This is a genomic window from Candidatus Gorgyraea atricola (genome assembly GCA_030765235.1).
Taxonomy (GTDB): Bacteria; Omnitrophota; Gorgyraeia; order Gorgyraeales; family Gorgyraeaceae; genus Gorgyraea; species Gorgyraea atricola.
On the sequence record JAVCCW010000002.1, the window covers coordinates 1 to 50759 of the forward strand.

At 43.6% G+C, this 50759-nt stretch carries 35 protein-coding genes and 1 rRNA gene; all 36 read left to right on the top strand.

Annotated elements, in window-relative coordinates; all coding sequences use genetic code 11:
* Nucleotides 1–182: 182 nt before the first annotated feature.
* Entirely contained in the window at nt 183–1079 is an 897-nt protein-coding gene (locus P9L93_00595; GenBank protein ID MDP8229583.1) for a lysophospholipid acyltransferase family protein, read from the top strand.
* The gene (gene lptC, locus P9L93_00600; protein MDP8229584.1) at nt 1042–1653 is read left to right on the top strand and encodes an LPS export ABC transporter periplasmic protein LptC; all 612 of its coding nucleotides are present in this window, start codon (nt 1042–1044) and stop codon (nt 1651–1653) included. Before P9L93_00595 ends, lptC begins: the two co-directional genes overlap by 38 nt.
* Nucleotides 1637–2380, top strand: coding sequence for an LPS export ABC transporter ATP-binding protein (gene lptB / locus P9L93_00605; GenBank protein MDP8229585.1), 744 nt, complete (start codon nt 1637–1639; stop codon nt 2378–2380). Before lptC ends, lptB begins: the two co-directional genes overlap by 17 nt.
* Before the next feature lies 1 nt (nt 2381).
* The gene (locus tag P9L93_00610) at nt 2382–3434 is read left to right on the top strand and encodes a trigger factor (protein ID MDP8229586.1); all 1053 of its coding nucleotides are present in this window, start codon (nt 2382–2384) and stop codon (nt 3432–3434) included.
* An 83-nt stretch (nt 3435–3517) separates the two neighbouring features.
* On the top strand, nt 3518–4120 hold the full coding sequence (clpP, locus tag P9L93_00615) for an ATP-dependent Clp endopeptidase proteolytic subunit ClpP (protein ID MDP8229587.1): 603 nt from the start codon (nt 3518–3520) through the stop codon (nt 4118–4120).
* 136 nt (nt 4121–4256) lie between these two features.
* Nucleotides 4257–5420, top strand: a complete 1164-nt coding sequence (locus tag P9L93_00620) for an alanine--glyoxylate aminotransferase family protein (GenBank protein ID MDP8229588.1) — start codon at nt 4257–4259, stop codon at nt 5418–5420.
* Nucleotides 5421–5490: 70 nt separating this feature from the next.
* Nucleotides 5491–7074, top strand: a complete 1584-nt coding sequence (gene serA, locus P9L93_00625; GenBank protein MDP8229589.1) for a phosphoglycerate dehydrogenase — start codon at nt 5491–5493, stop codon at nt 7072–7074.
* 9 nt (nt 7075–7083) lie between these two features.
* Complete coding sequence (locus P9L93_00630) at nt 7084–8322, top strand: homocitrate synthase (protein MDP8229590.1); 1239 nt, start codon at nt 7084–7086, stop codon at nt 8320–8322.
* Nucleotides 8323–8340: 18 nt separating this feature from the next.
* Complete coding sequence (locus tag P9L93_00635; protein MDP8229591.1) at nt 8341–9573, top strand: adenylosuccinate synthase; 1233 nt, start codon at nt 8341–8343, stop codon at nt 9571–9573.
* A gap of 56 nt (nt 9574–9629) precedes the next feature.
* Nucleotides 9630–11720: a sodium-translocating pyrophosphatase gene (locus tag P9L93_00640; GenBank protein MDP8229592.1), complete on the top strand. Its 2091-nt coding sequence runs from the start codon at nt 9630–9632 to the stop codon at nt 11718–11720.
* Nucleotides 11721–11845: 125 nt separating this feature from the next.
* Entirely contained in the window at nt 11846–12577 is a 732-nt protein-coding gene (locus P9L93_00645; protein MDP8229593.1) for an OmpA family protein, read from the top strand.
* Between the two features lie 14 nt (nt 12578–12591).
* Nucleotides 12592–12948: a hypothetical protein gene (locus P9L93_00650; GenBank protein MDP8229594.1), complete on the top strand. Its 357-nt coding sequence runs from the start codon at nt 12592–12594 to the stop codon at nt 12946–12948.
* 86 nt (nt 12949–13034) lie between these two features.
* Nucleotides 13035–13736 carry an isoprenyl transferase gene (locus P9L93_00655; protein ID MDP8229595.1) on the top strand — a complete coding sequence of 234 codons (702 nt, stop codon included), beginning with the start codon at nt 13035–13037 and terminating at the stop codon, nt 13734–13736.
* Nucleotides 13736–14542 (top strand): phosphatidate cytidylyltransferase, encoded by an 807-nt coding sequence (locus P9L93_00660; protein MDP8229596.1) that lies wholly within the window; start codon nt 13736–13738, stop codon nt 14540–14542. Before P9L93_00655 ends, P9L93_00660 begins: the two co-directional genes overlap by 1 nt.
* 74 nt (nt 14543–14616) lie before the next feature.
* A complete protein-coding gene (locus tag P9L93_00665; GenBank protein ID MDP8229597.1) occupies nt 14617–15720 on the top strand; it encodes a 1-deoxy-D-xylulose-5-phosphate reductoisomerase in 1104 nt (367 codons plus the stop codon).
* Between the two features lie 23 nt (nt 15721–15743).
* The gene (gene rseP / locus P9L93_00670; protein MDP8229598.1) at nt 15744–16781 is read left to right on the top strand and encodes an RIP metalloprotease RseP; all 1038 of its coding nucleotides are present in this window, start codon (nt 15744–15746) and stop codon (nt 16779–16781) included.
* A 77-nt stretch (nt 16782–16858) separates the two neighbouring features.
* A complete protein-coding gene (gene ispG / locus P9L93_00675; GenBank protein MDP8229599.1) occupies nt 16859–17869 on the top strand; it encodes a flavodoxin-dependent (E)-4-hydroxy-3-methylbut-2-enyl-diphosphate synthase in 1011 nt (336 codons plus the stop codon).
* Complete coding sequence (locus P9L93_00680; GenBank protein MDP8229600.1) at nt 17866–19578, top strand: proline--tRNA ligase; 1713 nt, start codon at nt 17866–17868, stop codon at nt 19576–19578. The genes ispG and P9L93_00680 overlap by 4 nt, the downstream gene beginning before the upstream one ends.
* 133 nt (nt 19579–19711) lie before the next feature.
* Nucleotides 19712–32770 carry a hypothetical protein gene (locus P9L93_00685; GenBank protein ID MDP8229601.1) on the top strand — a complete coding sequence of 4353 codons (13059 nt, stop codon included), beginning with the start codon at nt 19712–19714 and terminating at the stop codon, nt 32768–32770.
* Nucleotides 32771–32863: 93 nt separating this feature from the next.
* Complete coding sequence (locus P9L93_00690; protein ID MDP8229602.1) at nt 32864–34582, top strand: hypothetical protein; 1719 nt, start codon at nt 32864–32866, stop codon at nt 34580–34582.
* Between the two features lie 275 nt (nt 34583–34857).
* Nucleotides 34858–35307: a ribosome maturation factor RimP gene (gene rimP / locus P9L93_00695; protein MDP8229603.1), complete on the top strand. Its 450-nt coding sequence runs from the start codon at nt 34858–34860 to the stop codon at nt 35305–35307.
* Nucleotides 35304–36524, top strand: a complete 1221-nt coding sequence (nusA, locus tag P9L93_00700; protein ID MDP8229604.1) for a transcription termination factor NusA — start codon at nt 35304–35306, stop codon at nt 36522–36524. The genes rimP and nusA overlap by 4 nt, the downstream gene beginning before the upstream one ends.
* Complete coding sequence (infB, locus tag P9L93_00705; GenBank protein MDP8229605.1) at nt 36521–38596, top strand: translation initiation factor IF-2; 2076 nt, start codon at nt 36521–36523, stop codon at nt 38594–38596. The genes nusA and infB overlap by 4 nt, the downstream gene beginning before the upstream one ends.
* Before the next feature lie 98 nt (nt 38597–38694).
* Nucleotides 38695–39675: a tryptophan--tRNA ligase gene (trpS, locus tag P9L93_00710; protein ID MDP8229606.1), complete on the top strand. Its 981-nt coding sequence runs from the start codon at nt 38695–38697 to the stop codon at nt 39673–39675.
* A 99-nt stretch (nt 39676–39774) separates the two neighbouring features.
* The gene (locus P9L93_00715) at nt 39775–40500 is read left to right on the top strand and encodes a segregation/condensation protein A (GenBank protein ID MDP8229607.1); all 726 of its coding nucleotides are present in this window, start codon (nt 39775–39777) and stop codon (nt 40498–40500) included.
* A gap of 53 nt (nt 40501–40553) precedes the next feature.
* Nucleotides 40554–41162, top strand: a complete 609-nt coding sequence (gene scpB, locus P9L93_00720) for an SMC-Scp complex subunit ScpB (GenBank protein ID MDP8229608.1) — start codon at nt 40554–40556, stop codon at nt 41160–41162.
* On the top strand, nt 41131–42195 hold the full coding sequence (gene pheA / locus P9L93_00725; GenBank protein MDP8229609.1) for a prephenate dehydratase: 1065 nt from the start codon (nt 41131–41133) through the stop codon (nt 42193–42195). Before scpB ends, pheA begins: the two co-directional genes overlap by 32 nt.
* Before the next feature lies 1 nt (nt 42196).
* Nucleotides 42197–43273, top strand: a complete 1077-nt coding sequence (gene hisC / locus P9L93_00730) for a histidinol-phosphate transaminase (protein MDP8229610.1) — start codon at nt 42197–42199, stop codon at nt 43271–43273.
* Nucleotides 43270–44283 (top strand): 3-deoxy-7-phosphoheptulonate synthase, encoded by a 1014-nt coding sequence (gene aroF, locus P9L93_00735; protein MDP8229611.1) that lies wholly within the window; start codon nt 43270–43272, stop codon nt 44281–44283. The genes hisC and aroF overlap by 4 nt, the downstream gene beginning before the upstream one ends.
* Nucleotides 44283–45116 (top strand): prephenate dehydrogenase, encoded by an 834-nt coding sequence (locus P9L93_00740; GenBank protein ID MDP8229612.1) that lies wholly within the window; start codon nt 44283–44285, stop codon nt 45114–45116. Before aroF ends, P9L93_00740 begins: the two co-directional genes overlap by 1 nt.
* Nucleotides 45117–45244: 128 nt before the next feature.
* Entirely contained in the window at nt 45245–45871 is a 627-nt protein-coding gene (locus P9L93_00745; GenBank protein ID MDP8229613.1) for a lysophospholipid acyltransferase family protein, read from the top strand.
* Between the two features lie 7 nt (nt 45872–45878).
* Entirely contained in the window at nt 45879–46709 is an 831-nt protein-coding gene (gene ispH / locus P9L93_00750) for a 4-hydroxy-3-methylbut-2-enyl diphosphate reductase (protein MDP8229614.1), read from the top strand.
* Between the two features lie 21 nt (nt 46710–46730).
* The gene (locus tag P9L93_00755) at nt 46731–48320 is read left to right on the top strand and encodes a 30S ribosomal protein S1 (GenBank protein MDP8229615.1); all 1590 of its coding nucleotides are present in this window, start codon (nt 46731–46733) and stop codon (nt 48318–48320) included.
* Between the two features lie 97 nt (nt 48321–48417).
* Nucleotides 48418–49572 (top strand): tyrosine--tRNA ligase, encoded by a 1155-nt coding sequence (tyrS, locus tag P9L93_00760; GenBank protein ID MDP8229616.1) that lies wholly within the window; start codon nt 48418–48420, stop codon nt 49570–49572.
* 106 nt (nt 49573–49678) lie between these two features.
* Nucleotides 49679–50455 carry a hypothetical protein gene (locus P9L93_00765; protein ID MDP8229617.1) on the top strand — a complete coding sequence of 259 codons (777 nt, stop codon included), beginning with the start codon at nt 49679–49681 and terminating at the stop codon, nt 50453–50455.
* A gap of 202 nt (nt 50456–50657) precedes the next feature.
* Nucleotides 50658–50759 (top strand): 16S ribosomal RNA (locus P9L93_00770); the annotation flags it as partial.

A 50759-nucleotide genomic window follows, 5' to 3' on the forward strand; every position in this document is an offset into this window, starting at 1 on the left:
ACATTATCCACAGAATAAACAAAAAGAAAAAGTCGCCCAAAAAGAAAAAGAACTACTACTAACTGTAACATGAAAACAGGACATTTTAACTTTGGTAAGAACCGGACATTTTAACTTTGGCTTGACAATTCCCTTAAATTATATTGACTTATAAGAGCTATATATGATAATATATCTCGGCTATGGCAAAGAGGAAGCCGAGACAGGTTGTTGTATATGCGCTCTTTAGAGTAGTTAGTTTTTTTATATATCTCCTACCTCTAAGATCAGGGCTAAAACTTGGGCAGTGTATAGGAAAAATAGCTTTTCTCTTTCTTAAGAAACAAAGGCGTATTGCGTTAGATAATCTTGAGTTTTCCCTCAGTGATTCCAGGATAGATAAATCCCTTATAGCGCGCCAGGTCTTTGAAAATCTAGGCAAGAATTTTGTAGAAGTAATATCACTTTCAAAATTCAATAAGGCCAATATAGACGCCTATATAAAGTGTAATGGTTTTGAATCTATCGAGAGACTTTTAAAGCAGGGCAAGGGCGGCATAGTATTATCAGCGCATTTTGGGAACTGGGAACTCATGGCGCACTATTTTGCGTTAAAGGGTTATAAGGTCAATGTTGTTGCGCGCCGCGTCAGGAATGAATTTTTCGAAAGATTTTTAGGTAAGGTCAGAAGGCAGCACGGCGTGAATGTTTTATATAGAGACGCGTCAGCAAAAGAAGTATTCGCTGTTTTAAAAAGAAATGAATTTATCGGCATGATGCCTGATCAGGACATGACAAATGTCTCAGGCGTGTTCGTGGATTTTTTTGACCGCAAGGCATATACGCCAAATGGCCCGGCAGTGCTTAATTTTTTAACAGGCACTCCAATAGTACCGTGTTTCATGGCGAGAAAAGGGTTTGGCCATGAGATTTTAGTTGGCCAGCCTATAGAATTACAAAAAACTGGTGATAAACAGAAAGATATTTTAGAAAATACACAGAGATACACAAGGGTGATAGAAGATCATGTTAGAAAATTTCCTTCACAATGGGTGTGGTTCCATGAGCGCTGGAAAACTAAAGAAAATAGTCATAGGTAGTGCGCTAGTTCTTGTTGCTGGCTTTTCTTTTGCGCAGGATGCTGACCAGGAAGTGGATGGGTTTTCGCTTGTGCAGTATGAGGATGGCGGAACGAAGCAGTGGAAGCTGAGCGGTAAATCAGCTGAGGTCAAGGACAATGAGATCAAGATAGATGAGGTCTCAGCCTTAAGCTATGGAAAAGAGGCAGCGCTTAAGTTAAAGGCAAAACAGGGAACATTTGATAGAGAAAAGAATCTAGTGACTCTGCAGGATGATGTCGTGGCCAAGAGTACAGATGGCACTACAATAACCTGTGACGGCCCACTGGAGATCAATTACAATAAGAACCGAGCTGCGTTTTTAAACAATGTAAAGGTAAAGGATTCTAAGGGTGATATTTTTGCGGATCGCATAGATGTGTATTTCAATGATGATACGCGCCGCGTGAGATGCGTAGTGGCAAGAGGTAACGTGCGGATAGTAAGCGGCGAGAACATTACTTATAGCGAGAAGGCAATATACTTAGTCAATCAGGGCCGCGTGATATTACCCAAGCGGTCAAAGCTGGTGATAAAAAGTGAAATCCCAAGATAGTAGCGAACATATACTGGAAATAAAAAACCTCACCAAGTCCTACGACGGCAAGCGTGTAGTGAACGGCGTGAATATAAAGATAAAAAGAGGTGAGGTCGTGGGGCTATTGGGCCCTAACGGCGCGGGAAAGACTACTACATTTTACATGGTGGTGGGCATGCTAAAGCCGGATCTAGGCGCGATAATATTTGATGGGAAAAATATCACGAAGCTGGCAATGTTTAAGCGCGCCAGAAGCGGCATTGGATATCTTTCGCAGGAGCCATCCATATTTAGAAAACTTAGCGTTGAAGAGAATATAATGGCAATACTGGAGACGCTGGATCTTCCGAGGACAGTTCGAAAAAAAAGACTCAAAGATCTTCTTGAGGAATTACATATTACTAACCTTGCAAAGAAAAAGGCGTATATGCTTTCAGGCGGTGAGAGACGCAGGCTCGAGATAACAAGGGCCTTGGTTACAAATCCATTGTTTATATTGCTGGATGAGCCGTTTAGCGGCATAGATCCGATCGCAGTGGCTGACGCGCAGGAGATCATCTCCGAACTAAGGGCAAAAGGGCTTGGCATTTTGCTGACAGATCACAATGTGCGAGAAACACTTGAAATAACAGACCGTTCGTATATAATGGCAGATGGACGTATTCTCATATCAGGGAATGCGGAAAAGTTAATCAACGACCCTAAAGCACGAGAAATATATTTGGGCGAAAAATTCAGGATGTGACATGAAATCTAATATTAAAAAACTCAAGAATTGCAAAAAGATAGTCGAGGTGAAACTCTCGGTTGAGAAGGTAAAAGACGAGCTCGAAAAAGTCTATAAGGGTATAGGTAAGGTCGCCAGTGTTCCTGGGTATAGAGTAGGAAAGGCGCCGCGGGATTTATTGGAACAGCATTATGCCAAGACCGCAAAAGAAGAGGCCCTGAAGAATCTTATCCCAGAGACCTATAGAAAGATTTTAGAAGAGCATAAGCTGGATCCCATAGGTTATCCTGAGGTAAGTGACGTAAAGATGGATTTAAAAGAAGGACTTTCTTATACAGCAAGTATTGAGACAAGGCCTGATTTTTCCTTGAGAAGCTATAAGGGCCTGAGATTGAAAAAGAAAAGCGTAGAGGTAAAAGAAGAAGACGTGCAGAAAAATCTAGAATCCTTGAGAGAGGCAAATGCTCAACAAGTGCCTAAGAAGGATGGCGAGGAAAAAGAAAAGGTAGTTCCGAAGCTGGATGATGAGTTTGCAAAGGATATGGGCTGCGAGAATCTGGAAAAATTAAAAGATGCCGTGCGGCAGTCTCTGAAGCAGAGGCTGGAACAGGATAGCGCGGCTGATCTAGAGGTGCAGATCATAAATCAGCTTGTTGAGGCTGTGAATTTCGAGGTGCCTGAGTCGCTGGTAAATGGCGAGAAGGAGAGACTCGTAAAAGATGCAAATTCCAGGATCGCGTACATGCAGGCTATTCAAAATAAACAAAATCCTGATAAGAAATTTACTTTGTCTGACAAGGATAAAAAGGAATTAGAGGAGAATGCAGGCAAACAGGCGCTGCGACAGGTAAAGGCATTTTTTATATTGGATAAGATCGCGCAGGCAGAGAAGATACAGCTGAAGCAGGAAGACATAGATAAGCGGATCGAGGAAATGGCTGTTCAGTACAAGAAATCAAAGGAAGAGGTTCGGAGTCATTTAGAAAAGAATCACATGCTGGACGAGATGGCAGTGAATATGCGTAACGCGAAGGTTATGGAGTCCTTGCTCAAGGAAGCGAAGGTATCTTAGAAAGAGACAAGAGACAAGGGGGTTTAGATGCTCCTTGTCCCATGTTCCTTGTCACTTGTCACTAAAAGTAAAAGGAGGTAGATATGTCAACATTAGTACCTATGGTAGTCGAGCAGTCGAGTCGAGGCGAGAGGGCGTATGATATCTATTCAAGGCTTTTAAAGGACAGGGTTATTTTTATAGGCGATGCGATAAATGATGTGATCGCGAATCTAGTGATAGCACAGTTACTTTTTCTCCAGCAGGAGGATGCTGACAGGGATATCAGCGTCTACATCAATAGCCCGGGCGGCGTCGTAACTGCAGGACTAGCTATCTATGACACGATGCAGTTCGTAAAGCCAGACATCTCCACGTATTGCATGGGCCAGGCAACCAGCATGGGCGCAGTGCTTCTCGCAGCAGGCACAAAAGATAAGCGCATAGCCTTGCCTAATTCTCGTGTGATGATACATCAGCCATGGGGCGGCGTGCAAGGCCAGGCATCAGACATAAACATACAGGCAAAGCAGATCCTTAATATGCGCGACAGGATCAACGATATACTCGCAAAGCACACAGGCCAGAAATTGGACAAGATCAAGAAAGATACAGATAGGGATTATTTCATGACTGCTGAAGAGGCACAGGAATACGGCATAGTCGACGAAGTAATCACCAGCGACAAGAAGCGCAAGAAAAAATAAATGGAGGTTACGTAAAGTTACGTAATGTTTCGTAAAGTTTCGTAAAGTTGCAAAAAGCCAATGTAACTTTACGCAACCTAGCGAAACTTAACGCAACCTCACGAAACCTTTAATTATGCATAAGGAGCAATAAACCATGAAGAACTACCTACTCACACCAGGGCCGACACCAGTGCCAGATGAGGTGCTTAGCGCAATGGCAAAACCTATAATACATCATCGCACTCCTCAGTTTCAGGCTATATTAAAGGAGACAGAGGAAGGCCTGCAGTATGTGTATGAGACAAAAGGCAAGGTGCTTATGTTTGCCTCGAGCGGCACAGGCGCAATGGAAGGCGCAGTAGCGAGTCTGCTTTCGCCAGGAGACAAGGCAATAGTTGTCAGAGGCGGAAAGTTCGGAGAGAGATGGGGCGAGCTGTGCGCTGCGTATGGCATAGAGTTTATTCCAATAGATGTTGAGTGGGGAAAAGCAGTTGATCCTCAGAAAATAAAAAAGATACTGGATAACGAATCACGGGCCAACGGGCCAACGGGCCACGGGTCACGAATAAAGGCTGTCTATGTTACGTTTTGCGAAACATCCACTGGTGTGGCAACTGACATAAAGGTAATTGCTGAGATTACCAAAAACAGTCAGGCTGTTTTAGTCGTGGATGCAATAAGCGCGCTTGGCGCAGTGGAGCTGAAGACTGACGAGTGGGGTATTGATGTTGTGATATCTGGCTCGCAAAAGGGTTTAATGATTCCGCCAGGACTGGCGTTTGTGAGTCTGAGCGAGAAGGCATTGGCCTTAGTTGAAAAATCAACACTTCCGAAATATTATTTTAATTTCAAGGCATACAAGAAGTCTATAGACAAAAACGATACACCATATACGCCTGCAGTGAACCTTATTATTGGTTTAAACGAGGCATTGAAGCTTATTAAAAAGGACGGACTTGCGAATGTAGTGGCTCGTCACAAAAAGCATGCTCAGGCTGTGCGAACTGCAATGGGAGCGCTGGGCCTCGAGCTTTTTGCGCCGGACGCGTATTCAGATGCAGTTACTTCGGTCAAGGCCCCAGAGGGCGTTGACAGCGCGAAACTCGTAAAGACAATGCGCGACAAATACGGCGTAGGTATTGCAGGAGGCCAGGCGCAGCTAAAAGGCAAGATCTTCCGCATTGCCACAATGGGCTATATCACTGCAGCTGATCTAAAGGTGTGCATCCAGACGTTGGAGACAGTACTTGCGGAAATGGGATATAAGTTTGAAAAAGGTGTTGGAGTAAAGGCACTTGAGAAAGGCCTGGCGAAGTAAAAGTTATCCACGCCTGTAGGCCAGGTTTAAACCTGGCCTACTTGAACAAGCAATCTAAGAGGAGAAATATATGTACAAGATTCTAATTAGCGATTCACTGGCGCAGGAAGGGATTGATATACTTAAGAAGGTGAAGGAGTTTAAGGTAGATGTGAAACTGAAACTCCCGCCAGACGAACTTAAAAAAATAATAAAGGACTATGACGCGCTTTTGGTGCGCAGCGGCACAAAGGCTACAAAAGATGTGATCGAAGCTGCCACTAAATTAAAGGTAATAGGGCGCGCAGGCGTTGGCCTCGACAATGTGGACCTCGCGGCTGCTTCAAAGCGCGGCATTATAGTCATGAATACGCCTGGCGGCAACACCATCTCTACTGCAGAGCACGCAATGTCTCTGATCCTTGCGCTTTCTCGCAATATACCTCAGGCAGACGCGTCTACAAAAAAGGGCCAATGGGAGCGGAAAAAGTTCATGGGTGTTGAGCTCTACGGAAAGGTCCTGGGGATTATTGGACTCGGCAGGATCGGCGCTGAGGTTGCCAAACGCGCGGCCTCATTCGGCATGAAGGTAATTGCGTATGACCCGTTCCTGTCATTGGATAAGGCCAAAGAGGCAGGCGTTGAATCAGTTGAAGTAAAAGATGTATTTAAAAGATCTGACTATATTACTGTGCATACGCCTTTGACAGACGAGACAAAACATATTATTGGCAAAAAGGCAATTGCCCAGATGAAGCAAGACGTGCGTATTATAAATTGCGCGAGGGGCGGCATAGTCGATGAGGTCGCGCTACTCGAAGGCATAAACAGCGGAAAGGTCGCTGGCGCAGCGCTTGACGTCTATGAAAAAGAACCGCCAAAAGAGAGCCCGCTTATTGGATGCGACAAGATGATCCTGACTCCGCACCTCGGAGCCTCCACTGAAGAGGCTCAGGTCAATGTGGCAATAGATATTGCCAATAGCGCCAGGGACGCGCTCCTTGGACGCGGAATAAAAAATGCGGTGAATGTGCCGTGCGTGGATCTCGAGCTTTACAAGATACTTCAGCCATATGTCGAACTTAGCGAAAAACTGGGATTATTCGTGGCACAGATAGCAGAAGGAAGGATTTCCCAGATCGATATAAAATATTCAGGTGATGTCGCGGGGCATAGCGTGTCTCCTCTAACAGTGGCGATCGTAAAAGGCGTGCTTACGCCCATACTGCAGGAGACAGTCAATTATGTAAATTCGCTTATTGTGGCGCGGGAACGCGGCATAAAAATAAAAGAATCAAAATCCATGGAGCTCGAGGAATACACGAGCCTTATCACGGTAGAGGTGACTACTGATAAAGGCAAGACATCTGTTTTAGGAACGATGTTTACAAAAAAGGATGCAAGGATCGTAAAGATCGACGAATTTCATGTAGATGCTATTCCTCAAGGGTACATGGTAGTTGCGCACAATGTAGATGTGCCAGGCATCATAGGTCAGATTGGTACTATCTTTGGAAAAAATAATATAAATATTGCGACAATGACGTTTGGCCGCGCAAAGCCAGGCGGCAGGACCCTGTCAGTATTGAATGTGGATAGCCCTGTATCTCAGAGCGTGCTCGAGGAGATAATAAAGGTAAAGAACATATTAGATGCAAAGCTGGTAAAACTATAGAGGTGTTTTATGAAAAAAAATAAGATCTACATTATTGATGTAACAAACAGGGACGGTGTGCAGACCTCTAGGCTGGGCCTGGCAAAGCTAGAGAAGACCATGATAAACATGCTGCTGAATGACATGGGTGTATTTGGCAGTGAGTTTGGTTTTCCTGTAACGCGCCACGAGACCAATTATCTAAATGCAAATCTCGAGCTTGCGCGCAAAGGCGTTTTAAAGCCTATTCTCCTGAATGGCTGGGTCAGGGCCATAAAGCAAGATGTACAGAAGGCGCTCGAGCTGACAGATATTGAAAATCTAAATCTTTCTATATCCACGTCTGAGCAGATGACGCGCGGGAAATTCCAGGGAAAAAAGACCAGGGATGATGTATTGAAGATGATGACAGGTGCTCTGGACTATGCGCGAAAGAAAAAGAAATTGAAAATAATTGGCGTAAACGCGGAAGATGCGTCCAGGACTGACCTGCCGTTTCTTATAAAATTCGCAAAGCTGGCCAGAGACCATGGCGCAGACAGGATCAGGTATTGCGATACGCTCGGCTACGACGACCCATTCACTATTTACAAAAGGGTAAGGGTGCTTGCAAGCGAGGTAAGACTTCCCATAGAGCTGCACTGTCACAATGATCTTGGTATGGTAACGGCATGCTCGATCGCAGGCGCAAAGGCAGCAGTCGATGCCGGGTGCGACGCGTATATAAATACGACTGTCAATGGCATGGGTGAGAGGGCTGGCAATGCGGACCTGGTGTCTGTGATACTCGCCCTTAAATACTCAAGCGGGTTCAAGGGAAAATATCCTCTTGACGAAAAGATCAAGCTGGGCCATGCGTGGAAGATCGCGAAGTACGCATCGTTTGCTTTTAATGTGCCTATACCTATAAATCAGCCAGGAGTTGGCGCAAATGCGTTTGCGCATGAATCAGGTATTCACGCGGACGGCGCCTTAAAAGACAGACGCAATTACGAACTCTATGATTTTGAGGAGCTCGGCAGGGGCGAGGCAGAAGTTGTTGAGACAGGCAGACAGATTACCGCGGGCGAATATAGCGGCATCAAGGGTTTTAGAAATGTCTACGAGAAGCTTGAAGTAAAGTTTAAGAATGACAAAGAGGCCACAAATATCCTTGAGCTCGTGCGATACGCTAATGTGCACACGCAGCAGCCTCTCACAAGCTACGAGCTTAAGTTCATAGCCAAGTATCCAGACATAGCAAAGCAGATATTTAAAGTAGATCCATAAACCCAAAGAGGAATTCTTATGCCGTGTACGATCGTAGTGGGCGCTCAGTGGGGAGATGAAGGTAAAGGTAAGATAATCGATATCCTTGCCGCTGATGCCGATGTTATAGTGCGTTATCAGGGCGGCAATAACGCGGGCCACACTGTAGTCGTGGGCGAGGACGAATTTATATTGCACCTTATTCCATCAGGGATCTTACATAAAGGAAAGACCTGTATTATTGGAAATGGTGTTGTTCTTGATCCAGAAGCGCTTTTAAAAGAGATCGAGATGCTCAGGCTAAAGGGCATTACAGTAGATGGTAATCTTCTCATAAGCGAGACTGCTCATGTAATATTTCCCTATCATAAGGTGATCGATAAGCGCCGTGGCGCAAGTATAGGCACCACAGGAAGGGGCATAGGCCCGTGTTACGTTGACAAGATGGCGCGTTGCGGCATACGCATGGCAGATCTGGTAAACAAGGATTCTTTAAAGAAGAAATTAAAGGCAAATCTGGAAGGCTCTTCAGAATTTAATTTTGAGAAAATCTATAATCAATATCTGGATTATGGCAAAGAGATAAAGAAGTTCTTGACGAACGTGCCGGTTGTTTTACACGAGGCAATCGCCAAGAAAAAGCGGATTTTGTTTGAAGGCGCGCAGGGTACACTTCTTGACATTGACCACGGCACATACCCGTATGTCACTTCTTCCAATTCCACTGCTGGCGGCGCATTGACAGGTACGGGTGTTGGCCCTACCAGGATAGACAAGGTCATAGGCGTTGTAAAGGCATATACGACCAGAGTCGGCGAGGGCCCGTTTCCAACGCAGTTCAAGGAAGACCTCCTGGAAAAGATCAGGAGCAAGGGTAAGGAGTTTGGCGCTACTACTGGCAGGCCGCGTAGGTGCGGCTGGTTTGACGCAGTGATTGTGCGTCACGCTGTGATCGTCAATGGCCTCAGTGAGATAACAGTGACAAAACTCGATGTGCTTGACGAGATGGAAAAGATAAAGATCTGCACAGCCTATAAATATAAAGGAAAGATATATAAAGATTTTCCTGCAGACATAGACGTATTGACAAATTGTGAACTTATTTACGAAGAACATGATGGCTGGATGCAGGACATTACTTCTGTAAAAAAATACAAGGACTTACCAAAGAACGCAAAGGCCTATCTGGAACGCCTGTCAGAACTTCTGCAGGTTAAAATAGGTATAGTTTCAGTAGGCTCAAAGCGTAGTCAGGCATTCAGAATCGATTAGTCTGTTCAAAAAAGCCGAGGCTGGACCTCGGCTTTTTTGAAAATAGGAGGGGATAAATGTTATTTCTTGTACCTATCGGGTCTTTAATCGCGATAATTTTTGCAATTTTTCTTATATGTAAGATAATGCGGCAGGATGAGGGCACGCCCGAGATGAAGCAGATCGCTGGCTGGGTAAGAGAGGGCGCTTACGCGTATATAAAGAGACAATATTTAGTAGTTGGTCTATTTTTCGCAGTCGTATTCTGCGTCTTATTTTTTCTGTATCTCAGGGGATACCTTATAATATTCGTGCCATTCGCGTTTTTGACAGGTGGGTTTTTCTCAGGGCTTTGCGGGTTTATCGGCATGGCTGTGGCCACACGCGCGTCAAGCCGCACGACTAACGCAGCGCGTACCAGCTTAAACGGCGCGCTTAGCATCGCGTTCTCGAGCGGCGCAGTCATGGGTCTCATGGTCGTGGGACTCGGACTCCTGGACCTGAGTATATGGTATTATTTTCTTGACTGGTACTATCGCGGGCTCGAAGAAGCAGTCAGGATCCAGCATATTACCAGCACGATGCTGAACTTCGGCATGGGCGCAAGCTTCATGGCGCTATTCGCGCGAGTTGGCGGCGGCATCTTTACTAAGGCCGCAGACGTGGGCGCGGACCTTGTGGGCAAGATCGAGGCTGGCATACCTGAAGACGACCCGCGCAACCCCGCTGTGATCGCGGACAATGTCGGCGACAATGTCGGTGATGTCGCAGGCATGGGCGCGGATCTTTACGAGTCTTACGTTGGCTCCATAGTCGCGACTATGGCATTGGGCGCTGCTGCGTTCGTGAGTTACGGACAGAGCCTTAAAGGTATCACTGTGCCTCTTGTCATGGCAGCTGTGGGAGTTATCGCGAGTGTCATAGGCACGCTTTTTGTGCGCTCAGGTGAGAAGGCAGATCAGAACGAGCTTCTCATGGCCTTGCGGAAAGGAGTGTTTACGAGTGCCGCTTTAGTCGCAGTCAGTTCATATTTTGTTATAAAATTTATACTCGGCATAGAATTTATAGGTGTGTACTGGGCAGTTCTTTCAGGCCTCCTGGCCGGCATCATAATGGGCCTCTCAACAGAATTTTTCACTTCAGATAAATATTCACCTACTCGCACAGTGGCCAAATCCTCAGCTACAGGCCCAGCCACAGTAATCATAAGCGGACTCTCAGTCGGCATGATCTCTACAGTAATCCCTGTGGTAGTGGTGGCGATCGCAATACTGGCAAGTTTTTATCTTTCAGGCGGCGCAAAGGATTTTAATCTCGGGCTCTATGGCGTGGGCATATCTGCTGTGGGCATGCTCTCTACGCTGGGCATTACGCTTGCTACAGATGCATACGGACCTGTAGCAGACAATGCAGGCGGCAATGCAGAGATGTCTCACCAGCCTCCAGAGGTGCGGCAGCGTACAGATGCCTTAGACACCTTGGGCAATACAACTGCAGCCACAGGCAAGGGTTTTGCGATCGGTTCTGCAGCGCTTTCAGCCTTGGCATTGATAGCTGCATATAGAGCGCACCTTCATATACTCGGTAAGTCTGTAAACACAGATCTTATGAACCCGCGGCTTTTAGCAGGACTTTTTATAGGAGGCATGCTTCCATTTGCATTTTGCTCGCTTACAATGAGCGCGGTTGGCAGGGCTGCATCAGGTGTTGTAATGGAGGTAAGGAGGCAATTTAGAGAGATAAAGGGACTTATGGAAGGAAAAGAAAAACCAGATTATGCAAAGTGCGTTAGTATTGTCACTGCCAGCGCCCAGAAGGAAATGATACTTCCTTCACTTTTGGCAATACTTGCGCCTATCGTGGTCGGACTTCTAATGGGGATCGAGGCAGGTATAGGCCTTTTAGTGGGAGCGCTGATCACAGGCTTTGTACTCGCGATCATGATGGCAAATTCAGGCGGCGCATGGGACAATGCGAAAAAATATATTGAAAGAGGCCATGAAGGCGGAAAGGGCTCTATTGGTCACAAAGCCGCAGTGGTTGGCGACACAGTGGGTGATCCATTCAAAGACACCTCAGGACCGTCTTTAAACATCCTGATAAAATTGATGTCCATGGTCTCGATCGTATTTGCATCATTTATAATATCGAATACACTGTTCAAATAAGTTTAGGTTCTTCTTCTGTCTCTGTAGGCCAGGTTTAAACCTGGCCTACAGAGACAGTTAAGCGAAAAGGCTTGACTTTACATAGGTACAGTATTATTATTAAAGAAAAATATAGGGGGTATAATATGTTCAATAGAAAAGGGTTATGTTGTTTGGTTTTGTGTCTGATTTCGCTTTCTCTTGTGTTTTCCGGATGCTCAGTGACTATCCAGAAGGGCCGTCGCAGCGATATGGAAAAGATAGAGTCGCTTGAGTACGAGATCGAGGCATTGAATGCCAGACTCGCGCAGCTCCAGCAGGCAAAGGATGGCGAGATCTCAGAGCTTGGCAATGCCAAGAAACTCCTGGAAAAACAATTGAAAAGAGAGATAGGCGATAAAGAGGTGCGCCTGGAAATGGCTGAGAAGGGCCTTGCCATTATATTTTTATCAGAGGTGCTTTTTGATTCTGGAAAGACAGACATAAAAGAAGCAGCTAATCCTTCACTGAACAAGGTCGCCAAGGTGCTCAAGGAAAATCTGCCAGGCCGGGAAATAGGCATAAGCGGACACACAGATAATGAGCCAATAAAATATTCTGGATGGAAATCAAACTGGGAGCTTTCCACTGCAAGGGCAACAAGTGTCCTGCATTATCTGGTAGACGAAAGAGGTGTTGCACCTGAAAAAGTCTCTGCTACGGGTCATGGCAAATATAAACCAACCGAGTCAAATGATACACCTGAGGGCCAGAGGCAGAACAGACGCGTTGAGATAACAATACTTCCAAAGAACATGGAGAAGATCCAGGCAGACATGGATAAGATCGCAGAGAGAAAAAGAAAGATCCAAAGACGTCTTAGAAAGTATAAGAAATAAAACTGGGGGTGGGCATGGATAAGAATAAACTTTATTTGATCGCAGCGCCAGCAGTGGTGAGCCTTATTTGCATTGTCCTTGCGGTAAATGCAACGAGTTTGGGATCACAGCTAAATACTGAGAGGGCTAAGGCAGCAGGGCTTAATACGCAGGTGATCAGTTTAGGGACGCAGTTGGCTAGTCAAGCTGGTCAGGCAGGGATGATCAATGATCTGCAGGGTTCTTTAGACGCTGCCAGGAGAGACGCGGATGCTGCGAGGGGAGAGCTGGACGCTGCAAGGAGAGAAGTAGAGGGTTTAAGGGCAGCTAATTCTAACCTTGAGGTAAGGCTTAGCGCGCAAGCAGTAGCACCTGTTCTTGCAGCAGAATAGCGGCATAGAATAATCTTTATGAATCGTGAAGGGGGACAGCGACCATTTTTCTTAGAGAAAAATGGTCGCTGTCCCCCTCCCTTTAAATGACGACACAAATACCACAGCATATCGCTATAATAATGGATGGGAATGGCCGTTGGGCCAAGAAAAGAGGCCTTCCTAAGATATTTGGCCACACCCAAGGCGTGGAATCTGTAAAAAACATAACCAAGGCCTGCGTAAAGTTCAAAGTCAAATACCTCACGCTCTACGCGTTTTCTATGGAAAACTGGCAGCGGCCAAAGAATGAAGTCATGAAACTCTTTGGTCTATTGGAAAATTTTTTAAAGAGAGAGATGGCCCTCTTTCATGATAACAATGCGAGGCTACGCATAATAGGAGACCGCTCCAGGATCGAGCCAGCGATAAGGAAAATAATAGAGACTGCTGAGAAAGATACAGCTGGTTACACAGGACTTGTTTTAAATATTGCGCTGAGTTATAGTTCAAGGCAGGAGATAGTCAGCGCTGTAAAGGCCATATCAGAAGATGTAAAAAGGGGCGAACTGGATCCATCCAAGATAGATGAAGCCCTTTTTTCCACATACCTTTATACCAGGGACTGTCCTGACCCGGATCTTTTGATACGCACGAGTGGCGAGATGCGGGTGTCAAATTTTATGTTGTGGCAGATATCTTACAGTGAGATTTATGTTACTGAAAAACTCTGGCCAGATTTTGGCGAGAAAGATCTGAAGAAGGCAATAGAAGAATATAGTAAAAGAGAAAGAAGGTTCGGTAAATAATGCTCAAAAAACGCACGATCACTTCAATGGTTCCAATTTCCATAGCCATCATCACCATATTTTTCTTGCCCTTACTGGCCTTTAGCATAGTTGCGTCAATATTCATTGGACTTGGCCTTTACGAATTTTTCAGACTAGATCCCAGAAATATCTTTCCTAAAAGTTTTATGTACCTTGGCATGTTCTCGGGAATCGCACTTCCTTATATCACGCATTTTTTTAGACCTGCAGGGGGACTGTGGGAGGCGTTGTTTTTTATCGTAGTGCTCATCTCACTTTTTATCATACAGTTTACAAGAAAAGAAAACCAGAATGCAGTGACATTGATCGCGCTGACGCTATTCGGCATATTTTATGTAGGATGGTTTTTTACATTCCTTGTAAAGATACGATTCTTAGAAGACGGCTATAAGCTGGTAGCGTATTTATTGCTCGTAACAAAGGCAGGAGATATCGGCGCGTACCTGGTAGGTTCAAAGTTCGGGAAACATGCCCTTATCCCTAGGATAAGTCCAAAAAAGTCAGTAGAGGGCGCAGTGGGCGGATTTTTATTCAGCATACTGTTTGCCGTAATTAGCAGGGATTATCTGGTTAGCTGGATGTCGTTAGGAGCTATATTGACAAGCGGTATATTAATAGGTATATTTGCCCAGCTCGGAGACTTGGCCGAGAGTCTCATGAAGCGGGATTACCAGGTAAAAGACTCAAGTCCTTTTTTTCCAGGTTTAGGAGGCATGCTCGATGTAATCGACAGCATCCTTTTTACCGCGCCCATATTTTATATTTATTTAAACATCATTATGTAACTCTTGCACACCGCGTATCTCCGTAGGCCAGGTTTAAACCTGGCCTACGGAGATACGCGGCGGAAGAGGTTTGAATGCAAAAAATAGCAGTCTTAGGTTCAACAGGTTCAATAGGCACAAGTACGCTGGATGTGATTTCCAGGTTTCCGGATAGGTTTCGCGTGGCCTGCCTTTCAACGAATTCCAATGCGAGCTTACTGGCTAAGCAGGCAAAGAGATTTAAGCCAAAGGCCACATGCGTAGTTAATGAAAAAGGCATTAAAGGGCTATGTAAGATGCTGGAAGATGTAAAAGTGGATACAGTTGTCGTTGCCATAGTCGGCTCGTCAGCGCTTTTGCCAATATTAACCGCGCTGGATAAAGTAAAAAGGATAGCGCTTGCCAATAAAGAGGCACTTGTCATGGCAGGCAGCATCATCATGAAGAAGGCGAAAAAGAAAAATGTAGAGATAATGCCTGTAGACAGCGAGCACAGCGCGATCTTTCAATGTATCGCCTCTAATGATACGCGCCAGATAAAAAATATATGCCTTACAGGTTCAGGCGGGCCGCTGCTTAATACTTCAAAGAAAAAATTTAAAGGCATTACGCCTCGCCAGGCAGTAAACCACCCAAAATGGAAGATGGGGAAAAAGATCTCTGTGGATTCAGCGACTATGATGAATAAAGGGCTTGAGGTGATTGAGGCGCATCATCTTTTTAGCCTGGATGTCAATAGAATCAAGGTATTGATCCACCCTGAGACAGTCGTGCATTCAATGGTAGAATTTATCGACGGGTCTATACTGGCGCAAATGGGGAGGTGCGATATGCGGATCCCGATCCAATACGCACTTACATATCCTTCCAGGGCTAGTTCGTCTGTAAAAGAGATCTCATTTTCTAAACTTGGCGCGCTACATTTTCAGCAGCCTGATTTCAAGAGATTTCCGTGTCTTGAGATCGCGTATGAGGCTGGTGAGCGCGGCAACACATACCCGTGTGTTTTAAATGCAGCGAATGAAGTAGCGGTAGGAGAGTTTCTTAAAGGTAGGATAAGGTTTACTGATATACCGAGGCTGATAGAAAAAGTTTTAAATGCGCACAAGGCCGTAAAGAATCCAGGATTAAAAGATATATTAGAAGTGGATACATGGGCGCGCGCTAAAGCAAAGGAGGTCCAGCGATTAGTTTTATAATTCTTCTTGGTATTTTGGTTGTCGTGCATGAATTCGGGCATTTTATTGTCGCTAAAAAGACTGGCGTGCGCGTGGAAAAATTTTCCATTGGATTTGGACCAGAGATATTCGGATTTACAAAAGGCGGAACCAGGTACGCGGTCTCTTTAATACCTCTGGGCGGCTATGTAAAGCTCGCAGGAGAGACAGAGGCTGAGGCCAGAAAAGGCGAGAAATGGGAGTATATGTCCCGCTCAGTCGGAGAGCGCGCGAGGATAATCTTTGCAGGGCCACTTTTGAATTACGTGCTGGCATTTTTTATTTTTTCATTTGTCTTTATTGCTGGTTCACCTACGTTGACTGCTACCATAGGAGGCGTGGTGCCGGATTATCCTGCTGAAGCAGCAGGCATAAAAGAAGGGGATAAGATCCTAGAGATAAATGGCGAGAGCATTAGTTACTGGGATGATGTAACGCGCATTATCCATACAAATAGAGAATCTCGGATCGAACTTGTTATTGAAAGAGACAATAGATTAATAGATCTGACAGTTGAGCCAAAGTCTGAAGACCTTAAGACCATATTTGGTTCAAAGAAAAGAGTGGGTTTGATAGGTATTCGCCCGGCAGATGAAATAGTATATGTGAAGTATGGATTTATAGAATCATTTTACATGGGTGCTAAGAAATTATCTACACTTACCTATATTACATATCGGGCATTGTGGGCTATTGTTACAGGAGCAGTTGCTTTTAAGGACTCAGTAACAGGACCAGTAGGGATTTTTTACATGACAGGACAGGCAGCGAAATTAGGAGTCGTTTATTTTTTACAGCTGATGGGAGTAATAAGCGCGTCTTTAGCCATATTTAATCTTTTGCCAGTGCCGGTCCTGGACGGCGGGCATCTTTTATTCCTTGCAATAGAAAAGGTGCGCAGAAAACCACTTTCATGTAAGCTGCAGGAAAATATAGCGCAGGTAGGCCTCGTATTATTATTGTGCCTAATGGCATTTGTCTTCTACAGCGACTTCATGCGCTTTGGCATATTCGAAAAGGTCTTAGGATTTTTTGGTAAATAAAATGACTAGTCCCTGTAGGCCAGGTTTAAACCTGGCCTACAGGGAGGGAAGAGGAGCCTTGACAGGTCTAAATTTATATGACTAAACAGATTAAGGTTGGAAAAGTTAAGATTGGCAAGGGCGCGCCGATTGTGATCCAGTCAATGGCTAAGGCTGACACAAAGGATGTTCGTGCGACTGTTAAGCAGATCAGGCAGCTGGAGAAGGCCGGCTGTGAGATAGTGCGTGTTGCTGTGAAAGATTTTGAGGCAGCAGCAGCTATAAAGCAGATCAAAAAGCGCATAAAGGTCCCGCTGGTCGCAGATATACATTTTGATCATCGCCTGGCACTTTTGGCGATTCAGAATGGCGCAGACAAGATACGATTGAACCCCGGGAACATACATAAAGAGGAACAGATCATAGAGGTGGCAAAGGCGGCAAAGAGGGCGCGAGTAGCGATCAGGGTAGGCGTGAATTCAGGATCAGTTAAGGGCGGAATGGTAAAGTCAGCTTTGGATTACATAAAAATCTTGGAGAAAGCCAAGTTTTACGATATAATAGTGTCATTAAAGGCGTCAGATGTAGTAATGACTATTAAGGCATACAGGGAGTTTTCGCGAAAGTCAAAATATCCGCTTCACCTGGGTATTACAGCAGCTGGTCCTGTTTCAACAGGCCTTGTGAAGTCTTCTATAGGTATAGGCGCGCTGCTCTTAGAGGGCATAGGAGATACGATCAGGGTTTCGCTTACTGCAGACCCTTGCGAAGAAGTAATAGCAGCAAAGAATATCTTGCAGGCGCTTGGTTTGAGGCGCTTTGGGCCAGAGATAATTTCGTGCCCGACCTGCGGCAGGTGCCAGGTGGACTTGCAGAGCATAGTTAAGGAAGTCGAAGATTACATTACACATTACACATTACACATTACACAAACGCGTTGGCCCAAGATAGCAATAATGGGTTGTGAAGTGAATGGGCCGGGTGAAGCAAAGGATGCGGATATTGGCATTGCCTGCGGCAAGAAATCAGGTGTAATCTTTAAAAAAGGCAAAGTTATAAAAAGGGTAAAGGAAAAAAATATAGTAAAGGAGCTGTTAAAAAAGATATGAGGTGGAGTAAGTATTTTATACCAACTTTAAAAGAAGTTCCTAGTGAGGCTGAGGCTGTGAGTCATAGGCTTATGATTCGTGCTGGTTTGATTCGTAAGCTTGCTTCAGGCGCGTACACGTATCTTCCGCTTGGCCTTAGGGTGCTGAAAAAGGTTGAGGCTATTATTCGTGAGGAAATGGATGCGAAGGGCGCGCTAGAACTATTTCTACCGTCGTTGCAGCCAGTTGAGCTTTGGCACCAGTCAGGTAGATACAAGGATCTTGGAGAGGACCTGATTAAATTTAAGGACAGGCACAATCGCACAATGGTGTTTGGCCCAACACATGAAGAGGTTATTACAGATCTTGTACGGTCTAATATAAAGTCCTACCGCCAGCTTCCTATAACACTCTACCAGATCCAGACTAAATTTAGAGATGAGGTACGGCCTCGATTCGGCGTGATACGAAGCCGAGAGTTTATTATGAAAGATGCGTATAGCTTTGATAGGGACAATGCCGGGCTTGACGCGAGCTACAAAAAGATGTATGAGGCTTACGAGACGATTTTCAAGCGCTGCGGCTTGCGTGCGCTAGCAGTTGACGCAGACACTGGCGTAATGGGCGGGGATGTATCGCATGAGTTTATGGTGCTTGCGGAGAGCGGAGAGGATTTACTTGCGTATTGCTTAGCTTGCGGGTATGCGGCAAGCATAGATGTAGCAGCAGTTGGTCGAGGCGAAACCTCCGCCATGCTTAAGCATGGCGGAGGTTTCGCCTCCGTCACTTTAAAAGAGGTGGATACTCTTGGAGTTTCAACTATTGAGAAAGTCAGCGCCTTATTAAAGGTTAAGCCTGAGGAGATGGTGAAGACGCTTGTGTATGTGGCGGATGAAGAGCCTGTTGCGATTTTGATTCGCGGTGACCACGAAGCAAATGAGGCAAAGATCAAGAAATTTCTTAAATGCGCAAAGCTAGAAATGGCAGGAGAGGATGTTATTAAAAAAGCCACTGGCGGACCAATAGGCTTTTCAGGGCCAGTTGGCATTAAAATAAGGATCATAGCTGATCACTCTATTAAAGGTATAGCTAATTTTGTTGCAGGCGCAAATAAGAAGGATAAACACCTTATAAATGTAAACCTTGACCGTGATTTCAAGGTAAAAGAATGGGCAGATTTGCGCATGATTACAGAGAAAGACAAGTGCCCCAAGTGCAATAAACCCATAAAACTAGAGCATGCCATTGAAATGGGCCATGTGTTTAAGCTTGGCCTGAAATACTCCAAGGCAATGAAGGCAGAATTTCTGGATGAGGATGGAAAGCTAAAGCCAGCAGTAATGGGCTGCTATGGTATAGGTGTAAATCGCATAATCGCAGCTGCAATAGAGTTAAATAACGACAAAAAAGGCATAATCTGGCCAAAGCCCATTGCACCATTCCAGGTAATCGTAATACCTTTAAATTATGACAAGGAAAATGTCCGCAAAGTCGCAGACCAAGTGTATAGCGACTTACAAAAGAAGGGCATAGAGGTGCTCTTAGACGACAGAAACGAGTCCGCAGGCATCAAATTCAACGACGCTGAACTAATCGGCATACCTTATCAAGTGGTAATAGGAGAAAGGGCCCTTAAGAAAGGAGTAGTAGAAGTAAAAAACAGAAAAACCGCTAAGATTCAAGAGATCAAGCCAAAGGATATCAAGGATATTATCCCCACCTTAACCTGACAAATTTGTCACAATATGCGCTTGACAAGAAAACGTTTTTATGCTAAACTTATACTAGTTGAATAGTTTATAAATATATTATAAAATGCTATATATAACCTATGTATAACACAGATATATAAGGAGAGTTTTAATGTACCGCACTAAAATCAACAAGGTCATTTCAATCGTAACAATCCTAATATTTTTCCTGACAAATTTCGCATCTGCAGCGCCAAGGTCCCATCTCAGGGCTCCGATGTCTTTTAATAAAGAGATGATAGCAGAGCAGAAAGATATAACTGAAGACACCCAATCTAAAACTGAGACCATGCCTGTGAAGATGCTGAAGCCAGTCGAGGTAATAGATGAAAAAACTGGGAAGAAAAGCATAAAGTATGTTGTAAGGCGTGGGCAGGGTAAGGTTGTAGAGGCTGGGAAAACGATATTTAGTAGGCTATTGAAGGATTATAAGATAGAGGTTTCAGATGGTGCAAGTGACAGTGTCAAAAAGGTAGCTGCCATACATACTGAGGCAGGTAGAACGATATTGTCGAAATACGAGAAACAGGGTTTTGTAAAAGAGGTATTGACTGAAGTCAAGAAGGCGCGTGTTTCAAAGAATGTTGAATTTGTAGAAGATAATGACACACTTATGGACATAGCGCCTGCGTCTACAGATATATCAGATACTCAAAAAAAGGTTACTAGATTTGACTTGGATCTAGCAAATAGAGACGTAATTGATATAGAATATGGAGAAGATACGAATCTCACCTCAAAAGATCCTGAGATACTCCTTGGCACATTAGTACTTTCTGCCTTGGGTCAATTTCACGAATGGTGCCATCTCTCAGGCATGGATCAACAGCTTGCCATAATGAAGACATTTGATCTGCATGACGTCATGAGCCAAAAGGAAAAAAATGCCCTGTATAAAGTCCTGGATGCAGGAAGGATAGATGGGAATAATTCCTTTGCCATGGCATTAAAGGCACAGGGCAATTTTGGCCTTGCGCAAGAGATTGAAGAGGAATGGAATGTTGAGTCGCTTTTGGGTATACCAAGCACAGTGCTTCATGATGTAGGTGTAGCTTTGTCTCAGCAAAAGGCAAGAGAGTTTTGGAATACTATAGAGAACTCGGAAGGATATGAGACCCTTAAAGAGGCGCTAAAGTCTGTATTTAAAGATGACGGACGACGACGATATGATAACGATAAAAAAGAAGAACTCCTTGTCAATATAGAAAGGGCGCTTAAGTGGAAGGATCAGTGGGCATTGTGGCTAATGGGCCAGGAGCTAATAGATGTGGCCTATGACCAGCAAAAGGTGGCAGAGTTACTTAGGGACACAGAAGACGGGGATATAGATGAGAAGAGAAGACAGATCGATGCGGCAATAACATCTAGTTTTGACGATGACGCAGAGATCGGGAACATAAAAAGGGTAAGCGACAAGATGCGCGAGGAAGACATCATGCTTGTGTGTGGAAGGGTCAGTCGCTCATTCGGCAATCAGATGCTTCTTTTAAGTAATTCAAAAAAAATAAAGGACCTTTCTCCATTAAGAGATATCACCCTTAAATTAGAAAAGGCAGCCAAAGGCGTTGAAGAGCTTTCTCCAGCTGTAAACAGGTTTAGAAACCTTGCATTCGGAGTCGGAAAGAAAAAGAAGGTGTTTCTCTCGCAGCTTAAAGGTGCTGCCTGGCACATGGGCCGCGATTTAGATGATTGGGTCAGGGAAAGATCAGAAGAGATAAATAATGAAAAAGAAAAAGAAGACCAAAAACACTTTGGCGGAAGGCCTGACTCGTATTTTGAGAATTTGACAAAGAAGCTCTATGCAAAGTCTATAGAGATAAAAAAACTCCTCAATGAATACGAAGATACTATTAAATACGCAGACTCAAAGAATTCAGCCTATCTGATTCTCCAACAAAGATTCTTACCAGGAGAGACCCAGAGAATAGCGCAGTTAAACTATGGCCAGGACGCGTTTCCAGGAAAGATAGAAGTATTAAAGGACTTTTTTAGAAAAGGCAGCGCTCTCAGGTATGCTACAAAAGGAGACGCGACCTTTACCCGGCCTGATGGAAAAAAGGTTACTTACAGCTGGCTCACAAAAGCAAATCACTGGATAGAGTCCATACCTTTATTTATCAAGGAAAGGGTGATCAAAGAAACAGTTATAGGACCGGATGGAAAAGAGATAGAGATAGAGAAGACACAGACAGAGGTTGATCAGGCTGGCATGGAGGCATTTTTTAGATGGGTAGCTGAGGAAGCGGCAAAGAACTGTGATGAGGTAATGGATTCTGAGCACGTGACTCTGGGCCGTGAGTTACTCGTAGATGAACTTGTAAAATCAGATAATAAGGTTGGTGAAAAATTAGAGGTTTTAAGGAAACAATTTGAAAAAGAAAAAAAGAAAGGACTCAAAAGCAAAAGGCCCAGTATTGCGCGTGATCTTTGGAATAGGCTTATAATTGGAGGCAAGGTAAAAACCAGACTAACCAGAAAACAAGTTGAAAAAATATCAGAGGAATATGGCAAGGAAGAGGCATATCGCCAGATAATCATTGAAAACGCATTAGGTGAAAGAGTTGCAGAATTAGGCGCCTTGATAGGAAAGGCATATGAGGATAACATAGAAGACATTTCATTATACAAAGAACAGAAATCTACACCAAGGATCAACGCAGTAAGGGACAAGGTTATTAAGGCAGGCCTTGTTACTGCAGATAGCGAATTAACATCTGATCTAACAGAAAAAGCCGTGGCATTAGAGGAAGAGGCATACAAGAAAAGACGGCCTGTGACTACTGTGCATATCCTTACCACTGAATCAGCAGGCATGACAGGCGGTTTTGTCCAGACATGGTTAGAGAGTGAAATGTCCATGTATAATCTGATCAAAGGCGAAGGATGGGAAAAGGAAGTAGAAGATAAGGTAGATGAATATAAACAGCGTCTTAATGCCCTAAATATGAGCGTGATAAATGACTTTGGTATGTGGTCTGAAGTAGAGGAGGCAAAGGTATTGAATAATCTGAAGAAAGATGACGATGCTGCTGCTATGGGCATAGTTGTTTCAATGAATAGGCCTTTGGCAGAAGAAGTAGCAAAACTTGCAACGCTCATAGAGTTTTATGAGAGAAGGGACAAGAAAGTAGACCTAGACAATAAAGAGGATCCAAAAGAGGTAGATGCTTATATAAAGAAAAACAAAAAAAACCTTGAGGAAACGGCAAGAGGACGTGTCATAGACTACAATGGAAGTGCTATAGAAGATCGTGTAGAAATACTGATGGAAGAAGGCCTAAGCAGGAAAAAAGCAGAACTAAAGGCCATAAAAGAGAATAAGGATTTTAAAGAGGATTTTGATAATTTCATACGTATCGAGGCAAGGGCCGGGCTTTTATTAGAGTTACATGAAGAAAACAAGGACCTTGCGCTTAAAGAAAAGGCACAGGAGTATCTTCGCAATCATACTTCATTAGCCAAGTCTATAGCAAGAAGAGAGGTCATAGCAAAGCACAGGGCATGGGGTTTAACAAGTGATGTAAGATATAACTACACTGCAAGCGGAGCAAAAAAGAGGTATAACTTGATCTATGTGCCCAGCAGAGTTGACCTGGGCGCTGAAGAGATGGAGTCGATCGTAAGGTGGTTTCAGTGGTTAAGCGCAAAGGACGAAGAAGCGGAGATCGCAGGTATAGAGTTTTATAACCAGATAAATGAGGCAGGCGTGGTAGCAAAGCCATGGCTTGAGTGGCAGGAGATACAAAAGACTGCTGAGAATGCCAGCATGGAAGTTGGCAAGGCATTTGCTGCAATGGTTTCCAAGACAGTAAGAGCTGTTGGCGTAGGAGATGCGCAATTTATGCTGTACCAGATGAGGCTTAGGAGGGATAAAGATAGAGGTGCCCCGCCTCCTTCAGCAGGATACGCAGGATATTGCGTTACAAAGGATGGGTTATTTCTTGCGTATGTAGGTGGGCTTCTAAACGAGAGAATACTAACACAGATGGGCATCCCAAAGGAGCTGCATCCTTTGGTTAAAGATATAGCAAAGAAGCTCCTGCGGGAAAGGTCTCAGTTTGCAAGTGAATTTGAATGGGAGACCTGGGCAGCCAAGGAGATATTAAGTGAAGAAAAAATAGATGAATTCATGCGCCCTTATATTGAGGTAAGAAAAAAGAAAGTAGGCCTACGAGAAGAAGATATACTTGTAATGAACTTGACAAAGATAGCTAAGGTATTAGGAGAGTTAGGGAAGCCATGGGAGGAAGTAGCTACTGCTGACCAGATATTTGAGAATATTGGCGCGCGCATGGCGCAGAAGGTAATGATAGAAGATGTTGAAAAGATACAGAGGTACATGGTTACGGATAAAACTTCTTTAATAAGAAGGACTCTAGCTAAACATGGCATGAGAGATGGCGCAATAGTTGTGCTTACGTCAGAATATAAAAAGGTCCAGGATCTAAGGACTTCAGCAGGCTTAAGAAGAAAGGATCAGCTGGCGCACATAGGAGATGCCCTTGTACATCAGCTTCTCCCTGAAGGACAGTTTTTGTATTATCTGGATGAACTTGGTTTTACATCTTTACCAAAACTCGAGACTGAAAAAAAGAAAATTCAAAAGCTATCGGGTGATGAGAAAAAGAGAAAGATGCGCGTATTAGAGCGGAGGAAGATGGTAAGTAAGGCCATGTATGATGATTTTAAACTTGTTGATGGAAAAGATGATGAGGTAATCAAGAAATTCGAAGAAGATTTTAAACCAGCTGGCCATATGGCAGATATAAGAGATGTTTCATCCACAAGGGCATCTACTGAAGATGCGTTGCATTATCATGACGATACACGGTTAGAACAGATAGCAGACCAAACTGCAATTAGATTAGCAGAATATGGCCTTACAGAGGATCAGATAAATACAAATGCATACGTATATGGAGGGGAACTTGAAAAATGGGCAGGTATAAAAGATCTGCCAGAAAAGGATAGAAAAAAACTACTCAATAGCGAGATCCATTACAAGATAAAAGGCGAGCCCTATTCAGTCTCTATTAAGGGCGCGATACATGCATTGGTTTTAAAAGAAAGAGGCCTTTATCATAGTTACATGCAGGCGATCCAGGGCTCTGATGTAGTGGACTTTGACATAGATTTTCCAGAACTTCTTGAGATAGGATATGACTATCCAAAGCTTATTAAACTGATGCTTACGGGAAGGCCAAACAGTAAGCTCTATGTATCAGATAGCGGCGTAGGAAGAATAAACAACTCATATACAGATGAGGATATCATGATGTTTTTTGCAGCATGCGATAATATAGCAGGGCCAGGAAAAGGTATATATACATCTATTGATAAGGGCTGGAAGGTTATTGAACATCTGCGTGAAGAAAATATGATGCCTAAGAGGCAGCGCTCAGCAAGGATATTAGAGGCCTTGGGGAAAGTCGCAGACAGTGATGGAGATATAGGAAACATTGAAGAAGCGCAAGAGATTTATTATAGTATCATGGATCAGATAATTAACAGGAATGAGGCAGATCAACAAATGCAGGACGAAATAACATACAAGGACTATGGCCGCTGGAGAGAAAGAGATCAGTTTATAACAGAAGGCCTTTCAAGAGTAAATCAGGGCCTTGGTTTAGATCAGCTTGATTTTGGCACATGGCTTACAATGGGCGGAAGATATCTGGTAGTTGGTAAGTCAGAAGAAGAGATACAGAAGATAAGAGAGAAGTTTAGCAAGGCCATTAATATTATAAGCACACGCTCTTCGGGAACAGCATCGAACGAGAATGTCAAGGTTGTAAATAAACAGCATGAAAATGAGATTGCTAGAGCGCTTGCATTGCCTGAATTTATTCCAGAGGCTCAGAAGTATAAAGAGAAAGAAATGAAGGAAGGCTCTTCAAAGGCATCGGAGGACGCAGCAAGTGAGGCTTTAAAGAAGAGGGCTGCATACCGTCTTAAGGCAATAAGGTTTAGGGCGTTTGGACGCAGAGAAGAAGGATTTGAAGAAGTTTTGAAAGCAGATGAGCATAAAGGAAAGAGCTTTGATCATTATATCGATGAGGCAAGAGGTAGTTTAGGCGCTTTACAGTCATCGATGCAGGAATTGTTTGATGCGAAAGGCCGTCCTGAAGAGCAGGTAGAGATCAGGGACCGTCTGAATAGTCATACAGGTAAATTCCTTGCACATGCAAAATTAGGCCTGGAAAGTATTGTAAATGAGATAATGCCTGAAGGTACAGATAAAGAGAAAGAAGAAAAAGAGAAGTTTTTGAAAAACATAAAAGACCTCTACACAGGCAGGGAGATAAATATTGATATATGGAGGAAGATTGGAGGCACTTATACAGATTCTAAGGGTGACTTTGGTAGACTCGCAGAGGCTGCAAAAGGAGATAAGAAAAAACTTGAAAAAATAGCTGAAGCAGGAATAGAGCTATTTTATGCAACCTTTGCTATTGGCCAGACAATAGAATTCGTGCAGCTGGAAAGGCAAAATGTAGAGCAGGATAAGCTGTGGCATGACTTGGCTGATTTCTTTGGCGAGACCATATATGATCACATGGCACCATACCTACCTTATGTACTTACAAAAGGCGAAGGTTATAAGGATTACACAAGAGACCAGCTGTATGCATTGGCTGTTAAAAAACATAAGTGGCTGGATGATTATTTTCTTAGTATTTATTCCAATATTACTGATGTAGCAGACTGGAGCCAGGAAGAAAAGGATGCATATTTTGGTAATTTTAAAGATGGTAAGGAAATAGTTCCTGTAGGAAATAATGCGCCTACAGAGGCTGGAAGAAAGTGGCGTTCCTATGGCACAAAGAGGCAGCTTGCTTTTAATATGAGTGACGGTTTTCATATACCTTTGGTATTTCCTGAGTTTGATCCAGACATAATAAATGCTGATGAAAGTATTGTTGTAAATATGGGTTTTCCGCCTTCAAGAACACATACCGCAACCTTAATTAGAAAGAGCGCTGCTCTTAACAGGCAAAGATTAGCGCGTGGTAAGCGAGGCGCAATTATAGTAGCAAATAGATATGATGAGCCTCAAGATGTGGGTGGCAAAAAGCCTGTTATCATGAATAAGTCCGGGTTTATCTGTATCTCAAAAGAGCAGGCTGTAGAGGCCCTGGTTAAGAATAAGGGTTACAAAAGAAAAGATGCACGAAAACTCGTTGATAAAATAGAAAGAGAAGATTTTATAAAAAGCATGATGAAGAATACCAGGTGTAAGCGAAGAGATGCAGAGAAAGAGGCAATACGACTACAGAAGAAAGGTGTACGCATATCACAGGGTATAATGATAGCAGGGCGTTTTACAAAGCCTATTAAGGCTGATAATGTCATACCATATCACCAATTAGAATTATTTGAAGAAGGAGAGCTTCAGAAATTAGGCCTGCCTGCTACGGTTCAGACATTGGCAAGCTTTGACGCATCTTATGATAAGGCGCTGTATAAGGATATATTTGAAGGTTCAGGCGTAAGCACTCCTGCTGAGATTCGTTGGCTCGAGAAATATGAAAAAGGTAAGAGTGAAGAGGAGATTATAAAGCTTATTATAGACGGTGTCCCAGGGACTGACTATAAAGGTTTAAAGGAATTTTCAAAGGAGTTTCCAGATATTGTTATAAAAGGTAGTTGGGAGTCTGGCGCTAGAAACCTTGATACCTTTACTATTTTAAAGGGCGGTGATTTAGAGAAGGCAGCTAAGTTTGTCTATGATGTGGTGCATGCAAGGAGTGTACTGCAAAATGTAGTAATACAAGAGGCACTTTTGTGGTCGCCAGAAGTATGGGCTTCAGAAGGTCTTTTACAGATGTTTGTAGATAGGCAAATTATGGAGGGCAATGTATCTGTAAAGCGAGAGTCGTATCCTAAAGACAGGATATATGCGACGTTTAGAGGTATATTTAGCTCACCTGGCCCAGGTCAAGAGTATGAAATGACTCATCCTATACTTCTAATGAATTTACAGGTCGCTACTAATGTAGGAAAAGGCGGCACATTAGAGTGTTTATTGGAAGAGTTTATACAGCCTGAGTATCAGAAAATGATCTTGGATGATCTTAAGAAAAAAGGCATATTGGTAAACAAGGCTATGACTAAATACATGGAAGAGAAATATCCTGAGATAGCTGAGCAGAAAGAGGGCGAGAGCGATGAGGTGTTTGCGCTTAGAAAGAACACGCATTTAAAAGACTTAAGGGGCGTTCCTTACAGCTGGATACCATATCTTATGAATGATTTTGCACTAAAGATAGAATGGGAAACACCAGGTGAGCTCGTAGATGTCGAACCTATTTATAATGAAGCAGGAGTTAGAATAGGTGGTAGGCCCATATTGAGAGATGAAAATGGGAAAAGGTTTGAGGGCAAGATAAAAATAATAGCAACAGAAATGCGTTTATTCGAGCCTAATACAGGCATAGGTCTTGTCCCGAATTTTTCACAAAGGCAAGAGGCCAAGGAATGGAGAGCTGCTCTTAGAGAAGGACGGGATTTTAATATTGATAATGTTGGGATAGATGATATTAGGCTCTTAGAAAATATAGGCGTGGAGCCAGGAGAAGAGACTCGCATAGCTAATCTTGGACCAAGTGCATTTCCGCCATCTTCACCTGGCCCTCGTAAAACTTCTCCTGATAAAAAGCTTGATGTAGAAACAAAAGAGTCAACTATGCTCGAGAGGGCAGCAGAAAAGGCTAGGGCTGCGCTTGGCATGGCCAAGGATCAAAAATTCACCATAGAGCAGATGAGTGTCCTAGCTAAGTATTGGGCTATAGAGCAGGGTCAGGCAATAGTTGATTTAAACCCTGAGAAGTTTAATATTGAAGATGCGATTAGGAATACAAGCTTTATTCGACTTAGTAAGATTGTAAAAGCAGGGCTTGTAAAAGGCCTTGATTTGAAAAATCTCAACACAAACCAGAATTATTATTTCACAAGGATCAAGGATCTTGCAATAGAGCAGGCAATAGGTGGCGAACGCGTTGCGCCAGAGCTCCAAATAGTGCCTGGCAAGGTAAAGGTAAAGGAAGCAAAGAAGATTTTAGGGGATCTGGAGAGTTTCGCAATAGTGCATGAGGGTGGAAGGAATTTCACAAACGAGCTCTATGCTCTAATCCATGATTCACTTGCACAGGGAGTTGTAAGTCAGGGCAAGCAACTGAGAAATGTAATAGGCGTTGATAAGCATTATCTCACAGAAGATGGAAAGGCTCGTAGGATTATCATCTATAGTCACATAACAGGCGAGTTAAAAGAGATAGAGCTTGAGGAGCCAATCAAGATCGACCGCGCCTTAACGCTTTATGCAAGTAAAGAAGCGCATAGGGAAATCTCTGAGGTGCTTGAGAAGAATGATATAGATGAGGTCAATCCTTATAAGTTTGCTGAAAAAGCAGACAGCAAGAGCGATTGTTATCGTATATGGAAACGCCAGGCAGTAATAAGTACTCCTAGCACTATCATTATTTCACAGGACACTGAGAAAAATAGCGTTACAGAGAAACTTAATGATGGTCTGACTAGCATTTTGAGTGAGGCAAAAAAAAGGGGACTTAAAGAGATACCAATTGTTGTTCAGCCTGACACAGGTACTGAGACACAGGGCGCTAAGGCATTTCTAATAGATGTTTCAAGCCCTGATTTAACACAAGCTATAGCGCATATAAGAGAGATCCAAAATACAGATAGTGTGATCGTGCGCGAATATAAAGGTAATATTCGCTATTCTGAAGACGGAGGCGAAACAACATACGTGTGTGTATTTAGATACAATGTATCATCTATTGCACGTGGCCATGATTATGAAGTAAAAAGCGGATATTTACAGTTAGCACCTACTCCTGATGCGCTTATTACATCTATTGCTAAGGGCGGAAGAATCATAGGATTTTCTGAAGAGGCATTCAATAAATTATACATTGATCTTGGAGATGGAAAACCCATTAGGTTGATGGGCATGGATAACGGCCATTTGGTTCTACGTACAGGTGAGACCATGGCAAAACAATCAGCAATGTTTTTAGGGCTTAGATTTGCAGGCATTGATGTGACTTACGATGAAGCATACAGAAGAGAGTCTATAGATAAGTCAAATATGACAGGTGCTGAGCCTTTTATCCTAGACGCAAATCCAAAGCCCGCAGGTCTTACACATACTAAGGCAACTGATCCTCTATACGACGGCCCATTGTTTAATTTTTGGGAAAAATCATCATCGTCTTTCGAGGATTTAAAGAACCTTCAAAAATCTGTCAAAAAGCCCGACGATGCTACGCCGGGGTCGAGTTATACGCTGTTGGATAAAGTGCTTGTGCCGCTGCGTGATATGGGGCTTATTCCGGAACAAGGGATTGGGATAGATGAATTGCTAGAGCAGGCAAATAATAGAAGAGAAAAGAAAGTGGCCAAGAGCACACTTTACAGTGAGATAGCTGGCCTGAGGATTGCCGGAATAATTAAGCATAAGAATGGTAAAATTAGCCTGGCAGAGGCTTTTAAGTTTATCACTTACGATGATATTGAGCTCATGAATGCAGCTGCGAAAAAAGTTAATCCCAAGCTTATCCCTAAAGGTCTGGGTCAGGGCGCATTGGTTAGACGTTTAAGCGCAGAGGATAGGCTAAGACTACGTTCAGCAGTAAGAAAATCAATCCACGAAGAAGTAAAGAGGTACAATATTTTTATAGATAATGCGATGGATTTTGCAGCAGGAGGTCGAGCACTGAATAGTGTTGCAGATTTAGTCAAAGATATCGCGTTAGAAAAAACACTTTCAGATGAATTTTTGACCCATTATTGCATAGATCATTTAATAGAGAGGCTGAAAGGTTTAACTTCGTCTGATCGCGATGCAGCTGAAGAGATTATTGCAAAGGTTTTACCTGAAGTAGCCAAAGAGATTATAGGTCAAGATTTAAGTACTCCCATAAAGAGCCTTTTTGATTTAATCTCGGATAAGGAAATAAAGAAAAACGCGCTTGTTGATTTTATATATAATCTTGAGGATTATACAAACAGTATGCCTATTGACGAGTATGTATTTGACAATACCTCCAGGGCAATGGCATTTATTGCTAAGGCGCTTGATGAATTAAGGGACATGGGTGCTTCTGTTACTATTGGTACAGATAATGCAGATTTTTGTTATGCTGCATTAAAACGGTTCAAGGACTCTACAAAGAAAACGCATCAAGATCAAAGGTCATTGAATTTAATAGCAGATGTCCACGAGTTAAAGAATCAGGTGCTAGATAGCGATGGTTTGGAAAAACTTGCAGCGAGATATGAGAAGATCGTGCCAAGGCTTGCCAGGTTAAAGAGGTATTATGAGTTTAATAAGAAATATGGCGCAATATCAGCTAAACCAGTACATAAGGCCCTTTATGGAAGGCGGATCCGGGTTAAATTTCCAGTAGGGCTTTCTCTTTCTCGCTGCAATCAGGATAATCCTGGAAAACACACTAAGTCTATTAAAAGCATAAGCTATTGGTTAGCTGCCTTTAACATTATGAAAAATAATAAGGCAGAATCAGCTGGCACAGTGGATGTAACAAGGATAGAAGAGAAGGTGCTTAAATTGCATGCAAAGTCTTATGATGGTGCACCTGTAGAGATACCTTTAAAAGGAAAGCTCTCTTATGATGAGTTTTTTGATATGAAAGATAAGCCTTTTAGGATGATTAAAGCTAGTCTTAAGGCATCTGGCATTATAAAGGAAGGTTCTACAAATGTGATAGCTGATATATTAGAGTTTACAAATGGCGGAGGTTTGGAAATATCAGTAGATACTATTATTCCTGGCGGCACTGGCCTGGGCACAAGCGGTGCAGTTGCAACAGCATTATGTACTGCACTTCAGCAATTACAGGTGGGTGAGACGCCTATTACAATAGACAAGGGTTCAAAGATAGGCGAGCTTAGCGAGGTCCTGGAATGCTATTACCTGGATCTATTCAGTGGGCCACAGGATTGGAGACGTCCTATTGGCGGAGAGAGTGCGTTTAAGATATATACTCATAGGGCAGGAGATGGCCGTAGCCTTTATGATGAGCCAGATGTAAAGTATCTAGACGTTGATGTAGATAAATTTAATAAACACTTTATAGGATTTTTCCCTGGTTCTGGTTTTATAAGGGATTCAGGAGATAGATTAGGAGCTGTGTTAAGCCAGTACTTAGTTCGAGATAGATTTGGCTATCAGGCAATGCTTGATGTAAATAAGGTCCAGGATAATTTTGAAGATACGCAGAGGACTGGTAATTTTAAAAATGTTGATCTTATGCTAAAGGCATATCAAACTTCAAGAAATATCATGGATCCTACAACACAGGAGCATCTGAAGAGGCTCCTTGAAAAGTTTGAGAAAGACATTAATAAGCTCGGCGCTCGCTTTGCATTCACAGGCTCACCAGGCGGTTTCATGAAGGTGTGGTGCAGGAATCCAAAAGATAAGCCACTAGTTGTGGAATATTTAAACAATTTGCCTAATAACAATGACCCTGCCTTTATGCATGATGGCAAGAACATCTTCAAAAAGGCCCAGGTCTTTGACCTGGAATTCGTGAATACAGGGTATGAGGTGGAGATCGAGGAAGCAAAGAAGAGTCCATTCGATGGTCCAGGCGCTGCACCTGCAGAGTTTAACGACAAAAAACTTCCAGCTTATACGCCAACTAATTTCAGTGCACTGCAAAAGGAAGCTATGAACCTGATGCAGGAAGGCAGAATCGGCGATGCGTATGAGATGACCGATGATTTTATAGACGCAGGCCTTGGTGACGAGATTGCAAAGGCAGAGGTGCTTCGTACGCAGATAATGGAAGGGGTCATTGTTGTAGCAGCAGCCAGCATAACGAATGTATCTAACTTTAAGAAATTTGTCCATGAAGCAGTAAATGTGCAGAAAAAAGCAGTGGTGGTAATAGCTATGGATGAAGCTAAATACAACTATGTCAAAGGTATCGAAGGTATTAATATAAAGGTGCAAGCTGGGGCATGGACAAATAAATATGCTCTCAAGGAAAACCAAAAGATCAAATTGAACAACAGGCAAAGAGTATTGATGGAAATCTATAATATGAGAGGCGTTGATCTGAGCGTACTTGATAGCAGATTAAACAGAAAGACAACCAGGGCTATTGTATCAGGCGTCTAACCTTTGAAAATCAGGAATTTGTGGTATAATACTACCTTAGCAACCCCGGAGGTTGCCGTACGGCAACCTCCGGGGTTGCTAAAGGAGAAATTTATGAATAAAACTATCTCTATCTTAATTCTTTCGATATTTCTTTTTACCAACACCACCTATGCAGCTGAGCGGTCGAGGCAGCTGTTCAGGAAAAAGAAGGTAGACTATAAGAAGCTCTCTACTCAAAAAGAAGAAAGCCTCCAAAAGCGCAAGGATGTTCTAAAAGGAGATGATAAGGCCCAGGATCGCAAGAAACAGGCCAGGCGAATTCTCCAGCATCATCTAAAGGATTTATCCCAGATAAATATCCCATCTGAACTTGGCAGGGTAACAGAGGTGTATGACGCAGAGAGGGACAAGGGACAAGGGACAAGGGACAAGGCGAAGGGCGTACTTGTTGTACATATCCAGGACCTGCACACAAACGCAGAGGCTCAATATAATGAGGCAAAGATACTCGAGATACTCATAAAAGACTATGGCATGAATCTAGTGTTGTCAGAGGGCGCAGAAGGAGAGGTGGATACCTCCAGCGTCTCAAGCTTTCCAGATGCTGAAGTCAGGGAAAAGACAGCAAGGATTTTTGTAGATTCAGGTGAGTTAACAGCAGAAGAATACCTGTCAATAACAAAATATCCGGACCTACCTATCTGGGGAATCGAAGACAAAGACATCTATTTTAAGAACATCATAGAGTTTAATAAGATCATGAGATTTTCACCAAAGTCCCAGGTCTTTATCTCTCAGGCCAAAAAGGCCTTGGAGAATCTTCGGTCAAAACTTTACACGCCTGAACTTAGAGAGATAGACCAGAAAGAGGTCCAATACGAGAATGAAGAGATAGAGACAAAGGAATATCTGGATTATATCTCCTCTTACATCACACGTTTCAATATCCCTACAGATAAATATAAAAATATCTCTCTTTTAATAGAGGCTACTGAACAGGAAAAGACCATAAACCAGGCAAAGATCGGCCAGGATTCCCAGAACTTGCTCATGAATTTGCAGGCAGCCCTTTCAGGCAGTTCCAACCGCAGGACCATGGATTTATTAATGGCAAAGGCCGAGCTCTTTAGAAGCCAGAAGATATCAGCCTTTTCATTCTATAGCTATCTAAGAAACCTTGCCATAAAGCACTTAGAAGATAAAATGGTGAAATACCCAGATTTGGAAGAGTTCGTGGATTACCTCACTAAGGTAAATTCCCTGGATACGACAAAGCTCTTTGTTGAAATGGAAGACCTGGCATATGAGGTAAAGCAAAACCTCGCGCAGACACAGGAACAAAAGACCCTGGTCCAGGGCTTGAGAAACATAAAATTTCTGGAAAACTTATTTAACCTCAAGATCTCAAATGAGGAATTAGACTATTATCTTAATAATAGAGATTCCCATAAAGTCTCTTTTTTCAAAGACTTTCTAATACCTACTCTTAAAAAATATGGCATGCAGGCAACTATAGATTATAAATCTGAATTAGTAGACATGAGGCTAGAAGAGATAGAAGAGTTCTACCAGACAGTTAAGAAGCGCGATTTTTCAATGGTTGAGAATTCTACCAGAGAGATAGAGCGTCGTAATGCCAAGGTCGCTGCGTTAATAGGCGGTGGCTTTCACACAAAAGGCATAACGCGCCTGCTAAAAGACCAGGGCTACTCTTATGTCGTAGTCTCCCCATACTCTGGCACAGAAATAGACGAGGAAAACTACCATTATCTCTTATCAGGAAAGCGTAAACCTTTGTCGGAACTAATAGATGAGTTTGATCAGGAGTAATGCAAACTTTTCTCTTGACAGGAAGGAGTGTGTTATAGTATAGTAGGACTTGCGAAAGGGAGGTGTTTGAGATTAGAAGTGGGTGTTTCAGGCCCGCTTTTTTTTATGAGCACTTGAGTTACGAAAATCTTTGATTTTCGTAACTCAATGTGCGAATAAACCCCCACACCAATTTCTAAGCATACCAAAAGATGTCTGCTTAAATTGGTGTGGGGGTAAGTTCGGCCGAATAAGTTACGGCAATCTTCGATTGTCGTAACTTATGGCCCTCACTTATGCTAGACAAAATCAAACAAGCGATAGAACCTATATTAAAGGAAGAGGGCTGCGAGCTGGTGGAGATGGTTTACAGGCGCGAGGCTGGGAGAATGGTGCTGCGTTTATTGATAGATAGAAAAGGTGGAATTACGCTGGGAGACTGTACACAGTTAAACCAGAGACTTAGTATGGTCCTGGATGAGGCAAATGTAATTACAGAGCGCTATGTATTAGAGGTGGATTCGCCTGGCATGGACAGGCCATTTAAGATAAAGAGGGATTATGAAAGGGCAAAGGGGAGACTGGTGAGGGTGATGCTGAGTGAGGCAGTGGCAGAGAAAAGAGAACATATAGGGACTTTAGAGGAGATCTTAGAGGATTCTATAAAGGTAGATACAAAGAAAAAAGGTATCATCGAGATACCGTTTGATAAAATTACGAGAGCGAGGCAAGAGGTGGACATATGAACAACGAGTTATTGAATGTATTGGATAGTATTGAGCGCGACAAGGGGATCAAGAAGGAGATCCTTGTGAGGGCCATAGAGAGTGCGCTGGTGAGTGCTGCGCGGAAGAAATTAGGCAAGCACATCATGGATATAAAGGTAGAGTTTAACGGCGAGACAGGTGACTTTAAGGTGTTTGGTCCGGACGGCAATGAGGTCGGCGGTGACTTTGGCAGGATCTCTGCGCAAACCGCGAAGCAGGTGATCATACAGAAGATCCGCGAGGCAGAGCGGGATGTGGTGTTTACAGAGTATCAGGGCAAAGTGAATGACATTGCCTCAGGTAGCGTGCACAGGTTTGACAAGGGCATGATCGTGGTAGATTTGGGGCGCGCAGAAGGTGTGTTGCCTCGCAGAGAAGTGCCTCATGGCGAAGAGTACAGGCAGGGTGACAGGATAAAGGCGCTTATCATGGAGGTAAAGAGGACTGCAAAGGGGCCTGAGATATTGCTTTCAAGGACAAACGCGGGACTCGTGAAAAGGCTTTTTGAGCTGGAGGTGCCTGAGATATATGAGGGGATCGTGGAGATAAAGTTTGTATCTCGAGAAGCAGGTGATCGCACAAAGATAGCTGTATATTCAAAGGATGAGAAGGTGGATCCTGTTGGCGCGTGTGTTGGCATGAGGGGCCAGCGGGTAAAGAGTATCGTGAGGGAACTGGGTGATGAGAAGATAGATATCATACGATGGAGCATAGATGCAGGCCAGTTTATTTGCTCTGCTCTTAGTCCTGCAGAGATATCGAGCGTAAGGCTTAATGATAAAGAGAAAAGGGCTGAGGTGCTTGTGGCAGATGACCAGCTCTCGCTTGCGATCGGGAAAAAAGGCCAGAACGTGAGGCTCGCTGCAAAACTTACTGGATGGAATATTGATATACGCAGTAAGGCTGAGATAGATAAGGTGAATAAGATCGGCATTGACGAGATAGATGGTGTGGGGCCAAAGACAAAGAAGGCGCTTGCAAAGGCAGGGTTTAAGACAGCTGGGAGCATTGCAAAGACAGATCTAAAGTCACTTACTGAGGTAGATGGTGTAGGTAAGAAGACTGCTGAGAAGATCCTTGCATCTGCAAAAAAGATTTTAGAGCAAAAGGTGCATGAAGTGAGGGATAAAAAAGGGAAAGAGAGAAAGGCAGAGAAGGCAAAGGAAGAGAAAAAGGAAGCTGAGGCTAAAGCATGAGCATAAAGGTTCATAAACTTGCAAAAGAGTTAGGGCTTACCAGCAAGGAGCTTATGGCTAAGCTTCGCGCATTGAAAATAGATGCGAAGACTCATATGAGCACTATTGATGATGATGCTGTTGCGCGCGTGAAGAAAGCGCTTGGTGGGAAAAAGGCGGAGAAGAAGGTCAAGAAAGCACCAGTTAAAAAAACGCCAGTCAGAAAACCCAAAAAAAAGGCACCTAAGGCAGCCAAGCCAAAGCCTGTAAAGGTTGAAAAAGTCATTGTCGAGCCTACTCCAGAGCCAGAAGCACCAGAAGTACCAGAGGTGCCAGAATTAAAGATATTAAAGATAGATTTTCCTATTACAGTAAAGGATTTTGCGCTCAAGCTTCAGGTAAAGGTCAATGACTTAATAAAAAATCTCATGGCCAAAAAGATCCTCGCGACTATAAATCAGACGCTCGATGAAGAGACCGCGAATTCGATCGCTGATGAGTTTGGTTATAAGATAGAACGGCTTCCCAGCGAGGAAGAAGTGCTTTTAGAAGAACACGAGAAGGACGACCCTGCCAAGCTTAAGCCCCGCGCGCCTATTGTTACATTCATGGGACATGTCGATCACGGGAAGACTTCACTCCTGGACATGATTCGAAAGACAAAGGTCGTGGATAAAGAGGCAGGCGGGATCACACAGCACATAGGCGCGTATGAAGTGGTGCTGCCAAAAGGCAAGGTGACATTTCTGGATACGCCAGGCCATGCCGCGTTTACTGCTATGCGCGCGAGGGGCGCGAATGTCACGGATGTAGTAGTCCTGGTAGTGGCTGCTGACGATGGTATTATGCCGCAGACTATAGAGGCGATCGACCATGCAAAGGCTGCAGGTGTGCCAATAGTAGTGGCTATAAATAAGATTGATAAACAGAATATAAATTTAGATAAGGTGAATAAACAGCTTGCTGCGCGGGAACTTGCTCCTGAGGGCTGGGGCGGTAAGACCATTACAGTAGGCGTGTCTGCAAAGACAGGTCAGGGCATTGATGAGCTTTTAAATATGCTTCTTTTGGAAGCAGAGATGCTTGAATTAAAGGCAAATCCTGACAGGCCAGCTACTGGCGCGATCGTAGAAGCAGAGCTTTCGAAAGGCAAAGGCCCTATTGCAACAGTGCTTGTCTCAAGAGGCACTTTAAGAACGGGCGATGTTATGATAGTGGGGCTTAATTATGGCAAGATAAAGGCAATGATAGATGATAAGGGCCACAGGGTCGGAGAAGCTGGGCCTGCGAAACCAGTAGAGGTGCTCGGACTCTCAGGCGTGCCTTTGGCAGGAGAAAAGTTTTATGTCATAGCTGATGAGAAAAAGGCAAGGGATGTTGTTGGCGTAAAGCGGCTGGAGGCGGAAAAGAAAAAGCTTGAGGCTGGGTCTCAGAAAATAAGCCTGGAAGATTTTTACAATAAGGTCCAGGAAGGCAAGATAAAAGAGCTTAAGATTATTTTAAAAGCAGATGTACAGGGTTCGCTCGAAGCGATAAAAGATTCACTCGAGAGGCTCTCGACAAATGAGGTAAAACTTTCTGTAATACATGCCCAGGTCGGCAATATCAATGATTCAGATGTCATGCTGGCCTCTGCATCGAACGCGGTTATACTGGGATTTCATGTTGCAATAATACCTAGCGCAAAAGCGCTTTCCAGGCAGGAAGGCGTTGACATGAGACTCTATAATATAATCTACGAGGCAGTAAATGATATTAAGGCTGCGATGGAGGGTTTGCTTGAGCCAGTTATAGAGGAAACATTTTTAGGTAGGGCTGAGGTAAGGCAGGTCTTTAGAGTCTCGAAAGTCGGGGTCGTGGCAGGATGTTTTATTTCAAAGGGCGCTATACCGCGCAATGCCGTGGCAAGACTCTTGAGAAATAAAGAGGTTGTATTTAAAGGTAAAATAAGCTCTCTCAAACACGTGAAGGACGATATAAAAGAGGCGAAAGAGGGATTCGAGTGCGGGATCAGTCTTAGTTTCAAGGATATACAGAAAGGCGACATCATAGAGGCGATCGAGACCAGGAAGGTTGCCCGACGGTTGAAATAAAGGCAAAGGCCGAGAATAGGCAGACTTTAGTCTGCCTGCTTATGAAGGCCTTTGCGACAAACATGTAGGGCACACTTTAGTGTGCCGAACCTTAAAATATGACTAAACGCATATTAAGCGGAATGCGGCCGACTGGGTCGTTACATCTAGGGCATTTATTTGGCGCGCTTGACAACTGGGTGAAGCTGCAGAAGGAATACGAGTGCTTTTTCATGGTCGCAGACTGGCATGCGCTTATGAGCGAGTATGAGGATCCAGAGAAGTTGCCTCAGTATACGCTGGAGTGCGTGGCAGACTGGATCGCGTCAGGCATAGATCCGAAAAAGAGCACTATATTTATCCAGTCGCATGTAAGAGAGCACCTGGATCTATACATGGTATTTTCGAATTTTGTGCCGCTTGGATGGCTTGAGCGCTGCCCGACTTATAAAGAACAGCTGCGCGAACTCTCGACAAGACACTTGCATACATACGGATTTTTAGGTTATCCAGTTCTGCAGGCAGCTGATATTTTATTGTATAAAGCAGACGCTGTGCCAGTGGGCAAGGATCAGCTTCCGCATCTTGAGCTTACGAATGATATCGCGGCTAAGTTCAATAAGCTCTACGGAAAGACATTTGACGAGATAAGGCCGCTTCTTACAAAGATACCAAAGCTCCTTGGCGTGGACGGAAGAAAGATGTCGAAGTCCTATGGAAATTTTATTGCGCTTGGCGATACAGAAGACGCGATAAAGGAAAAATGCAGTCAGATGTTCACTGACCCAAAGAGAATAAAGCTTTCTGATAAGGGTCACGCAGATGAATGCAATCTCTATCAATATTTTAATCTGCTGGACAAGAAACAGGCGCCGAGGGTATATGAATATTGCACAAATGCAAAAAAGGGCTGTACAGAGTGCAAGAAGGAGCTGGCAGGCGTTGTATCGGATTATTTAAGTGATATCAGAAAGAAAAGAGAAAAACTTTTAAAGGACAAGGCCGCGCTTCGCGACATATTAAAACAAGGCGCGAAGAAAGCCAGCAACGCCGCAGCTGAGACAATGAAAGAGGTCCGGAAAGTAGTGGGGTTGACTTAATTTGTGTCAAGTGTCAGGTGAAAAGTGTCAGGGACTTTGCCTCTATTGACACCTGACACTTTAAACTTGACACCAGCGTAGCTACTTAAAGAGCATATTATGTCATACAAAGTTAAACTCGAGGTATTCGAAGGGCCGTTGGATTTATTGCTCTATCTCATTAAGAAGAACGAGGTAGATATATATGATATTCCTATAGCTGAGGTTACAGAGCAGTATCTGGAATACATGGAGCTCATGCGCATGCTGGATCTGAACATCGCCGGCGAGTTCCTGGTCATGGCAGCGACTCTCATTCACATAAAGAGCAAGATGCTCCTGCCTCCTGAGGAGAAAGAGATCTTGCCGGAGGAAGAAGAGGATCCAAGGGAAGAGCTCGTAAGGCGGCTTTTGGAGTACAAGAAATTCAAGGAAGTCGCAGGCGTGCTGCAGGATCTGGAAGGCCAGCGCAAGAAGATGTTCACCAGGGCCATGACCTTTGAGGCCGAGCCTGGTGAGAAATTTTTTGAAGCGAGTTTATTTGATCTCATTACAGCGCTTACCAAGGTGCTGAAGGATGTCCCGAAAGATGTCTTCCAGGAGATAGTAAGGGATGAGTTCACAGTGGAGCAGAAGGTGCATGATTTATTGCACATGCTCGTGGCCAGACCCATTATACATCTCTCAGAGCTTTTTAAGAACGCAAAGAATAAATCAGAGATTATTGCTATTTTTCTCGCAGTGCTGGAGTTAATAAGATTAAAAGAGGTCATTGTGGCCCAGAAACAGAGTTTCAGCGAGATAGAGGTAATACGTAACGAAAAACATAGGTTACGAGTGGAATAAATGCACAGCAGCTTATAGCAGCTGTAGGGCACACTTTAGTGTGCCAGAGACACATGCACAGAGACCAGGCGAAAAATATAATCGAGGCAATGCTTTTTGTGAGCGACAAGCCATTGTTTGTCAATGAGATAAAGGGCGTGCTGGAGGATTTTAAGCCTCAGGATGTAAAAGAGGTTATTGCTGAACTGGCAAAGGAGTATGAGGACACGAGCCGCGCCTTTAGGGTCAAGGAGATCGCAGGTGGTTTTCAGATAACGACTGATCCATCGCTCGCGCCGTGGCTCAAGAAGCTATACAAGACTTCTGGCGTAGACCGGCTCACAGGGCCAAGCCTTGAGACGCTTGCCATAGTCGCGTACAAACAGCCAGCTACAAAGCCAGAGATAGAGGCGATAAGAGGCGTAAATGTGGACGGTGTTTTGAAGACGCTTATAGAAAAGAATCTTGTAAAGATCGCGGGGAGACGTGAGACTGTGGGTCGCCCCATACTTTATGGCACTACGCAGGAATTCTTGCAGTACTTTGGCCTGAATTCTCTCCAGGAGCTGCCGAAATTAGAAGAGTTTCATTTTACAGAAAAAGATATTGAGTTACCTGAACATTTAAAAAAACAAGAAGAGGTGGTCCAAGATGAAATTAACCAACCTTCGCAAGAAAATTGATGATATTGACAAAAAGATCGTCGAGCTCTTGAGCAAGAGGGCTTCTGTAGCAAAGAATGTCGGTAAATTAAAACACCGCGCGAAAAGCGGCGTATATGTACCTGACAGAGAGGTTGAGATCTACGCGAATATCGCGACACAAAACAAGGGCCCTCTCTCTGACAGCGCATTAAAGGCGATTTATCGAGAGGTCATGTCGTCTTCTCTCGCGCTCGAGAAGAGTTTGCAGATAGAGTATCTCGGTCCTGAGGCGACATTCACGCATATAGCTGCGATAAGCAAATTCGGGAGCCAGGTAAGGTACTCACCTTCTAATAGCATCACAGATGTATTCGGAGAGGTTGAGGTAGGACGCTCTGACTATGGCGTGGTGCCTGTTGAAAATTCAGTTGAAGGGGCAGTGAATCACACGCTGGACATGTTCATTGATTCAGATCTAAAGATATGCTCGGAGATATATCAGGACATATCGCATAATCTGATCGGGAGATGCAGGAGACTAAAAGATGTGAAAAGGATTTATTCAAACCCGCAGGTATTCGGTCAGTGCCGCGCGTGGCTTAATTCAAACCTGCGCGATGTCGAGCTCATAGAGGTCTCGACCACGAGCAGGGCTGCAGAGATCTCGCAGAGCCAAAGGAATGCGTGCGCCATAGCGAGCTTACTGGCAGCAGAAAAGTATAAGCTGAGGATACTTGCAAAAGGCATCGAGGACAGTACAAGCAATATCACGAGGTTTCTTGTGATAGGCCAGCACATATCTTCTGCTACAAAAAAGGACAAGACATCAATAATGTTCGCTGGCAAAGACAGGCCAGGTGTACTGCACGATATGCTTGTGCCTTTCAAGAAGAACAAGGTGAATCTTACTAAAATAGAATCGCGGCCGTCAAAGAGAAAGGCATGGGAGTATTATTTCTTCGTCGACATGCTCGGTCATCATGAGAATCAAAATGTAAAAAATGCCTTAAAGGGAGTAGAAAAACAATGCACCTTTCTTAAGGTGCTTGGATCGTATCCATCAGGGATCTAAAATGCAGCCACGTAAAGCAATACTAAACATAAAGCCATACAAGCCAGGCAAACCTATTGAAGAGGTTAAAAGGGAACTGGGTCTGAAGGATGTCATCAAGATGGCGTCCAACGAGAACCCGTTCGGGCCTTCTCCAAAGTCTCTGACTGCTATAAAAAAGACCCTTCGCAATATTAACAGGTATCCCGAGAGTGGGTGTTTTTATCTGCGCCAGGCCCTTGTCAAGAAATTAAAGGTAAAGCCGACTCAGCTGATCTTTGGCAATGGTTCAGACGAGCTGATAATACTTGCGCTTCGGGCATTTGTAAACGAGGGCGATGAGGTGGTCGTTGCCGCGCCTACATTTCTTATATATGAGATAGCGTCTAAGATCCAGGGCGCAAAGATAAAAAAGATCCCTACAAAATATTTTAAATATGACCTGAAGGCAATGAAAGAAGCAGTCGGCAAGAATACGAAAATGATTTTTATTGCGAATCCTGATAATCCTAATGGTACATATGTCACTAAATATGAATTAGACGCATTTTTAAAGGGCCTGCCCGAGTCAGTAGTCGTTTTTATCGACGAGGCATATTTTGATTTTGTGGCTGAGCGGGATTATCCTAATGGCCTGGACTATGTGGGGAGTAGAAACGTTATTGTGACGCGTAGTTTCTCAAAGTCATACGGCCTGGCAGGCTTGAGGATCGGCTATGGTGTTTCTAATCCAGAGCTTATTAAATATATGGATACTGTGCGTGAGCCGTTCAATATAAATTCGCTCGCACAGGTTGCTGCCTGCGCAGCACTCAGGGATAAAAAATTTCTTTCCCGAGTCAAGAGAGAGACAGAAAAAGGCAGGAGATTTTTTTATTCTGAATTCAAAAAGATAGGACTGAGGTACATACCGAGTGTTACTAACTTTGTACTGTTCGAGGTGGGTAAGGATGCTGACGCGATTTGCAAAAGACTTTTAAAAAAAGGCGTAATCGTGCGCAATATGAAGGTCTGGGGTCTTGATACATTTATTCGCGTAACAGTAGGTAGGGAAAAGGAAAACAAGCGTTTTATTAAGGAATTAAAGAGGGCATTATGATTATTGTCTTACGTCCAGACGCGACAAAAAAAGATATAGACCATCTGTTAGCCAAGGTCAAAAAGCTAGGCTTAAAGACCATGGTTTCAAGAGGCGTTGAGCGCACTATCATAGGAGTGATCGGCGAAGAAGATGTATTGCGCGTTCAGCCGCTCGAGGCATTTCCTGGCGTTGAAAAGGTAATGTCGATTTTAAAGCCGTACAAGCTCGTGTCGCGCGAGTTCAAAGGCAAGAATAGCATTATAGATATTGATGGCATAAAGATAGGTGGAAAAAGAATAGTTGTAATGGCAGGCCCGTGCTCTGTGGAGAACCTTGATGGTCTTATGACAATAGGCAAGTCAGTGAAAAAAGCAGGCGCATTGGTTTTGCGAGGGGGAGCGTTTAAACCGCGTTCATCCCCGTATAGTTTTCAGGGTTTGGGCGAAGAGGGCCTTGAATATCTGCAGGAAGTCAAACAGAAGACTGGACTTAAGATCGTGACAGAGGTCATGGATACAAGAGATGTGGAGCTGGTCGAGGGATACGCTGATATACTGCAGGTGGGCGCGAGAAATATGCAGAATTTTAATCTATTAAAAGAAGTAGGGCTTTCTAAAAAGCCAGTACTTTTAAAGCGGGGCATTGCAGGCACAATAAAAGAGCTCCTGATGTCAGCAGAGTATGTGCTTTCCAATGGGAATTTTAATTGCATACTGTGTGAACGTGGCATAAGGACATTTGAGGATGCTACGAGATTTACACTGGATCTAAACGCAGTACCTTTAATAAAGCAGCTGACTCATCTGCCTATTATTGTTGATCCAAGCCATGGGACAGGTAAGTGGAATCTTGTCTCAGATATGTCCAGGGCAGCGATTGCCGCAGGCGCGGATGGTCTGATGATAGAGGTGCATCCAAGTCCAGAAGACGCGCTTTCTGACGGTGCGCAGTCACTATTACCAAAGAAATTCGCTGAGATGATGAAAGGCCTTGCTCCAGTAGCAAGAGCAGTAGGACGAGACCTGTAATGTTTAAACGTGTAACTATAATCGGGCTTGGGTTGATTGGCGGTTCGCTTGGACTCGCTATAAAGGAAAAGCGACTCGCAAAAGAAGTGATCGGGGTTTCCCGAAGACAGACCACGATTCGCCAGGCATTGTCGTTAGGAGCAGTTGATCGCGTGACCCTGGATCTAGAAAAGGGGATTAAGGACTCGGATCTCATTATTCTTACAGCACCTGTTTTAACGATCATTGATATAGCGGGGCGTATCAAAGGCAGTATTAAAAAAGGCGCCATATTGACTGATGCAGGCAGTACAAAGAAGGATATTGTAAACAAGATAGAAAAGATATTGCCAGCCAGTGCAAATTTTGTAGGAAGCCACCCAATAGCTGGATCTGAGCACTCAGGCGTAGCCTACGCAGACAGGGATTTGTTTAAGGGAGCGTATTGCATGATGACAAAAACCAGGCGCACAGATAAAAAGGCACTGAATAAGGTAAAAAGATTTTGGAATAAACTAGATATGAAGGTTGAAGTCATGAGCCCTGAAAAACATGATCATATCGTCTCAGGCTTGAGTCATCTGCCGCATGCAGCCAGTGTCGCGCTTTCTAATAGCTGCGCTAAAAAGGATCTGCATCTTGCAGCAGGAGGCTTTAAGGACACGACAAGAGTCGCTGCTGGCAGCCCCGAGCTCTGGAAGGATATATTTCTCACGAACAGGAAAAATATAATCAAAGACATAAGAGTGCTTAAGAGGGAATTATCGAAGATAGAGTCAGCATTGAAAAACAGCAATAGTTCAGAATTGTTAAAATTGTTCAAGAAGGCAAAAGATATTAGAGACTCTATATGAAAAATCCAAAATCCAAATACTACCAAATCCCAAATAAATCCAAAATCCCAAATCCCAAAATAATGATTGGGATTTGGAAATTGGGATTTATTTGGTAGTATTGGTAGTATTTGGATTTGGGATTTGATATGTGCTACACATTCTGGAGATTCGTATTTTTTCTGTTCTTTAAAATATTTTTGCGTCTAAAGGTGTCTGGCAGGGAGAATTTTCCTAAAGATGGCCCTGTAATTGTGGCGCCGAACCACGTGAGTTTTCTGGATCCAATAATAGTGGGCGTTGCTGCTCCGAGAAAGTTGAATTACCTGGCGCGCAGCACATTGTTCAGGTCAAAGATCTTTGCTAAGATGCTTTCCTGGGCCAATGTTTCGCCTATAAAGCGTGAGACAGGTGATGTAAATGCCTTTAGGCTGGCCTTGAACAGGCTGCGGCAGCAAAAGCCAGTGCTTGTGTTTCCAGAAGGTACGCGTTCACAGGACGGCGATCTACAAGAGCCAAAGTCAGGCATAGGATTTTTACAGGTTACTTCTGAAGCCAATATTTTACCGTGTTATGTAAAAGGTTCCAGAGAGGCATGGCCCAGGCATTCTAAGTTTCCGAGATTTGCCCATGTTTCAGTGCATTTTGGCAAGCCTTTGAGATTTGAGAAAGATTTTTCAGGCAGCAAAAAAGAACGATACATGCATATTGCCAGAGAGGTAATGCAAGCAATTAGTGAGTTAAAGGAGAATTCCCAGAACGGGCAAACGGGCTAAACGAAACATGAAAGTAAAAGTAGCATCGCATTCAGGTTTTTGTTTTGGCGTAAAACGGGCAATAAAGATAGCTCAAGTGACGCTGCGGGATTCAAAGGATAAGAGAAACATCTATTCCTTGAATCCTATTATACATAATCCTCAGGTAGTAAATGATCTTTCAAAAAAAGGCTTAAAGGTCCAGCATGATATAAAGAGGATCAAAAGCGGGACCGTGATCATATCGTCACATGGTGCTCCCATAGACGTGATCAATAAATTGAAAAAGAGGCACGTCAGAGTAGTCGATGCAACGTGCCCTTTTGTAAAGCATGCCCATGACATAGTCAAGAATTTACGTGGGCAAGGCTATCTAGTTTTTATCGTAGGCGATAAAAAACATCCTGAGATTAAGGCATTATTAAGCCTTACAGGGAATCGCGGAAATACGCGGAACGTAACGCGGAATCACGCGGAAAAAAAGATAGGAATTATATCTCAGACAACTCAGAAGAAAGATGATTATATTAAAGGTGTCTTAGATATATTAAAAAGGGATTTTAGCGAAGTAAGGATTTTTAATACTATTTGCAATGACACATCGCATAGACAGGGCCTCACTCGGAGGCTTTTAAAAGAGTGCGATGTGATGATAGTAGTAGGTGGGAAGAATAGCGCTAATACGCGGCGTTTATGGCAGATCTGCAAAGAAAGCGGGGTGGATAGTTATCACATCGAAAAAGCCAGCGAGTTAAAAAAGCGCTATTTTAAAAGGAAGAGATGCGCCGGAATAGTAAGCGGCGCTTCAACTCCAGATGAAACAGTAAAAAACGTTGTTACAACAATAAAAAAATTCTAACGAAAGAGGGGTATTCAAAAAATGGAAGACGAGACAAAGAAAGAGACGAAAAATGAAGAGGTATTTGATCTAGCGTCAGCTTATGCAAAGACCTTTCGCAGCCTGGGTGAGGGCGATATCGTAAAAGGCAAGGTCATAGCTATAGGAAAAAAGGACGTGTATATTGATTTCGGGTATAAGTCCGAAGGGATCATGCCTGTATCAGAGTTTAAAGATCTCCCGGATATGAAGGTGGGTGATGAGTTTGAAGTGCTTGTTGAGTCCAAGGAAAACGAAGATGGCATGATAGTCGTTTCAAAGAAAAGGGCTGAGAAGGCACAGGGTTGGAACAAAATAGTCAATCAATGCCATGAGGGCGACATTGTCGACGGAAAGGTCACGCGCAAGGTCAAGGGCGGCCTTATGGTCGATGTAGGTATAGAGGCATTTTTGCCAGCGTCATTAGTGGCCCTAAAGGGATTTGGCAATGTAAATCAGCTCCTGGGACAGATCCTGAAATTTAAAATAGTAAAAATGAACAAGCCAAGAAGAAACATCGTGCTTTCAAGGAAAGACGTGATAATGAAAGACAGGGACGAGGCGAGGAACAAGATCATTGGCGAGCTTAAAGTCGGCGAGCTGCGTAAAGGCCTTGTAAAGAACATCACTGACTTTGGCGCATTTGTTGACCTTGGCGGCATAGACGGACTTTTGCATATCACAGATATGAGCTGGGGCAGGATCTCTCATCCCAGCGAGGTCCTTGCAATAGGCGATACTGTTGAGGTGATGATCCTTAATTTTGACAAGGATAAGATGAAGGTATCTCTGGGGCTAAAGCAGAAGACAAGGAGTCCATGGGAGGATGTCGAGGATAAATATTCTCTTGGTTCAAAGATCAAAGGCAAGGTCGTAAATATCATGCCTTACGGCGCTTTTGTGGAACTAGAGAGGGGTGTTGAAGGCCTGGTACACGTGTCAGAGCTTTCCTGGACAGCAAGGATCAATAATCCTGGCGATGTTCTGGCAATAGGCGACATCGTAGAAGCGATTGTTCTTAGCGTGGATAAGGTAAGCCAGAAAATCTCTCTTGGCGTAAAGCAGATAGAGGCAAATCCATGGCTTGAGATAAAGGAAAAATTTCCTGCAGGCACAAAGGTCGAAGGTAAGGTCAGGAATCTTACTGAGTACGGAGCCTTTGTAGAGATAGAAGGCGGCATAGAGGGCTTTGTTCATGTGAGCGACATGTCCTGGACAAGAAAAATAAACAGCCCAAAGGAATTTTTAAAGAAAGGCCAGGCAGTGGATGTCATGGTGCTTGCAGTTGATTCTGACGCGCAGAGAATGAGCCTGGGCATAAAGCAGATCATTACTGATCCGTGGCCAGAGATCATGAAAAAGTACAGCCTGGGCACATCAGTAGAAGGCACCATAACAAAGGTCGCTGCTTTTGGCGTCTTTGTTGAGATAGAAAAGGACCTTGAGGGTCTGGTGCATGTGTCTGAGCTTGAGCTTGAGGCGTCGCAGAAGATGGAAGAGATATACAAGCTCGGCGATAAGGTCGAGGCTATTGTGATCAAGGTAGACGAAGCCGAGAGAAAGATAGGATTGAGCCTGAAAAAGAAGGATTAGAGGCAAAGGCCGGGAATAGGCAGATTTCAATCTGCCTGTTTATGAAGGCCTTTGCGACAAAATATGTAGGGCACACTTTAGTGTGCCAAAAGGAATCATGGATGTAAGGAAACAATTAGAGATAATCAAGCGCGGAACAGTTGAAGTAATCTCTGAGAAAGAGTTGGTCGCGAAGCTGGAGAAGGGTAAGCCCTTGATTGTAAAGGCAGGGTTTGATCCTAGCGCGCCTGACATACACCTGGGTCACACTGTGCTTTTGCGAAAGCTCAGGCATTTTCAGGACCTGGGCCACAAAGTAGTCTTTCTCATAGGTGACTTTACAGGTATGATAGGCGATCCCACTGGTCGCAGCGAAATCAGAAAGCGCCTGACTGAAAAAGAGGTAAAGGAAAACGCAAAGACCTATAAGAAGCAGGTCTTTAAGATCCTCGACGAGAGAAAGACAAAAGTAGTCTTTAACAGTAAGTGGCTCAATCCAATGAGTCTTAAGGACACACTGAGCTTGACTTCACACAGCACTGTGTCACAGCTTCTAGCAAGAGAGGATTTTAATCAGCGGTACAAGAGCGGGAAAAATATAAGCCTTTTAGAATTTATGTACCCGCTTTTACAGGCCTATGACTCTGTAGAACTAAAAGCAGATGTAGAGCTTGGCGGCACAGACCAGAAGTTCAACCTGCTTCTGGGCCGCGAGATCCAGAAAGACTATGGCCAGGAGCCACAGGCCATTATCACAATGCCGCTTCTCGTAGGCCTTGATGGTGTGCAGAAGATGAGCAAGTCTTATGGCAATCACATAGGTATAAATGAGTCGCCAGAGGAGATGTTCGGTAAACTCATGTCCATATCAGATGAGCTCATGAAGCAGTATTATGAGCTCTTGACAGATGAGGAGCCAAACGAGTCACATCCAATGGAGGCCAAAAAGCATTTGGCAGAACTAATAGTCAGGCAGTATCATGGTGATAAAGCTGCCCAATCTAGTCGCAAAGACTTTGAAAACAAGTTCCAGAAAAGAGATCCCTTTACAGAGCTAAAGCTTGAAACAAAGCCCTTCAAATCAACCCTGTGCGAATTTCTGGTCAGCGAAAAGATATGCGCGTCAAACAGTGACTTCCGCCGTCTAATAAACCAGGGCGCGATAGAAGTCAACTCCGCTAAAATCAAAGACTTGCAATTCCAACTCCAACCCTCCAAACAATACCAAATCAAAGTAGGCAAAAAACGCTTCCTCAAAGTCATCCTCACCTAAAGTAGACAAATCAGTCACTGACTGTTTTGTCTACTTTTTGCATTGACTTGGAAGGGGATTTGTAGTAAACTAATAAATAGATTATAAAAGATTTAAACACGTGAATATGATAAAATTTAGAGATAAAATTATATCTTTAGTAATTATTATTTGCTTTTTATCTGCATCTACCAGTGCGGAGACATTAAGGCTGCCGCTTGCATTTGTGGAGAATAAAGAAGATGAACAGACAGAAACATCTCTTTTTGGTGAGCGAGGGCCGTTGGGGCTGAACTTATTCAAAGGCGAGAAAGGGTTCCGAGAGACAGAAGGGATTTTTATAATAGACTATGACTATGTTAATTCTTATGAGAAGTTTCAGGAGCCGATTATACATATGTGTGAGATGTTAAAACAATTAAGGGAACGAAACCCTGAGGCGCATAAAGGTGAGATTTGGATTGTTGCTTATGAAGACGGAGAGCCTATCAATGAAGAATTGAAACAAAAGTTTTTAGAGTATAAAGATTTTGTTAGGTTTTTTGATGCACCAGAATACCAGCAAGAATACAATAAGGTTAGAGAGAACTCGGGTAATGTTTTTGCAATTGTAAAGAAAGACACAAAGCTTGAAATCTACTATAGAAATTTTACTATAGATGATGCTCATGCTAGGGAAACGTATGGCTATAATCAACATTTAGATATTTTGGCACTCTTTCGGTTGCATATCGAATGCCAAAATTATAAACTTGGAGATAGGTATAAAGCTAGCTATAAAAATGAAATCAGTGAATTATTTCATGACTTGAATATTTTAATTATTGATGAAAGGAAGCACTTAGAAATCATGGATCTAATTAAGCTGGCAGGGGAACAAAAGAAGATCATAGATGATATATAAAAAATCTTTAAAATACCTCTTGACACATTCCGGTTCTGTGATATAATTCATAATTACCTAAAATGATAGATTCTCCTTGATAATATAGCTAATATATATCATGAGGGAGGATGCGAAGAGGGCATCGTCTTGGTGCTCTTTTTTTTGTCTATCCGTTCTTTGTAAATTTGGCCAAACTAACGGGTTCGAGTTATGTCAAATATTTTTGGAGAGTTTGATTCTGGCTCAGAACGAACGTTGGCGGCGTGGATAAGGCATGCAAGTCGAACGATCCCGAGCAATCGGGATAGTGGCAAAAGGGTGA

What these genes read in the sequence shown, in the direction of transcription:
- infB (MDP8229605.1), top strand. Translation starts at nt 36,521, where the DNA reads ATGAGCATAAAGGTTCATAAACTTGCAAAAGAGTTAGGGCTTACCAGC.
- P9L93_00635 (MDP8229591.1), top strand. Translation starts at nt 8,341, where the DNA reads ATGCCGTGTACGATCGTAGTGGGCGCTCAGTGGGGAGATGAAGGTAAA.
- P9L93_00655 (MDP8229595.1), top strand. Translation starts at nt 13,035, where the DNA reads ATGACGACACAAATACCACAGCATATCGCTATAATAATGGATGGGAAT.
- aroF (MDP8229611.1), top strand. Translation starts at nt 43,270, where the DNA reads ATGATTATTGTCTTACGTCCAGACGCGACAAAAAAAGATATAGACCAT.
- P9L93_00640 (MDP8229592.1), top strand. Translation starts at nt 9,630, where the DNA reads ATGTTATTTCTTGTACCTATCGGGTCTTTAATCGCGATAATTTTTGCA.
- pheA (MDP8229609.1), top strand. Translation starts at nt 41,131, where the DNA reads ATGAAATTAACCAACCTTCGCAAGAAAATTGATGATATTGACAAAAAG.
- ispH (MDP8229614.1), top strand. Translation starts at nt 45,879, where the DNA reads ATGAAAGTAAAAGTAGCATCGCATTCAGGTTTTTGTTTTGGCGTAAAA.
- serA (MDP8229589.1), top strand. Translation starts at nt 5,491, where the DNA reads ATGTACAAGATTCTAATTAGCGATTCACTGGCGCAGGAAGGGATTGAT.
- lptC (MDP8229584.1), top strand. Translation starts at nt 1,042, where the DNA reads ATGAGCGCTGGAAAACTAAAGAAAATAGTCATAGGTAGTGCGCTAGTT.
- P9L93_00620 (MDP8229588.1), top strand. Translation starts at nt 4,257, where the DNA reads ATGAAGAACTACCTACTCACACCAGGGCCGACACCAGTGCCAGATGAG.
- P9L93_00740 (MDP8229612.1), top strand. Translation starts at nt 44,283, where the DNA reads ATGTTTAAACGTGTAACTATAATCGGGCTTGGGTTGATTGGCGGTTCG.
- P9L93_00660 (MDP8229596.1), top strand. Translation starts at nt 13,736, where the DNA reads ATGCTCAAAAAACGCACGATCACTTCAATGGTTCCAATTTCCATAGCC.
- P9L93_00690 (MDP8229602.1), top strand. Translation starts at nt 32,864, where the DNA reads ATGAATAAAACTATCTCTATCTTAATTCTTTCGATATTTCTTTTTACC.
- hisC (MDP8229610.1), top strand. Translation starts at nt 42,197, where the DNA reads ATGCAGCCACGTAAAGCAATACTAAACATAAAGCCATACAAGCCAGGC.
- P9L93_00745 (MDP8229613.1), top strand. Translation starts at nt 45,245, where the DNA reads ATGTGCTACACATTCTGGAGATTCGTATTTTTTCTGTTCTTTAAAATA.
- P9L93_00595 (MDP8229583.1), top strand. Translation starts at nt 183, where the DNA reads ATGGCAAAGAGGAAGCCGAGACAGGTTGTTGTATATGCGCTCTTTAGA.
- P9L93_00680 (MDP8229600.1), top strand. Translation starts at nt 17,866, where the DNA reads ATGAGGTGGAGTAAGTATTTTATACCAACTTTAAAAGAAGTTCCTAGT.
- tyrS (MDP8229616.1), top strand. Translation starts at nt 48,418, where the DNA reads ATGGATGTAAGGAAACAATTAGAGATAATCAAGCGCGGAACAGTTGAA.
- nusA (MDP8229604.1), top strand. Translation starts at nt 35,304, where the DNA reads ATGAACAACGAGTTATTGAATGTATTGGATAGTATTGAGCGCGACAAG.
- ispG (MDP8229599.1), top strand. Translation starts at nt 16,859, where the DNA reads ATGACTAAACAGATTAAGGTTGGAAAAGTTAAGATTGGCAAGGGCGCG.
- P9L93_00610 (MDP8229586.1), top strand. Translation starts at nt 2,382, where the DNA reads ATGAAATCTAATATTAAAAAACTCAAGAATTGCAAAAAGATAGTCGAG.
- P9L93_00715 (MDP8229607.1), top strand. Translation starts at nt 39,775, where the DNA reads ATGTCATACAAAGTTAAACTCGAGGTATTCGAAGGGCCGTTGGATTTA.
- clpP (MDP8229587.1), top strand. Translation starts at nt 3,518, where the DNA reads ATGTCAACATTAGTACCTATGGTAGTCGAGCAGTCGAGTCGAGGCGAG.
- P9L93_00765 (MDP8229617.1), top strand. Translation starts at nt 49,679, where the DNA reads ATGATAAAATTTAGAGATAAAATTATATCTTTAGTAATTATTATTTGC.
- P9L93_00630 (MDP8229590.1), top strand. Translation starts at nt 7,084, where the DNA reads ATGAAAAAAAATAAGATCTACATTATTGATGTAACAAACAGGGACGGT.
- P9L93_00650 (MDP8229594.1), top strand. Translation starts at nt 12,592, where the DNA reads ATGGATAAGAATAAACTTTATTTGATCGCAGCGCCAGCAGTGGTGAGC.
- rimP (MDP8229603.1), top strand. Translation starts at nt 34,858, where the DNA reads ATGCTAGACAAAATCAAACAAGCGATAGAACCTATATTAAAGGAAGAG.
- P9L93_00645 (MDP8229593.1), top strand. Translation starts at nt 11,846, where the DNA reads ATGTTCAATAGAAAAGGGTTATGTTGTTTGGTTTTGTGTCTGATTTCG.
- trpS (MDP8229606.1), top strand. Translation starts at nt 38,695, where the DNA reads ATGACTAAACGCATATTAAGCGGAATGCGGCCGACTGGGTCGTTACAT.
- scpB (MDP8229608.1), top strand. Translation starts at nt 40,554, where the DNA reads ATGCACAGAGACCAGGCGAAAAATATAATCGAGGCAATGCTTTTTGTG.
- P9L93_00755 (MDP8229615.1), top strand. Translation starts at nt 46,731, where the DNA reads ATGGAAGACGAGACAAAGAAAGAGACGAAAAATGAAGAGGTATTTGAT.
- P9L93_00665 (MDP8229597.1), top strand. Translation starts at nt 14,617, where the DNA reads ATGCAAAAAATAGCAGTCTTAGGTTCAACAGGTTCAATAGGCACAAGT.
- P9L93_00685 (MDP8229601.1), top strand. Translation starts at nt 19,712, where the DNA reads ATGTACCGCACTAAAATCAACAAGGTCATTTCAATCGTAACAATCCTA.